We start from the raw sequence: 57,671 nt of genomic DNA on the forward strand, positions 1-57,671 counted from the left end.
TCAGTTGCGTTCAGCGCTGGAATGGATTGCGCAGGCGCACCCAGACGATGGCTGGCAGCGCCATCAACAACCATTTCAGGTATTGATTCACCGCGTAGTACTCGCAAGCGGTACCAATGAGCGTGCACAGCACGACCACGGCAACAAATTGAATCATTCTGTCCATCAATTAGGTTCCATTGTCTCTGTGTATCAGGGCGGGCACTCTAGCAGTGGGGCATGCCGGGTGCAGTCTTCGCCTGCGCCCATGCCATATGGTGTAACACTTTATCCGTCCAACAATCGCTGCGCCCTTGGCTATCGTGCCAGCTCCCGTCAGTGCAGGAGGTGCGTGCGATGACCCGCTTTACTGGTGGCTGCCTGTGTGGCCGCATCCGTTTTATCGCCGAGGGCGAGGCCGATTGTCCCCATACCTGTTCCTGTTCCCAGTGCCAGCGGCACTCGGGTGGCTTGACCCTGTGTTGGGTCGAGTTCGACAAGGCAGCGGTCAGCTGGGTCGGGGAGGGGCGTGCGCCTGCGCTGTACCGTTCCTCGTCAGCGTCCAGCCGTGCCTTCTGCGCCACCTGCGGCAGCTCCCTGGGTGCCGTCGACGATGGGCCGACCGTGGCCTTGTTGCTGGGCTGTTTCGACGACCCACAGGCGCCGGGCCTTAGACCGGTTGCGCATGCGTTCAAAGGCAGCCGGCCGGCCTGGTGGAAGGTCGATGCCTGTGGCTGATTAATCGTTATCATGGCGGTTTTGCGCATGCGCGGCTCAAGGAAGATTCGGATGCTCTCACGCAATGCACTTGTCCCTGAACTGCTCGTCACCGACCTGGCCACCAGCGTTGCCTTCTGGGTTGACCTGCTCGGCTTCACGATCGCCTACCGACGGCCCGAGCAGCATTTCGTCTTTCTTGAACGTGAGGGGGCACAGGTGATGCTCGAACAGTTCGACGCTGACGACCACTGGTTGACCGCCGCTCTGGTCAAACCCCTGGGGCGGGGGATCAACCTGCAGATCGAGGTGACGGCCGTGGCGCCGTTGCTGGCACGGCTCGAGCAGCGGCGCTGGCCGCTGTTCCAGGCCTGTGAAGACGCCTGGTACCGTGCCGATGATATCGAGGTCGGGCTACGTCAGTTTCTGGTGCAGGACCCGGACGGCTACCTGCTACGATTCGGCGAGCGGCTGGGCGAGCGGCCCCTGGCATGACGAGGGCCTACTGGCTGGCAAGGCTGCTCTGGCAGCCCCTCTCGCTCGTTTGTCAGACCCTTCCCGTATCAGGCGGCATCCCTCAACACCCCGTTCATTTTCACCCCAAGCGCAATCGCCTACCGTCTCCTTCCCGTCAACGCCAAGGAGCTAACCCATGCCAGAGCTTGCGTTATACAAAGTGAAACTGCTGGACGAATTCGAGGCCCGTGCAGATGAGTGGACCTGCGGGCATTTCGAGCGGCGTCTGACCGAGGTGAAGCCGGCAGCCTATTACCAGGACGCCAAAGGCATCATCATCGCCGCGCACAAGGCCGGAAACTGGCCGAACACGGTCAAGCGCTACCTGCTCAGCAACTACCAGGCGTTCGGCAATGTCAGCAGCGAGTTCAGCGAAATTTTCCGCCAGGTACTGGCCAGCTTGACACCACAGGAGTTGGCCTACTGGCAGCTACCCCAGGCGACTGCGCCGGCATGATCCTGCCGAGCTTCGACCTGACTCGGCTCCCAGCGGCCTGAATCACCATCCACCCGACAGTGGCCACTCCACCGCCAGGCGGATCTGGTCCCCATCCAGTTCCGCCTGCGCGGTGTTGCCTCGGTGCACATTGTGCCGCAACGAGAACGCGACCCCCTTGGCCTTGCCATCCTGCAGCACATAGCGCGCCTCCAGGTCACGTTCCCAATGCCGACCCTCCTTGCCATAGCCCAGGTAGGCATAGCCGCCGCGTGGGTCCACGTGTGTCCCGTCGATAGCGAACCCCCGCACATACAGCGCCGTCAAGCTCAACCCCGGCACGCCATATCCGGCCATGTTCAGGTCATAGCGCGCCTGCCACGACTTCTCGTTCGGCGCATTGAAGTCGGACAGTTGCACCGCGTTGCCGAGCAAGATCGCGCCGCGGGTCACGTAGTCGAACGGTGTATCGCCATCCACTTGCTGCCAGCCGAGGCTGAAGGCATGCGGCCCCTCGGCGTAACGCGAGACCAGGCTCCAGGTGGTGTTGTCGATACGCCCGGACAGCGCCTTGCCGGTGTCGGTGGTGCGGTACAGGTTGAGGTCCAGGCTGAGGCTGCGTCGCGCGTCCAGGGCATGGCTCAGGGTGCTGGCAAGATAATGTTGGTTCCAGCTGTCCTGATAACGCGAGGTGTAGAGACTGGCGCTGAGCGTGGCGGACGGGTTCCATACGGCGCCGGCCAAGTCGAACTGCTTGCCCTGGCGGGCGTTGGAGTAGTTGACCACGAAGCCCCGGTCATGGCTGGAGGCGTTGCGATCGGTGCTTTCGCTGAAGTGCCCGGCAACCAGCTTGAGCGTATCCAGTTCCTGGCTGGTGAGGAACAGGCCGGTGGCGGTTTCGGGCAGCAGGCGGCTGTCGGATGAGCTGAACACTGGTGTCTTGACCCGCTGCTCGCCATAGGACAGCACGGTGTTGGAGGCCCGCAGCTTCAGTGCCGCGCCGCCACGGCTGTAGTCGCGCTTGGCATGACCTTGATTGTCCAGCCCCAGTAGCCGCGCCTTGCCGGCACGGCCGCCGCCGCTGTCCAGCTGCACGCCGAGGTAGGCATGGGCATCCACGCCAACCCCGACAGGTCCCTGGGTGAAGCCCGAGTTGAACGTGCCCATCAAACCATAGGCCCATTCCTCAGCCTTGCCGTTGCGCTCGGCGCGGGGTTTGTAGGCGTTGCGCGCGCCGCTGTTGCGCCCGCCATGGCGGTAGTCGCGCTGGTCGAAGACGCTGCGGTTGAGCAACTGCCAACGGCTGTCGGCGAGCCAGCCCTTGGCCTGCGACTGGCTGGAATCGGCCAGGGCCAGGGGCGTCAAGCCCAGCAAGGGGAGGGCGAGGGCTAGGGGCTTCACGGGCGTTTTCCCGGCTCAGGAGCGCGAAAGCGCAGGATGCGCGCGCCGTCGAAAGGGTCGATGAGGTAGTGGGCGTGCACGCCGAAAGTAGCGAGCAGTCGCTCGGGTGTCAGCACCAGCGCCGGTTTGCCGAGGGCCAGCAGACGGCCCTGATCGAGCACGGCCAGGCGATCGCAGGTCAGCGCCTGATTGAGGTCGTGCAACGCCACCAGGGTCGTTATCGGCAGCGCCTGGACCTGGCCGAGCAAAGTCAACTGGTGCTGGATGTCGAGGTGGTTGGTCGGCTCATCCAGCAACAATACCTGCGGGCGTTGCGCCAGTGCGCGGGCGATATGCACACGTTGGCGTTCGCCGCCGGACAGCTCACCCCAGCGGCGTTGGCCCAGGTGACTGGCGTCGACGTCGGCCAGTGCCTGCTCGACGATGGCGCGGTCGCCTGCTCCGAAGGGAGCCAGGGCCGATAGCCAGGGGGTGCGGCCCAGGGCGACGGCGTCGAACACGCGGATCGCATCCAGGGTGTCGGCCTGCTGCTCGACCAGGGCCAGGGCCTGGGCGACACGGCGGCGGGGCAGGGCCGCCAGGGGCGTCCCGAGCAACTGGACGCTGCCGCTGCTGGGCGCGCGCAGCCCGGCCAGCAGCTTGAGCAAGGTGGACTTGCCGGAGCCATTGGGGCCGACCAGGCCGAGGGTCTCGCCGGGCCGAACGGCCAGGTCGATACCATGCAGCACCTCGCGCCCACCTAGGCGCAGGTGCACGCCCTGGCAACTGATGGGGGCCATTGCGGGGGTGTGCAGCGCCGTCATGGGCGCCCCCGACGGCTGACCAGGATCAGTGCGAACAGCGGCGCGCCGATCAGTGCGGTGACCACCCCCACCGGAACCACCTGGCCGGCGATCAGCGTGCGCGACAGGATATCGGCGACGATCAGGAACAACGCCCCGCCCAGCGCGCTGGCCGGCACCAGGCGGCTGTGCCCGGGGCCCAGCAACAGGCGCAGCGCATGGGGAATGACCAGCCCGACGAAACCGATGGCGCCGACGATCGACACCATCACCGCGGTCACCAATGCCGCGCAGCTGATCAGCAGCAGCTGGGTGCGGCGCACTGGCACACCGAGCGAGGCGGCGGAATCGGCGCCGAAGGTGAAGGCATCCAATGCCCGCCGATGGCCCAGGCAGACCAGCAGCCCCAACACGGCCATCGGTACCGCCAGGGCTACCGCTGGCCAGCGCACCCCGCTGAGGTTGCCCAGCAGCCAGAACAGGATGCCGCGGGCTTGCTCGGCGGTGGCGGATTTGGTGATCAGGAACGCGGTGAGCGCGTTGAACAGCTGCGAGCCGGCGATCCCGGCAAGGATCACCTGAGCATTGTCATGGCGGCTGCCGCTGGCCCGGGACAGCGCCAGCACCAAGGCAAAGGCCGCCAGTGCGCCGAGGAAGGCGCCGCCGGACAGCGACAGCGCCGCGCCGCCCAGGCCGAGCAGGCCGACCGCCACGGCGCCGGTCGAGGCCCCGGCGGACAGGCCCAGCAAATACGGCTCTGCCAGCGGGTTGCGCAGCAACGCCTGGAGAATCACCCCGCAGGTGGCCAGGCCCGCGCCGCAGGCAGCGGCCACCAGGGTACGCGGCAACCGGTAGTTCCAGACGATGCCGGCGTCGATCGGATCGAGTGGGTAGCCCGCTTGCCACAGATGATTGGCCAGCACCTGCCAGACCACTTCGGCGCTCACTGGGGTTTCGCCGATGGCGATACCCGCGAGCATGGCCAGGCCCAGGGCGAGCAGCGCGAAGGCGCCAAGGGGCAGCAGGCGACTCATGGTTGCGCCGCTTTACCGCTGGCGAAGGCCGTGGACAGCACTTGCAGCCCGCGGAACAGACGAAGGCCGGCCTGCATGGCATCGGCGTCGAGGACGATGATGCGGTCCTGTTTCACCGCCTCCATGTTACGGGTCAGCGGGTCGCTGCGCAGGAACTGGAGTTTCTTCTGATAGTCATCGGCGGGGTAGCGGCGTCGGTCCATGCGCGCGATGATCAGCCAGGTGGGATTGGCCTTGGCCAGGGTTTCCCAGCCTACGGTCGGCCATTCCTCGTTGGACTCGACCACGTTGCGCACCCCTAGGGTCTGCAGCATGAAGTCGGCCACGCCCTGACGGCCGGCCACGTACGGGTCGAGCGCCAAGTCGGCGCTGGAGAACCAGAACAACGCGCTGGTGTGGCTCAGGTCCTTGCCCACCAGTTGTTGCTGAGCACGCTGCAGGCTGCCCTGGAGTGCTGTGTTGAGGGCGGCGCCGCGCGCCTGCACGTCGAAGATCTCGGCCAGTTGGCTGATGCTCTTGTAGATGCTCTGCACCTTGAACGGTTGCAGACGGGTGCCATCGGCGCCCACCAGGTTGTCCTTGCCTTCGCAATCGGAGGGCAGCAGGTAGGTGGGAATCTGCAATTCGGCGAACTGTTCGCGGGTGGCGACCGCGCCTTGGGCACCGACCATCCATTCGAACTGCACCGCCACCAGTTGCGGACGCTTGGCCACCACCGCCTCGAAACTTGGTTCGTTATCGGCCAGGCGCTCGACCTTGTCGTTCTGCGCCTTGAACTCGGGCAGTACGTTGTTGAACCACAACGAAGTGCCGGCCAGGCGTTCGCCCAGGCCCAGGGCATAGAGCAGTTCGCTGCCGGCCTGGCCGATGGTCACCGCGCGTTCGGGCGCCCGGGCGAGGGTCTGGGGCACGCCGCAGTTGTCGAGGGTCAACGGATACTGGGTGGCACTGGCAGGGCTATCGGCCTGGGCCAGCGCGCACAGGGTCAAGCCGGCGACGACGGTGGCGAGGTGGGGCAACATGGTGGGGCGGTCTCCTGTCTTGCGTTGTGCGGTCATGGGCACGGACAGGCATCGCCGGGCACGAGCGAGGGGCTGCGAGCGCAAGGCGGATGACCATCCCGGACACCCCGCCGGTTGGTGAACACGTGCCGGCAGGTCTCCTGACTGGTGCGTCCAGGCCCGGCGCCGGCCTTCCCGGATGGATCATCCAGTGGCATCGATGGCGTGGGCTCGGCACCTACAGTTGCGGGGGCAGTTCCGTTCGGCGCGCGCTGGACGCGCCTGGGATTCCCTTTTGATTCCGTGTGGAAACCGGCGGGCGGCATGGTAGACCATCGCACCGCCGGGCGAAACGCCTTTACAGGTACTTGAGCCAGGCCAGGTCGCGGCGCCGCGCCTTCAACCGGGCGAAGCCGCGGACCGGCAGGTACAGCGCGGCAGCCAGCAACATGGCCAGCAGCCAGACCGCGGCGACACCCTCGAAACCGAAATATTCGCCCTGGTTGCGGCCGAACAGGCCGACGCTGGCCAGGTACAGCCCCTTGAGCACATACAGGTGCAGCAGGTAGAAGAACATCGGCGCCGCGCCGAACACCGCCAGCGCGCCGATCCAGCGAGCGCTGCCGGCACGCTCGAAGCCGCGTAGCAACAGCAGCCCGGCGCCCAGGGTCAGGGCCAGGAACAGCAGCGAAGGTGGGTACTTGGTGATGTTGAAGAAACTCATTAGCGTCTGCGTGACACTGGGGTAACTGCTCCAGGGCGCTTCGCCGTAACCATTGAGCAGGCGCAGTGCAACGAAACCCAGCAGGGCCAGAGCCCCGGCCAGCAGCAGCCGCCGTTGGCGGGCATCGGCCTGGCTGGTGCGGGCGAACCATGGGCCAAGGGCGTAGCCCAGGACGATCACGCCGATCCACGGCAACAACGGATAGGATGTGCGCAAGCGCAAGTTGTCGCAGACCTCCAACCAGCCGCGATCGTGCAGGACCGCCCATGGCACATGCAGGGCCGATGCCGGCTCGAAGTGCAGGCCATCGAGCAGGTTGTGGCCAGCGACGATCAGCGCGCCCAGGGCGATAAGCGCCGGGCGTGGCAACCACACCAGCAGCGACAGGGCGATCATGCTCAGGCCTATGGCCCAGATCACCTGCAGGTAGATCACACTGGGTGGCAGCTGGAAGGTCCAGGCGAAGTTGACCAAGGTGAACTCCAGCACGACCAGGAACAGCCCGCGCTTTAATAGAAAGGCCGAGACGTCGCCACGGCCCCGGTGCTTTTCGCCGTACAACCAGGCGGACAACCCGGTGAGCAGCACGAACACCGGGGCGCACAGGTGCGCCAGGGTGCGGCTGGCAAACAGGCTGGGGTCGGTTGCGTCGATCGTCATCGGGTCGCTGACCTGGCGGTGCAGAAAGAAGGTTTCGCGCACGTGGTCCAGGAGCATGAACAGGATCACCAGGCCGCGTAGGGCGTCGATGCTTTGCAGGCGTTGGTTGGGCAGGGGGGAAGGGGCAGTGGCGCTGGTCATTGGCTGGGTCGCAGACAGGAATGGCGTTTCAAATTAAATGTTATTGTATAACATTCCGTTGGCGCCTGAACAGCTCGATTTCGTGTGGAGGGCCACCAGGCGTTCACCACGACCCCAGCAGCGCCTATCAGTCACTCTGCATTGAAACTTTTTTCGCGGCCTGGCCAACCTCCCGAGTGCCTTGCGGGTAATCCTCCAGATCAGCATCACCCATAACCGCTGGCCTGCCTCCTTCACCTCCCGGAAAAACCGCCGGAACCACCCCGCGACACCCGAGTTTTTCCCTGCCGAACTCCCGATGTTTTTTCCTTTGGCTGTCACCACAAGCTGCGAATGTTGCCTTCGTGGACAGGCCTCCAGCCCCTCTGGATCAGGGTGTACGGCCTCGGCCACAGCAATGCGCGACCCACTCAACGTACGAACACGACGATAGGAGATTGCTTCATGTTTAAGCGTACTGTGATCGCCGCCTCCCTGGTGGCTGCTACCCTGGCTTCGGCCCAATCCATGGCCGCCGTGGTCGGCGGCGGTGCCACCCTGCCTGAGCCGCTGTACAACGGCAACGCCACCTGGGAAGGTATCCTGCCAAGCGGCTTCAGCTACACCGGCGTGGGCAGCGGCGGTGGCAAGACCGCTTTCCTGACCAACGCGCCTGCGTCGATCAACCAGCCTGCCGGCACCAACGTCGACTTCGCCGGCTCCGACTCGGTGCTCAGCGCCAGCGAACTGTCGACCTATAACAGCACCCGCGCCGCTGCCTGGGGCAAGCTGGTCCAGGTACCGGCGGTCGGTACCAGCGTGACCATTCCTTACCACCGCAACGGTGTCAGCAACCTGCAGGTCAACGCCGCGCAACTGTGCGGCGTGTTCTCCGGCAGCATCGCTACCTGGGGTGCCCTGCTGGGCAACGGCGACACCACCCCGATCAAGGTGATCTACCGTGCCGGTAGCAGCGGCACCACCGAACTGCTGGCGCGCTTCCTCAACGATTCTTGCCCGACTGCCTTCTCGGTCAGCAGCACCTTCACCAGCGCCAACGTCGGCACCGAGCCGAGCACCTGGCAAGCCGTCGCTGGCAGCGCCGATGTGGTCAACGCGGTGAACGCTACCGACGGCGCCATCGGCTACGTCAGCCCTGACTTCGTCGACACCGCCAACAACGCCCAGGTCGCCCGTGTCAGCAAGCTGGCCAGTGGCACCGCGGTGCTGCCGACCGTCGACCAGGCGCAGATCGCCCTGGGCAGCGCCACCGCTCCGAGCACCGACCGTGCCAACCCAGCCAGCTGGGCTGTCACCTTCGGTCGTGGTGCCAGCGACAAACCGGTCCCGACCACCGGCTACCCGATCGTCGGCTACACCAACCTGCTGGTTGGCCAATGCTACAAGGACGCCGCCGATGCCACCGCGGTTCGCGGCTTCCTCGACGACCTGTACAGCGGCAACCACGACCTGGCCATCGGCATCCATTCGTTCGTGCCGGTGCCACCGGCGTTTGCCGCAGAAGTCAAGAAAGCCTTCATCAGCAACGCTGGCAACGAAGGCCTCGATATCGGCAACAGCAACGTCTGCAACGGTATCGGTCGCTCGTAATACGGCTGTTCCCCAGTGGCCCGCATCTATTGGATGAGGGCATGACCCTGGCGGTGCCCGTGGGCGCCGCCGGGGTTTTCTTCGTGTGCATGAAGGAGCCCAACACGTGTTCAAGAAAAGATCCCTGCAACTGGCCGCCCTGGCCTGTGCCGCGCTGCTGGCCGGCACGGCCTGCGCCGAGGTCAACGGTGGCGGTTCCACGGCGGTGAAGCGGCTTTACACCGGCAACCCGCTGTACCCCACGCTGCCACGGCTGTTGCCCGATGGTTTCACCTACAGCGCCGTCAACAGCCTGGCCGGCAAGCAGGCGTTCCTGGCCAACGATCCGACGCTGATCTGGCAGGCGGCGGGTGGCACCGTCGATTTCGCCGCAGGCGAGGCAGTGCTCACGGCCAGCGAACTGGCCAGCTATCGCAGCACTCGGCAAAGCGCCTACGGGCCGATGATCCAGGTGCCGGTGGCCGGCATGGCGGTGGCGATTCCCTATCAGAAGAGCGGGCTCGATACGCTCCAGCTCAGCGCTCAGCAGTTGTGCGGGGTGTTCTCCGGGGCGTTGGCCACCTGGGGCCAGGTGCTGGGCACTGTCGACAGCACGCCGGTACGGGTGGTGTACCGCGCGGGCGACAGCGGTACCACCGAGGTGCTGTCGCGGTTCCTCAACGACAGCTGCCCGTCGGCATTCAGGGTAGCGTCCCGCTTCACCACCGCCAGCCTCGCCACCCCGCCTGGCCATTGGCTGGCGGTTGCCACCAGCGCCGACGTGACGGCTCAGGTCAGCCTTAACGACGGAGCCATTGGCTACGTGGCCGCCAACTACACCGAAGCGGGCAAGAACAGCAAGGTCGCCCGGGTCAGCAAGCTGCCCATGGCCGCCGGGACGGCGGCGCTACCCACCGTGCTGGCGGCCCAGGCCGGGCTGGGTACCCCGCAGGCGCCGGCCAGCGCCGCCGAGCGCGGCAACCCGCTGCGTTGGGTACCGACCTATGGCAGTGCCGCCGGCGACCTGCCGGTTGCCAGCACGGGTTACCCCATCGTCGGTTTCAGCAACCTGCTGCTCGGCCAGTGCTATCAGAACCCCGCGGATACCCGGGCGATTCGCGATTTCCTCGGCGAACTGTACGCCGGCCAGCGGCGGATCGCGGTGATGGGCCATGTCTTCGTGACCTTGCCACAGCCATTCGCCGATGAGCTGCGCCGCACCTTCCTGTTCGATGCCTATGGCGAAGGCACCGATATCGGCAACCCGTCGGTGTGCAACGGCATCGGCCGGCCTTGAGCCGCCCGCGTGCGTCGCCATACCCCAGCCAGATGAACTTTGCATGACAAAGCTTCGGTCGCCCAGCGGCCGGAGTGCCTTATGGCAAAGCGGCATCAGCGCCGCCTGACGATTTTCGAGAACCAGCACAAGGAACCCTGCGATGTCGCGCGGCATGCCCCAGCCAGCCCTCCCAGCCACCGCCGCACTGCGTCGTGGCAAGCCTGCCAGCGGCGAGCCGTTGCTGCTCAAGCCCTTGGCCCAGGCCATTGCCTTGTTGCTGTTGGCCGGCAGCGCCCAGGCCGGGCAACCGTTCAGTTCGGCCTGGTTCGCCGCCAAGGGCGCTGCCAGCGCCCCGGCCGGCAGCGGCGCCGTGGGCGGGGCTGGGCAGGCGCTGCCAGGTTCGCCGCCGCCGCTGGCCCAGCAGCAACGGCTGAACCAGCAGTTCCAGCGCACGGTGAGCAACTTCAACAGCACCGTGGCAGCCATCGCCGCCCAGCAGGCGGCCCAGGCCAATGGCCGGACCTTGGCCCAGGTGCAGCCGCAAGTGATCCCCAATGGCCTGGGCGAGGGCGGCCTGAAGGTCGACGAGAACCCGCTCACCCAGGGCTGGCGCAATGCCAAGGCGCCACAGCAGAGCCAGGCCGGTGGCAAGACCCAGGTGCGTATCGAGCAGACGGCCGACAAGGCCATTCTCAACTGGGAGACTTTCAACGTCGGTCGCGACACCACCGTGCGTTTCCAACAGCAGGCCGACTGGGCCGTGCTCAACCGGGTCAACGACCCGGCTGCCCGCCCGAGCCAGATCCACGGGCAGATCGAGGCGCCAGGCACGGTGATGCTGATCAACCGAAACGGCGTGGTGTTCAACGGCACCAGCCAGGTCAATGTGCGCAACCTGGTGGCCGCGGCCGCGCAGATCAGCGACGAGCAGTTCAGCCAGCGCGGCCTGTATGTCGACAACAGCGCCAGCCAGGCCACCTTCACCCAGGCCGCCGGCAAGGTCCTGGTCGAACGCGGCGCGCAGATCCGCACCCAGGAACCGGCCAGTTCCACCAGCGGCGGCGGTTACGTGCTGCTGCTTGGCAGCGAGGTGGGCAACGATGGGCAGATCATCACCAGCAAGGGCCAGGCAACCCTGGCGGCGGCGGACGATTTCTACATCCGCCGCGGCCAGGGCACCGAGGCCAACCGCTACTCGACCACCCGCGGCAACGAAGTGGCCGGCAGCCTCCAGGCCGGCAGCAGTGCCGGCACGGTGGTCAACAATGGCCTGATCCAGGCCGCCGGTGGCGACATTACCTTGACCGGGCACCAGGTGCGTCAGCAGGGCGTGGCGTTGGCCAGTACCTCGGTGGACCGCCGCGGCAGCATCCACCTGCTCAACGCTGCCAGCGACACCACCGGCAGTGTCAGCCTCGGGCAGGGCAGCGTCACCGCCGTGCTGCTGGACGACAGCGCGGCGCTCGACAGCCAGCGCGAAGCTTCGCGGGCAGTGGTCAACGGTAGCAACGGCAACCTGGCCAGCGGGCGCTTCGACAACCTCAGCACGGTCATCGACCGCCCCGAGCAGTCGCGGGTCGAGATAGTCAGCGGCGCCACGGTGCACTTCCAGGACGGCTCGCTGACCCTGGCCAGCGGTGGCCAGGTGGCGGTGAGCGCGGGCCGGCGCAGCCTGGTCGACGACGGTGCGCGCCTGGATGTGGCCGGCGCCCTCGGAGTCAAGGTGGCGATGGAAAGCAACGTCATCAAGGTCAACGTGCAGGGCAACGAGCAGCGCGATGCGGCGGGCAACCGTGACCAGGGTGGGCTGGGCAATCGCGATGTGTGGGTCGATGTGCGCGAACTGGTGCACGTGGCGGCGGGGGTCAATGGCTATGCCAAGGACCGCTGGTACACCGCTGGCGGCCTGCTGGAGGTCGGCGGTTACCTGGGCACCCGCAGCCACGGCGTGGGCGAGTGGATGGCCCAGGGCGGCACGCTGACTTTCACCGGCCAGGACCTGGTGACCCGTGCTGGCGCGCAGATCAACCTGTCTGGTGGCACTTTGGCGGTACAGGACGGCTATGTCCGGCAAAGCTGGTTGCGCGGTGCCGACGGGCGCCTGTACGAACTGTCCAAGGCGCCGGGCGACTTGCTCTACAGCGGCGTCTACCAAGGCTTCGAGGACAACTCCACGCGCTGGAACCAGACCCGCCTGTTCTACAACCCGCTGATTGCGCCGCAGCAGCGTTTCGAGCAGGGCTATACCGTCGGCCGCGACGCCGGCAGCCTGGTGGTGGCCACCCAGAGCGCCGTGCTCGATGGCCAACTGATCGGTGCAACCTGGCAGGACCCGCGCCAGCTGCAGGCGCCGGTGACCGGCCTGGATGGCTACAAGCAGGTGCATAGCGCCGTTGCCCGAGGCGCCCAGCTGGTCATTGGCCAGCAGATTCCAGGCTATCTCGCCGCCAGCAAGGACCTGGTCTTCAGCCTGTCGCCGGTGTTGCGCCAGGTCACCCTCGGCGCCGGCGGTCGTGGCGCCAGTGCCCAGGTGCAGTTGCAGGCGCCGTTGGACGAGCAACGCCGTGGCCAGTTGCTGCTCGACAGCAGCCTGCTCAACGGCTTTGCCCTGGGCGGCCTGAGCGTGGCCGCCAGCGAGTCGGTGCAGGTGGACGAGGCGCTGCGCCTGGCCGATGGCGGTCAGTTGACCCTATATGCCCCGCAGGTGCGGGTTGCTGCCAACCTTACCGCCAAGGGCGGCCAGATGACCTTGGGCGATGTGCTGTATCAGCGCGACGGCGCCGATCTGCGGGACCGCGTGTTGGCCACCCCGGCCGGGATGGGCGCGCAGGTCGTGGTCGGCGATGGCGTGCGCCTGGATGCCAGCGGTGTGCGCAGCGAGCGCAACGATGCGCCGGCCATGGCCTGGCGCCATGGCGGCAACCTGTCGCTGCGCAGTTCTGGCGACGTGCTGTTGGGACAGGGCAGTGTGCTGGATGTGGCCGCCGGGGTCGTGCGCGGCGAGCGCAACCAGTTGAACGGCGGCCATGGCGGCAACCTGACGCTGCACGCCAGCGCCTACAACCCCGGCGAGGGCGGGCGCCTGCAATTGGCCGGGGAGCTGCGTGGCCATGGCAGCCAAGGCGCCGGCACCCTCGACCTACAGGCGGACACGGTGCGCATCGGCGGGTTAGCCGACGGCAGCGGCCTGCACCTGGGTGAGGATTTCTTCAGCCGCGGCTTTGCCCGCTACAGCGTGCGCGCCGCGCGCCAGCTGACCGTGGCAGAGGGCGCCCAGGTGCAGGTCACGCGGCCGGTGGAATTGCTCGATGGCAGTCAGCCAGTCAGCGACCAGGCCACGACATGGCTGCCACCGCTGCAGCAGGACAACGCAGCCAAGGGCGTGCTGAGCCTGCGCGGCGGTGCCAGCCTGAGCCTGGCCGCGGGCGATACCCGGCAGACCGTGGCCCAGCGCGAGGCCGCCGTGCTCGACGTACAGCGTGGCGCGCGCATCAGTGTCGACCCGTTGCAGGCGATCGAGCTGAGCAGCACTGCGCAACTGAACCTCGAGGGTGCCTTGCAGGCCGTTGGCGGCAAGGTCAGCCTGCGCCAGGCGCTACCGGAAAGCGCCGCGTCCGGGGTGCGCGAGCGCCTGCATGAGCGTGCCATTCGCCTGGGCGAGGCGGCATCGATCGATGTGTCCGGCCAGGCCTTCACCGCCCTCGACAGCCAGGGCCGGCGATATGGCCAGGTGATCGCTGGCGGCAGCATTGTCATTGGCGGCCAGATCGACCACGCCAAGGGCATCAGTGACGGCGCCTATCTGTTCGTCGACATCGCCCGTGGCGCCCGCTTGCATGCCGATGGCGCCAGCGCGGTGCTGGATATCCGTGAGCAGGGGCCGCTGACGGTGGCCAGCGCCGGTGGCAGCATCAGCCTGGCCTCCAGCTATGGTCTGCGTCTGGAGGGCAGCCTGAGCGCGCTGGCCGGCGGCGCCAACGCTGCCGGGGGCAGCCTCGGCGTCGCCCTCGACACCGGCTTGTATTACAAGGATGGGCTCGAAGATGGCCTGAACGTGCCCCGCGAACTGGTCCTGGGGCGCGGGGCCGGCGATGACGGCTTGCGCTACGGTCATGGCCGCCTGGACATGGACTTGGTCGAACGCGCCGGCTTCGCCAGCCTGGCCCTGCTCAGCGACGGCGTGCTGGCCTTCGACGGTGGGCTGGACCTGGCGATGGCCCAAAGTCTGCAACTGTACGCCGGCTCGCTGGTGCTGGCCGCCGACAGCGCCGACGATGCGCGCATCCATCTGCGCGCGCCCTACGTGCGCCTGGCCGGCAGCAACCACTTCGGTGGCGATTTTACCGTGCGTCCGACGGTCAAGGGTGGTTTGTCGCAACAGGCGTCCCATGCCCTGTTGCAGGTCGAGGCCAACCTGCTCGAAGTGCGTGACGAACTGAGCCTGGGTGCGCACGGCAGCCTCGCCCAGGGCAATGGCCAGCTATTGACTTTCGATCGCCGGGGTTTCGCCCTGGCTCGGTTGCGCAGCCAAGGCGACATTCGCTTCCTGGGCCGCGACTCGACCTCAGGGCCGACCGTGCTGAGCAGCAACGCCGACCTGGAACTGCTGGCCGCCCAGCTGTACCCGGTGACCGGCGCCTACGCCCGGGTCCAGACCAGCGGCGATGCCAGCCTGCGCATCGGCCGGGTTGGCGAGGGCACGCCAGCGCTGCCGTTGTCGGTGTTCGGGCGCTTGCACCTGAGCGCCGGCACGGTGGAGCAGGGCGGGGTGGTGCGCGCGCCGCTCGGCCAGGTGTTGCTGGGGGATACCCTTGAAGCCGGCCAGGACTTGCGCCTGTTGCCCGGCAGCATCACCTCGGTCAGCGCGGCGGGCTTGCGCATGCCCTATGGCGGCACGGCCGACGGCTTGAGCTACCTCTACGACGGCAAACCGGTGGAGCTGCTCGGCGGCAGCGGCGACAACGACCATGGCGTGGTGTTGGCCGGCAAACGCATCGAGGTCCAGGCCGGGGCGTTGATCGACCTGGCCGGCGGCGGCGAGCTGAGCGGTGCCGGCTTCGTTTCCGGGCGCGGGGGCTCCACCGATGCCCGCTACCACCCGTTACTGCAACTCGACGGCAACGGCCGCCTGCTGTTGCCGACGCTTTCGAGCAACCCGGTGTACGCCATCGTCCCGGGCCTTGTCGGTGACTATGCGCCCCTGGCGGGCGAGGCCGGGGTCGCCGACCCGGCCATTGGTCAGCGCATCACCCTCGACCAGGGCATCCCTGGCCTCGCGGCGGGCACCTATACCTTGCTGCCGGCCAGCTACGCCCTGTTGCCGGGCGCCTTTCGTCTCGAGCTCAACGGCCTGGCCATGGCCGGCCAGCGCAACGTCAGCCTGGCCATGCGCAACGGCTCCTGGACTACCTCGGGCAGCCTGTCGGTGGCCAATACCGCCATCGCGCAACCGTTGTCGGGGCAGGTCATCCTCACCGCCGCCGACACCTTGCGCCGTTACAGCCAGTACAACGAAATGTCCTACGCCGGCTTCGTCAAGGCCGATGCGCAGGCAAAGGGGGTGCCGCGGGCGGCGCTGGAGGCCGACGGCAAATGGCTGACCTTGCGCCTGAAGCCCAACAGCGACCCTGAGAGCACTTTGCGTTTCGCCGGCCAGGCGCGCTTCGATGCCGCCAGCGGCGGGCGCGGCGGCAGCGTGACGGTGTTGGGGCTCGATGCCATCGAGCTGCTTGCCGATGGTCAGGCGAGCACTTGGGACCAGCCAAATCGCGTGGCCCTGCGGGCCAGTGACTTGAGTGCGCTCAAGGCGCCACGGCTGAGCATCGGCGCGCGCCCGGAGGTGCGCTACGGCCAGGGTGGCAACATGCTGCGCTTGATGGAGTCGTCCACCGACATCCTGCTGCGCAGTGGTGCCGAGCTGCGCGCCGGTGAAGTGTTCCTGGCGACCAACAAAGGGCAGGGGGCGATCGTCGTCGAACAAGGCGCGGGGATCATCACCCTGGGCCGGGGCAAGGTGCCGTACGATGCCACCGACGGCTACCTGCTCGACCCCAATGCCCACGGCTTGCTGGCGCTGTCCAATGGCCGCCTCGACGTGCTGCCGTCGGTGGCCGACGATTTCTTCGCCCCAGGCAGCATCCTGATCGGCGGCTGCGTGTCGAGCCGCTGTGACGGCCTGACCCGCTTGTACGCCGAGGGTTCGCTGTTCGCCGCCACCGACCGCACCTTCAACCTCGATGACCAGGTGCTTTTTGGCACGCGCCACCTGGGCCTGGCGGTGGGGCGGATCAATGTCGGCTCGGCGGCAGCGCTGGCCGCTGCGGCCAACGCCGGGGTGCTGGGGCAGGGGCTGACGCTCAACCAGCAGGTGCTCGACCGCTTGTTCCAGGGCAGCACCGAGCAGGGTGTGCCGGCACTCGAGAGCCTGACTTTGACGGCGGCGGACTCGCTGAACTTCTTCGGCAACAGCCAGCTCGACACCTACGACCCGTTGACCGGGCGCAACCGGGTGCAGCAACTGATCATCGGCGCGCCGGCGCTGTATGGCCTGGGCCAGGCCGATGAGCGGGCGCTGATCCGCACCGGCAACCTGGTGTGGAACGGCGCCCGCACGCTGCCCGGCGCACCGATTGCCGGCGGCGCTGGCAGCGGCGAAGGCGTGCTCGAGCTGCAGGTGGCGGACTTGACCTTTGGCTACGGCCCGGCCAGCCAGCCGGACGGTACCGCCAGCATGAGCCGCCAGACCCTGGGTTTCCGCCAGGTCAATATCCGCGCCAGCCACCAGGTCAGCGCCAACCATGCCGGCGCGCTGCAGGTCTACCATCAGCGCGGCGCCTGGCAGGCCGAGGGCGGCTTCCAGTACAGCGGCGGCGATCTGCTGGTGGACACGCCGTTGTGGACCGGCAGCGCCGGTTCGATCAACCGTATCAGCGCCGGCGGCCAGTTGCGCGTGACCGGCGGCGGCACGGCATTGGCCAGCGGGCGCGACGGGTTGGGCGCGGAGCTGGCGCTCAGTGGCCGCCACGTCAGCCTGGACGGTACCTTCAGCCTGCCCAGCGGCAAACTGAGCGTCCTCGCGCAGGACGACCTGCTGCTCGACGACCGTGCGCATATCGACCTGGCCGGCCGTACCCTGACCTTCAACGACGTGACCCAGTACAGTTGGGGCGGCGAGCTGCTGCTGAGCAGCCGCGAAGGTGATATCCGCCAGGCTGCCGGCAGCCTGGTCGACCTCAGTGCCCGCAACAACCGCGCTGGCCGCTTGAGTGCCACCGCCCAAGGCCCGCAGGGGGGCCAGGTGGCCTTGCTGGGGCAGATTCTCGGCGGTGCCAGCGGCGAGTACGATGCCGGCGGCGCCTGGATGCCTTATGCCCAGGGCGCGGTGCAAGTGCGTGCTCGCCAGCTCGACGACTTTGCCGGGTTAAACCAGCGCCTGAACCGTGACCAGGTGTTCGGCGCGCGCAGCTTCCAGATCAGCCAGGGCGACCTGGTGATCGGCGACCAACTCAAGGCCCGGGAGATCACGGTCTCGCTGGACAACGGCCAGCTCACCGTGGCCGGTACCGTGGACGCCAGTGGCACCCAGGTCGGTAGTATTCGTCTGGCGGCCAAGCATGGCCTGACCCTGGCTGCCGACGCGATGCTCGACGCCCATGGCAGCCTGCTGCGGGTCGACAGCCAGGGCGCTATCATCGATGCGCCGAACCGTGCCCTGATCGAACTCGACAGCGGCGACGGGCTGCTGACCCTGCGCCCCGGCGCGCGTCTTGACCTGCGCCACGGCACGGCGGCGGCCGCCGCGCAACAGGATGGCCAAGCCCGTGGTTCGCTGGTGCTGACGGCGCCACGGGTGGGTGGCGACATTGCCGGCGATATCGCCATCGACGCCCGTGGGCGGGTGGACATCCTCGGAGCCAAGACCATCGCCGTGGTCGGCAACCAGCGCTACAGCGACGCCCCGGACGGCGGCACCGCGGCCAGCGGCCGGCCCTACCAGTACATCGACCAGGCCTACCTGGATGCCAAACACGGGCGCAGCGTGCTGTTCATCGATGCCGCGCTGGCCAACCGCGACTTGCTCGACAACCGCCTTGCCGGCCTGAACAACGCCAGCTACGCCCAGGCCCTGCACCTGCGTCCGGGCCTGGAAGTCGCCAGCCGCGATGCCAGCACCGACCTGGTGGTGCGCGGTGACCTCGACCTGTCTGGCCATCGCTATGCCAGCCTCAACCCCAGCACGCCCCAGACCTTGATCCGAGGCTCGGGCGAGGTCGGCCACCTGGTCCTGCGTGCCGGTGGCAACCTGGAGGTTCACGGCAGTATCAGCGACGGCTTCCTGCCGCCGGAGCTGGCCAGCGGCAGCGACCGCCTGGACGGCCGTGGCTGGATCCTGGTCCCTGGCAAGCAGCCGTTCCAGAGCGACCTGGTCATCCCGCGCAGTGGCGTCCAGCTGGCCGAGGGGACCCGCTACCCAGGCGGCAGCACCTTGAATTTCGACCTGCCGTTCGCCGCTACCGCGCTGCCGGCCAACACCCGCTTGAACAACCCGCTGAGCCTGGCCAGGGCGCTGACCTTGCCGGCCGGTACCGTGCTCGACGCCGCCGTGCGCGACGCTGCCGGCAAGGTGCTGTTCGCGCCAGGCACCTTGCTCGAACAGGCGGTTACCCTGGCCGCCGATACGCAGTTGGACGCCGGCAGCCGCCTGCCGGTCGAGGCCGCCGTGCGCGGCGGCGTGTGGCGCAAGGGCACGGCGTTGCCCAGCGGCGGCCTTGTCCAGCGTGGCAGCTTGTCCCTGGCGGTTGGCGCGCTGCTGCCGGCCGACACCGACGTCAAGCTGCCCAGCGGGGTATTCTGGGTCGATCTGCGTCAGGAAATCGCCGGCCAGCAGGGGCGCAATTGGGCGCTGGGACAGATGCTGGCGCAGGGCTCGCAGTCCTGGTCGATACGCCTGGTGGCCGGTGCCGACCTGGGCGCCGCCGACAGCCGTACCACCCAGGTCGAGCCCGAGGCCGGCGCATTGCGCCTGGCCGACCAGCACTACATCGCCACGCGGGTGATCGAGACCACGCCGCCGACCATCAGCTATGTCTGGACCAACCTGGCCGTGGGCCGGGTGCCCGGCCAGCCGGTGCCGGCCAACTTGCTGCCGTTATGTACCGCGCGGCCGACCTGGTGCCAGAAGATCGAAACCCCTGGCGGGATCACCAAGGCCCAGATTACCCCGCAGACCCAGTTGTTCAGCGTGTTGCGCACCGGCACCGGCGACCTCGAGCTGCTCAGCGCCGGCGATTGGCGCATGGATTCGCTGTATGGCGTGTACACCGCCGGTACCCAGGCGCCGGCGCTGCTCGTCGAGGGCCGCGATCCGCACCAGCTGGCTCGCGGTCGCCAGGCCAACGGCAGTGTGCTGGGCCCGCTGGGGACGGCCTACGAGGCGAGCACAAGCGATTACCGCGCCTGGTACCCGCACCAAGGCGGCAACCTGCTGGTGGTGGCCGGTGGTGACCTGACCGGCAACCTGGTCGGGGCCAAGAGCAATGATCGCCTGACGCGCCGTCAGGTGCCCTCGGCCGCCGTCGGCAACTGGCTGTGGCGCCAGGGCCAGAGCGATGCCGGCACCCCGGCCGCCTGGTGGCTCAACTTTGCCAGCTTCGCCCAGGACCCGGCCAGCGACCCTGGCTTGCCCTACCTGGTCGGCTTCACCGGCCTCGGCACGCTGGGCGGCGGCAACCTGGACGTGCGCGTCGCTGGCGCGGCCGGCCTGCTGCAGGCCAACAGCGCCGCGGCCAGCGAGGTCGAGCGCAGCCAGGGCCTGAACCTGGTGGTGGCCAGCACTGGCCGGATGAACGCCGAAGGGCGCCTGGTGCAAACCGGTGGCGGTGACCTCGACCTGCGGGTCGGCGGCGGGCTCAACCCGATGCTGGCCGCCGCCACGGCCGCGGATGCCCTGGTAGACCTGCAAGGTACCTTGGTCAACCTGCGCGGTGCCTTGCAGGTGGACGCCGCCAGCATCGGCCTGCTCAAGTCGATCTACGGCAGCTACGGCTTCCAGCACGACAACAGTGAATCCCGTGCCTACGACCCCTATACCGCCACCCGCGCCCAGGCGCTGGGCGGCATCACGCTGATGCCGGGCGACAGCGGCGTGCGCTTGCGCAGCCGTGGCGACCTGGTGGTGAAGGGCGTTGGCGACCCGGGGCGGGTACCGCAGTTCAATAGCACGCCGTTCAGCGCAGACAATGGCGCGTCGATGGCGGGGCGCGGCAACAGCTGGTTCACGCTGTGGACGCCGCAGACCTCGGTCGAGCTGATGAGCCTGGGCGGCGACCTGGCGCCCAATGCCTACAACAACGTGACGGCGCCCACGCGCAACCTGGCCATTTATGGCGGCCGGGTGTTCTACCCGACCGCGCTGAGCGCCACCGCGGTCAACGGCAGCCTGTATTACGGCGACTCGGTGCGCAGCACGGACGGGCCGTCCTCGTTGTACAGCCTGATGACCGCGCCTTCGGCCAAGACCCGCTTGCAGTTGCTGGCCGGGGATTCGATCTATGCCGGCGGCTACGTGGTCAGCCAGGGCGGCACCGACGACAGCGCGCTGGCCACGCCGTGGCGCCCGGCATTCCTGGGCACCAGCACAGGCAACCTGGTGCTTTCGAGCAACCTGCACGGCGATCTGTCGCGCGAGCCCTGGTCGGCGCCGTTGTACAGCTTTGGCGTCAACACCTACAGCGACCGGGGCAGCCGGCCAGCCAGCCCGGTGCGTTTCTATGCCCTGGACGGCGATATCGTCGGCTTGAACACCGGCGAGATCATCGAGTACCCCTTGCTCGGCTTGAAGCTCTACCAGGGCAGCGGGCCGGCACGCATCATCGCTGGCCGCGATATCGTCAACGCCGGTACCACCCTGGACAACCAACGCCAGGCCGCGGCTGGGCTGGTGGATACCCGCGGTGGTAGCGAGAGCCGCTCTGCCGGCAACCTGTTCATCCATGGCGACCGTCACGACGTGTCGCTGGTCAGCGCTGGTCGCGACATTCGTCTGAGCAGCTTCAATGTCGCTGGCCCCGGCCAGCTGGAAGTGCTGGCCGGGCGCAACCTGTACCAGTCCGGCCCGGGGGTGAGTTCGGCTTACCAGGAAGCGGCGATCAGCAGTATCGGTCGAGTGGGCGGCGGCGGTGCGGGCAATGATGGCGCAGCCATCGCCATCGTTGTCGGCGCGGCCCAGGGGCCGGACTATGCCGGGCTGCTGGCGCGCTACCTGGGCCAGGAGCAATTGGCCGACCCGTCGCGGTCGCTGGCCAGCCAGCCGGGCAAGGTGGCCAAGGTCTATGACCAGGAGCTGCTGGCCTGGCTGCGCGCGGGCTTTGCCTTCGACGGCGATGGCGAGGCGGCGAATAGCTATTTTGCCGCGCTGCCTGCCGAGCAGCAGCGCATTTTCGCTCGCCAGTTGTACTTCGCCGAGCTGCGCGAGGGGGGGCGCGAGTACAACGATGTCGACGGCCCGCGCAGCGGCAGCTACCTGCGTGGCCGCCAGGCCATCGCCACCTTGTTCCCGACCAAGGACGTGGCCGGCAACCCGATCAGCTACAGCGGCAATGCCACCTTCCATGGCGGCGCCGGTATCCACACCGACTTCGGCGGCGCCATTCAGGTGCTCACCCCGGGCGGCCAGCAGGTGTTCGGTATCGAGGGCGAGGCGCCACCCGCCACGGCGGGGGTGATCACCCAAGGCAGCGGCGATATCCAGCTGTACTCCCAGGGCAGCATCCTGCTTGGCCAGAGCCGGATCATGACTACTTTCGGCGGCTCGATCCTCGGCTGGTCGGCCAGTGGCGACATCAACGCCGGACGCGGGTCGAAGACCACCTTGGTGTATACCCCGCCCAAGCGTACCTACGACCTGTGGGGTAACGTCGGGCTGGCGCCGAGCGTGCCGAGCAGCGGTGCCGGTATCGCCACGCTCAACCCGATCGCCGAAGTGCCACCGGGGGATATCGACCTGATCGCGCCATTGGGCACCATCGATGCTGGCGAGGCGGGGATCCGCGTGTCGGGCAACGTCAACATCGCCGCCTTGCAGGTGGTCAACGCCGCCAACATCCAGGTGCAGGGCGATGCCAAGGGCATGCCGGTGGTGGCGGCAGTCAATACCGGCGCGATCGCTTCGGCCAGCGCGGCGGCGTCTTCAGCAACCCAGGCGGCCGAGGAGGCCGGGCGTCAGCAGCAGGCAGCGGCGCGGCAGCGGCAACCGTCGGTGATTACCGTGCAGGTTCTGGGTTTTGGTGGCGAGCGGCTAGCGCCAGGGCAGGAGGGGGCCAGCCTGAACCCGCAATACAACCGACACAGCCCTGTGCAGGTGCTGGGCGCGGGAGTGTTGGATGAGCGGGCCAAGGCGCAGTTGACCGAGGAGGAACGGGGCAACTTGTTGCTTTGAGGAGGCGCGAGTAGCGAGGCCTTCGAAGTCCAAGCACCCTGCGCAAGCTCATGCCTGGCAGGGTGCCCTGGGGAACGGCTGATCGATAGGCACGATCCCTGGTTCGCACTCGGTCAGTTCAATGGCTGAGCGCTTTGAGTTGCTCCTGGCGATTGGCCTCATAGGCCTCGCGCGCCATCGGCCGCGCGTGCGGATTACCCAGGTCTTGCATCGCCAAGCGGTGTGTTTCCGGCGCCAGGTAGGCGGCGAAGGCGCACACGCAGGTGATCACGAACGCCAGCCCACCGACCACCAGCGGGATGTTATCCGACCCTGGTGGCGCCACGGTGGCGAACAGCGCTGGCAGCATGGCGGTGATCATGGTGCCGATGTTCTGGGCGATGGCCATGGCCGAGACCCGGTGGCGGGTGTGGAACAGCTCCGGGTAGAAGCTGGGGAACACCGCGTTGTACCCCTGGTAGACCATGCCCCACATGACGATCGAGGCGGCGAATGCCAGCGGTACATGCTGGATGCTGATCGCGTACAGGTAGACGAATGCCAGCAGCCCCGAACCCAGGCAGCCGGCGATCATGGTCGGGCGCCGGCCAATCCGGTCGGAGAGGTTGCCGACGAAGGGAATCACCAGCACCGCGACGATATTGCCCACCACCGGGATCCACAGGTACACGCTCTTGTCGAAGCCGATGCCGTAGGCGGGTTGTACCGCGTACGCGGCGCCGAAGATGGTGGCGACCACCGGGATCACGTTCATCAGGGCCATGAACATCACCAGCAGCATATGCCGCCAGCTGTGGCGGAACGCTTCGCTGATCGGTGACTTGACCACCTTGGCTTGTTGCTCTTCCTGGACGAACGCCGGGGTTTCGTGCACCTCCTTGCGAATGATGAAACCGGCGATCAGCACCACCGCGCTCATCAGGAAGGGAATACGCCAGCCCCATTCGTTGAACGCTGCGCTGGGCATGAAATAGGCCAACGGCAGGAACACCGCCGCCGCCATCACCTGGCCGGCCTGCACGCCTTGCAGGGTGAAGCTGGCGTAATAGCCGCGGCGCCCGAACGGCGCATGTTCCATGATCATCGAGCTGGCCCCGGAAATCTCGCCGGCCACGGCGAAGCCCTGGATCAGTCGCAGCACCACCAGCAGCGCCGGGGCCAGCAGGCCGATGTCGTGGTAGGTGGGCAACATCCCGACGGCCATGGTCGACAGGCCCATCAGGAACATGCACAGCAGCAGCACGTTCTTGCGCCCGCGGGTATCACCCCAGTGGCCGAGCACGAAGGCGCCGACAGGGCGCGCCAGGTAGCCGACGCCGTAGGTGGCCAGCGAGGCGATGATGGCCATCTTCGGGTCGCTGGAGGGGAAGAAGATCTGCGGGAAGATCAGCGCCGCGGCCTGGGCATAGATGAAGAAGTCGTAGTACTCCAGGGCAGAACCGATCCAGCCGCTGGCAGTAGCTTTGCGCGCTTGGGAGCTTGAGTGGGCCATGTTGTCTCCGTTGTTCTTGTCAGGGGCCGGTGGGTCAGTGCTGGAGGCACGAACGGCGGCTATGAGGAGAAGACGAACGAGGCATTGCGCAGCGTAGGGCGAGCAAGGTGTGCATAGGTCGGTACCCGTTTTCTTGAACTTATTATGTGGTGACGTTGGGCGTTGCAGCGCAGGGCCCGCCGAACGACCGGGCTGACCTGCGGCTGCTGTTCATGGTTGTGCACGAGGGCTGCTGAAGCAATTCGCCAAACGGGGTTTTGTTCGATAATCGAACAAAAACTAACTGTTCCGTACAAAGTGCGTTGCGAGGGCGACTTTACCTGCGAATAATCGATGCTGCCAGGCGCGACGTGCCAGATCCGCCCCATTTTTCCTGGATACGGGCTAGCCCTGGCACCAGTGGCCTCCCTAACAACAAGGAACTCCCCCATGCAGCGTTCGATTGCAACCGTGTCCTTGAGCGGCACCCTGCCGGAAAAACTCGAGGCCATCGCCGCCGCGGGCTTCGATGGCGTCGAGATATTCGAAAACGATCTGCTGTATTACGCCGGCAGCCCCCGCGAGATTCGCCAGCGCTGTGCCGACCTGGGTATCGCCATCAGCCTGTTCCAGCCGTTTCGCGACTTCGAAGGCTGCCCGCGCGAGCGTTTGCGCAAGCACCTGGACCGCGCCGAGCGCAAGTTCGACCTGATGCACGAACTGGGCACCGACCTGGTGCTGCTGTGCAGCAATGTGCAAGCCGATGCCCTGGGCGATGAGCAACTGCTGGTCGACGACTTGCGCCTTCTAGCCGAGCACGCCGGCGCACGCGGTCTGCGTATCGGCTACGAGGCCCTGGCCTGGGGCCGTCATGTCAACACCTACCAGCAAGTCTGGAATCTCGTGCGCCAGGCTGACCACCCGGCCCTGGGGGTGATTCTCGACAGCTTCCACACCTTGTCGCTCAAGGGCGACCCAGGGGCCATCGGCGACATCCCCGGCGAGAAGATCTTCTTCGTGCAGATGGCCGATGCGCCGATCCTGGCCATGGACGTGCTGGAATGGAGCCGGCATTTTCGCTGTTTTCCAGGGCAGGGCGAGTTGGACTTGGCGGGTTTTCTGGCGCCGATCCTGGCCAGCGGTTACCAGGGCCCCTTGTCGCTGGAGATCTTCAACGATGGCTTTCGCGCAGCGCCTGCCCGGCAGACCGCGGCCGACGGCCTGCGCTCATTGCTGTACCTGGAAGAAAAGACCCGCCTGCAGCTGCGGCGCGAGGCGCGCAGCCTGGCGCCGGACCTGCTGTTCGCGCCGCCTGCGGCCAGCCGCTACGAGGGTGTGGAGTTCCTTGAGTTCGCCGTCGACGAAAGCGTCGGCGCGCGTCTGCAGGGCTGGCTCAAGCGTCTGGGGTTCGCCACTGCCGGCCGCCACCGCAGCAAGGCAGTGAGCCTGTTGCGCCAGGGCGATATCAACATCGTGCTCAATGCCGAACCGTATTCGTTCGCCCACAACTTCTTCGAGGCCCATGGGCCATCGCTGTGCGCCACCGCGCTGCGGGTCAGCGATGGCCAGGCGGCGCTGCAGCGCGCCACGGCCTACCGTGGCCAGCCGTTCCGTGGGCTGGTGGGCCCCAACGAGCGCGAGATCCCGGCGCTGCGCGCGCCGGATGGCAGCCTGTTGTACCTGGTGCAAGCGCAGGGCGCAGGGCAGGGTATCTACCACAGCGACTTTCATCTGGACGGCCAAGCCCAGGCTAGCGGCGGTTTGCTGCGGATCGACCATATGGCCCTGGCGTTGCCGGCCGAGGCGTTGGACAGCTGGGTGCTGTTCTACAAGAGCCTGTTCGACTTCAGCGCCGATGATGAAGTGGTGCTGCCCGACCCTTACGGCCTGGTCAAGAGCCGCGCGTTGCGCAGCCCCTGCGGCAGCCTGCGCGTGCCGCTGAACATTTCCGAGAACCGCAATACCGCGATTGCTCACGCCTTGTCCAGTTACCGAGGCTCGGGCGTGCACCATGTTGCTTTCGCCTGCGAAGACGTCTTCCGCGAAGTGGCGCGGGCCAAGGATGCTGGCGTGCCATTGCTGGAGATCCCGCTGAACTACTACGACGACCTGGCGGCGCGCTTCGACTTCGATGACGAGTTCCTCAGCGAGTTGGCGTATTACAACGTGCTGTACGACCGCGATACCCAGGGCGGCGAGCTGTTCCATGTGTATACCGAGGCGTTCGAGGGGCGCTTCTTCTTCGAGATCCTGCAGCGCAAGGGCGGCTATGCCGGCTATGGCGCGGCCAACGTGGCGGTGCGCTTGGCGGCGATGGCCAAGGCACGCAAGGGCAGCGCTTAGGCGCTGCTCGCCCGCAAGGCTGGCGCCTGCGCTGCTGGGGCCGGCCAACACCGCGCTTCCCTGCATCGCCGCGCTCACGGATAATCGCCCGGATTCCCAAAACGAGCCTGTGAGTCGGTATGAGTGATTCGGTAGCCAAGCCCGAAGTCGAAGGGCTGCGCAAATCGCGCAAGAACAACCCGGAAAAGACCCGCGAGAACATTCTCCAGGCCGCCATTACCGAGTTCGTCCAGCAGGGCCTGGCCGGTGCCCGGGTCGACGCCATCGCCGAGCGCACCGCCACCTCCAAGCGCATGATCTACTACTACTTCGCCAGCAAGGAGCAGCTGTACCTCGAGTGTCTGGTCAAGCTCTACGGCGACATTCGCAAGACCGAGCACAGCCTTGAGCTCGAATCGTTGCCGGCCGAGCAGGCAATCCAGCGGCTGGTGGAATTCACCTTCGACCACCACGACCGCAACGTCGATTTCGTACGCATCGTCTGCACCGAGAACATTCACTACGGCGAGTACGTCAAGCAGTCGCCGGTCATTCGCGAGATGAGCAGCCTGGTGCTGCAGGCTTTGGGGCGAACCCTGGCGCGCGGGGTGGAGGAGGGCGTGTTCCGGCCTGGCATCGAGGTCATCGACCTGCATATGCTGATGAGTTCGTTCTGCTTCTACCGGGTGTCCAATCGCCACACCTTTGGCGATATCTTCCAGATCGACCTGGCCGATGAACAGGTCAAAAACCGCCACAAGCAGATGATCTGCGAGGCGGTGATGCGTTACATCAAGGCCTGAGCCCGTCAGCAAGGCCGGCCATCCACCGCGTCGCCAGGTTGCCTACAAGACGCCACGCTGCTGCAAGTGGGCAAAATGCGCCTGCATGCGCCCGGCATCGGCTGCCCGGCCGCTGAACAGCTCGAACGCCTTGACCGCCTGAAACACCGCCATGCTGCCGCCATCGAGGGTGCGGCAGCCCAGCGCCCTGGCGTGGCGCAGCAGTTCGGTTTGCAACGGGAAGTAGATGATCTCCGCCACCCACAACCCGGCATGCAGCAGTTCCGGCGGCAGGGGCGTGCCTGGCAACTTGGCCATGCCCACCGGCGTGGTGTTGACCAGCCCATCGGCCTCGGCCAGGGCCCCCGCCAGGTCGCTGCCAAGCATGGCCCGACCACTGCCAAAGCGTTGGCGGAGGTTATCGACCAACCCTTGCCCGCGGGCAAGGTCCACCTCGAACACCAGCAGCCGCTCGACCCCTTCGCCGAGCAGCGCATGGGCAACCGCCGCGCCAGCACCACCTGCGCCCAATTGCACCACCCGGCGCCTGGCGACATCCGGCAAGCCCCGGCGAAAGCCCTCGGCAAAACCCAGGCAGTCGGTGTTGTGGCCGATTCGCTTGCCATCGCGTAGCACCACGGTATTCACCGCGCCGATGCCTCGCGCCTCGTCCGACAGCTCATCGAGCAGGTCAAGGATCGCCTGCTTGAACGGGAAGGTGATGTTCAGCCCGGTAAAACCTGTGCGTTGCGCCGCTTCGAGCAACTGCGCCAGAGCGCTGTCGGGTAGCCCGAGCTGGTCGGCGTCGATCAGCCGGTACAGATAGCGCAGGGCCTGCGCGTCGCCCTCGTGCTCGTGCAGCGCTGGCGTGCGCGAGGCCTGGATACCACGGCCGATCAGGCCGGCGAGGATGCCTTGGCTGTTCATGCCGCTTGCTCCTTTAGGGTCTGGCGCAAGTAACTCAGGGCCATGGCGTAGCCCTGGCTGCCGAGGCCGCAGATCACTCCGACGGCGATCCCCGAGACAAACGACAGATGCCGGAACGGCTCGCGTTTGTGCACGTTGGACAGGTGCACTTCGATCACCGGCAGCTCGGCGGCGAGCAAGGCATCGCGGATGGCCACCGATGTGTGGGTCCAGGCGGCGGGGTTGATGACGATGCCGTGGCAGCGGCCACGGGCGGCATGGATCCAGTCGAGTAGTTCGCCTTCGTGGTTGGTCTGCCGAAACTCCAGCTCAAGGCCCAGTTCGTGGGCGCTGGCGGCGCACAGGCTGGCCAGGTCGGCGAGGGTTTGCTGGCCATATTGGATAGGTTCGCGGCAGCCCAGCAAGTTCAGGTTGGGGCCGTTGAGCACGAGGATTCGGGGGGGCATGGTGGGGCATCGCTTTGTTGTTTTTGGATGCCTTGGATATTTGTACTATCTGGTTAGTTTCGTCAAATGCTGCCGCCCAAGATCCGGGCGATAATCGCACATCGAAGCCGCCTGCAAGGTTGGCGCCTACACGGCGTTCGGTGTCGATTACAGAATTGTAATGTTCATGCCACCGCCCCGATAACCAGCGCTCCCTAAAGTCCCACGCCAAAGCATTCCGCCGCTTGTCGACGAGGACTTCCGCCGTGCCCATCCCCCGCAAGATCGCCTGGCTCTGCCTGCTCCTGGCTGGCCCCGCCAGCGCCCAGAGCCTGAGCCTGGACCAGGCGCTCAGCGCCGCGTTCGCGCAAAACCCCGAACTGGCCGCTGTCGGTCGTGAAATCGGCATCGCCGAGGGCGAGCGCCGCCAGGCTGGGTTGCTGCCCAACCCCGAGCTGTCCTGGGAGGTCGAGGACACCCGGCGCAACACCAGCACCACCACCGTGACCCTCAGCCAGGCCCTGGAACTAGGCGGCAAGCGCGGCGCGCGCATCGAGGTCGCCGAGGCCGGCCAGGCCGTGGCCCGGCTTGAATTGGAGCGCCAGCGCAACGGCCTGCGCGCCGATGTGATCCAGGCGTTTCATGCGGCCTTGCGCGCGCAGACCGCGCTGGAACTGGCGCAGCAGTCCCAGGCCTTGACTGAGCGTGGGCTACGGGTGGTGGAAGGGCGGGTGCGGGCTGGCCAGTCTTCGCCGGTGGAAGCGACCCGTGCCCAGGTTCAGTTGGCCCAGGCCCAGGCGGCGGTACGTCGCGCCCAGACCGAACGCAGCATTGCCTGGCAAGCCCTGGCACGGCTGACCGGCAGCGCCGAGGTGGGTTTCGAGCGTCTCGACAGCGCCAGCCTTTCGCCTGGCCCGGCGCCACGTGCCGAGCCGCTGCTGGCCAAGGTCGAGCAGACCGCCGACTGGCGCCTGGCTGCGGCGCAGGTCGAGCGAGGCGAGGCCGGCCTGGGCTCGGAAAAGGCCCAGCGGATCCCCAACCTGACCGTCAGCCTGGGCAGCCAGTACAGCCGCGAGGACCGCGAGCGGGTCAACGTGGTGGGGCTGTCGATGCCGCTGCCGTTGTTCGACCGCAACCAGGGCAACGTGCTGGCCGCCGCGCGGCGCAGCGACCAGGCCCGCGACTTGCGCAACGCCGTCGAACTGCGCCTGCGCAGCGAGACCCGCAGCGCCCTCGACCAGTGGGCCACGGCCATGGGCGAGGTGCAGGCCTACGACCGCACCATCCTGCCGTCGGCGCAGCAGGCGGTGGACACCGCCACCCGTGGCTTCGAGATGGGCAAGTTCGCCTTCCTCGATGTACTCGATGCGCAGCGCACGCTGATCGAGGCGCGGGGGCTGTATCTGGACGCACTGGCTGCGGCCACCGCCGCGCGGGCGCAGGTGGAGCGGATTTACGGCGATCTGGCGGTAGACCGCTGATGCATTCGTTCGCCGCCAAGCCAGCTCCTACAGGTTCCGTAGGCGCCGGCTTGCCGGCGAAAGGGCCGCGCAGCGGCCCCGGCGATTCGACTGACGACCCTTCCCAGCAGGAACAACAATGACCAACCCACGCAAACTCGCCATCCTCGCCGCCGCCATTGCCGCCCTCGGCCTGGGTGGCCTGGCCTGGACCGGCACCCTCGGCCAGGCCTCCAGCGGCCAGGCCCAGCAAGACGACCACGGCCATGCCGAAGAACAGGACGATGGCCACGGCCATGGCGCCTCGGAAGGCGAGGGCGAAAATCACGGTGAGGAAGAGGGCAAGCTGCACCTCAGCGCCGAGCAGATCCAGGCCGCCGGCGTGCAACTGAGCACCGCCGGCCCGCGAACCCTCGGCACCGCCATCAGCTTCCCAGGCGAGATCCGTTTTGACGAGGACCGTACCGCTCATGTGGTACCTCGGGTGCCGGGCGTGGTCGAGTCGGTGCAGGCCGAGCTCGGCCAGGCAGTCAAACGCGGCCAGGTGCTGGCGGTAATCGCCAGCCAGCAAATCTCCGAACTGCGCAGCGAGCAGCAGGCCGCCCAGCGCCGCCTGGAGCTGGCCCGCCTGACCTTCAGCCGCGAGCAGCGACTGTGGCAGGAGCGCATCAGCGCCGAGCAGGACTACCTGCAAGCCCGCCAGGCCTTGCAGGAGGCCGAGATCGCCGCCGCCAATGCCAGGCAGAAGGTCGCCGCCGTGGCCCCGGCCGGCCAGGGCAACCGCTTCGAGTTGCGCGCGCCCTTCGATGCGGTGGTGGTGGAAAAGCACCTGACCGTGGGCGAGGTGGTGGACGAAACCAGCAACGCCTTCACCCTGTCCGACCTGAGCCGGGTCTGGGCCACCTTCGCCGTGGCCCCGCGAGACCTGGACAAGGTGGTCAGTGGCCGTGGCGTCAGCGTCAGCGCGCCGGACCTCGGCGCCGAGGTGCAGGGCAAGGTGAATTACGTCGGCAGCCTGCTCGGTGAGCAAAACCGTGCGGCGACCGTGCGCGCCACCCTGAACAACCCCAACGGCGCCTGGCGCCCGGGCTTGTTCGTCAATATCGCGGTTACCGTCGAGCGCTTCGACGCCGCCGTGGTGGTGCCGCAAAGCGCCCTGCAGACCTGGGAGGAGCAGACCGTGGTGTTCGTCCGCACCGAGCAGGGCTTCGAGGCCCGCCCGGTCAAGCCCGGGCGCCGCGACAGTGGCCAGGTGGAGATTCGCGAGGGGCTCGCCGCCGGCACTGTCGTTGCCGCTGCCGGCAGTTTCGTTCTCAAGTCCGAGCTGGGCAAAGGCTCGGCCGAACACAGCCACTGACCGGGGACGCCTTCCATGTTCGAACGCCTTATCCAGTTCGCCATCGAGCAGCGCCTGGTGGTGATGCTCGCCGTGGTGCTGATGGCCGCCGTGGGCATCCACAGCTACCAAAAACTGCCCATCGACGCGGTGCCCGACATCACCAACGTGCAGGTGCAGATCAACACCGCCGCGCCCGGCTATTCGCCGCTGGAGACCGAGCAGCGCATCACCTTCGCCATCGAGACCGCCATGGCCGGGTTGCCGGGCCTCAAGCAGACCCGCTCGCTGTCGCGCTCGGGCTTGTCGCAGGTAACGGTGATCTTCGATGACGGCACCGATATCTTCTTCGCCCGGCAACTGGTCAACGAGCGCCTGCAGGTGGCCCGCGAGCAACTGCCCGAGGGCATCGAGGCGGCCATGGGGCCGATCTCCACCGGCCTTGGCGAGATCTTCCTGTGGACGGTAGAGGCCACGCAAGGGGCGCTGAAGGACGACGGCACGCCCTATACCGCCACCGACCTGCGGGTGATCCAGGACTGGATCATCAAGCCGCAGCTGCGCAATGTGCCTGGCGTGGCCGAGGTCAATAGTATCGGCGGCCACGCCAAGCAGTACCTGATCGCCCCGGAGCCCAAGCGTCTTGCCGCCTACAAGCTGACCCTCAACGACCTGATCGCCGCGCTGGAGCGCAACAACGCCAACGTCGGCGCGGGCTATATCGAACGCAACGGCGAGCAATTGCTGATCCGCGCGCCGGGCCAGGTGGCTTCGGCCGAGGACATCGCCAGCATCGTCATCTCCAGCGTCGATGGCGCGCCGATTCGCGTCAGCCACGTGGCCCAGGTCGGCCTGGGCCAGGAGTTGCGCTCCGGCGCCGCCACCGAGAACGGCCGCGAGGTGGTGCTGGGCACGGTGTTCATGCTGATTGGCGAGAACAGCCGCACGGTGTCCCAGGCGGTGGCGGCCAAGCTCGAGGAAATCAACCGCAGCCTGCCCAAGGGCGTGGTGGCGATTACCGTGTACGACCGCACCAACCTGGTCGAGAAGGCCATCGCCACGGTGAAGAAGAACCTCATCGAAGGCGCGATCCTGGTCATCGCCGTCTTGTTCCTGTTCCTGGGCAATATCCGCGCGGCGCTGATCACCGCCATGGTCATCCCGTTGTCGATGCTGTTCACCTTCACCGGCATGTTCAGCAACAAGGTCAGCGCCAACCTGATGAGCCTGGGGGCGCTGGATTTCGGCATCATCGTCGACGGCGCGGTGGTGATCGTCGAGAACGCCATTCGCCGCCTGGCCCATGCCCAGCAGCGCCACGGGCGCATGCTGACCCGCGCCGAGCGCTTCCATGAGGTGTTCGCCGCCGCCCGCGAGGCCCGTCGGCCGTTGATCTACGGGCAGTTGATCATCATGGTGGTGTACCTGCCGATCTTTGCCCTGACCGGGGTCGAGGGCAAGATGTTCCATCCCATGGCGTTCACCGTGGTGATGGCGCTGTTGGGGGCGATGATCCTCTCGGTGACCTTCGTCCCGGCGGCGCTTGCCCTGTTCGTCACTGGCAAGGTCAAGGAGGAGGAGGGCGTGGTCATGCGCACCGCCCGCGGCTGTTACGCGCCGGTGCTGGACTGGGTGTTGGGCCGGCGCAACCTGGCGTTCGCCGCGGCTGCCTTGGTAGTGCTGCTGTCGGGTGTGCTGGCCAGCCGCATGGGCAGCGAGTTCATCCCCAGCCTCAGCGAGGGCGATTTCGCCTTGCAGGCCCTGCGCGTGCCGGGCACCAGCCTGTCGCAGTCGGTGGACATGCAACAGCGCCTGGAAAAGACCATTATCGCCCAGGTGCCGGAGGTCGAGCGCGTATTTGCCCGTACCGGCACCGCCGAGATCGCCTCCGATCCGATGCCACCGAACATCTCCGACGCCTATGTGATGCTCAAGCCGCGCGAGCAGTGGCAGGACCCGGGCAAGCCGCGCGAGGCGCTGATCGCCGAGGTGCAAAAGGCCGCCGCCAGCGTGCCGGGCAGCAACTACGAGCTGTCGCAGCCGATCCAGCTGCGCTTTAACGAGTTGATTTCCGGGGTGCGCAGCGATGTCGCGGTGAAGGTGTTCGGTGATGACATGGCGGTGCTCAACCGCACCGCCGCGCAGATCGCCGCCAGCCTGCAGCAGGTGCCGGGGGCTTCGGAGGTGAAAGTCGAGCAGACCACTGGCCTGCCGGTGCTGACCATCGATATCGACCGTGACAAGGCTGCGCGCCACGGCCTGAACGTGGGCGATGTGCAGGACGCCATCGCCATCGCCGTGGGCGGGCGCAGCGCTGGCACGCTGTATGAGGGCGACCGCCGCTTCGACATGGTGGTGCGTCTGTCCGAAACGCTGCGCACCGATGTCGATGGGCTGTCCAATCTGCTGATCCCAGTGCCCGCCAATGCCGCGAGCGGCGCGACGCAGATCGGTTTCATCCCGTTGGCGCAGGTGGCCACGCTGAACCTCGAGCTGGGCCCGAACCAGATCAGCCGCGAGGATGGCAAGCGCGTGGTGGTGGTCAGCGCCAACGTGCGCGGGCGTGACCTGGGGTCGTTCGTCGAGCAGGCGTCGCAGGCCTTGATCGACCAGGTGCAGATCCCACCTGGCTACTGGACCCGCTGGGGTGGCCAGTTCGAGCAGTTGCAGTCGGCAGCCGAGCGCCTGCGGGTGGTGGTGCCGGTGTCGCTGCTGCTGGTGATGGCCTTGCTGCTGATGATGTTCAACAACCTCAAGGACGGGTTGCTGGTGTTCACCGGCATTCCCTTCGCCCTCACCGGGGGCGTGCTGGCGTTGTGGTTGCGCGACATTCCGCTGTCTATCTCCGCCGGCGTGGGCTTTATCGCGCTTTGCGGTGTGGCGGTGCTCAATGGCCTGGTGATGATCGCCTTCATCCGCAACCTGCGCGAGGAAGGGCGTGGCCTGCGCGCCGCGGTCGAGGAGGGTGCCTTGACCCGCTTGCGGCCAGTGCTGATGACCGCGCTGGTGGCGTCGCTGGGGTTCATCCCGATGGCCCTTGCCACCGGTACCGGTGCCGAGGTACAGCGACCGCTGGCGACGGTGGTGATCGGCGGCATCCTGTCGTCGACGGCGCTGACCTTGCTGGTGCTGCCGGCGTTGTACCAGTGGGCGCATCGGCGCGATGAGCCAGGGGTAGCGTAGGCCCCTGCCGCGGGGCAAGCCCGCTGCCACGAAGGCGTCGCTTCGTGGCAGCGGGCTTGCCCCACGATGTTTTCAGTGCCTGCGCCATAGCCAATGATCCAGGCTCAATCTTCCAGCCCCCTTCAACAGCAGCGGCAGCAATGCCACCAGGTAGATCAGCGGCAACTTGAAGTTGCCGAAACCCTGGTCGGTAATCGCATATCCCCGTCCTAGTTCCGCCAGGCTCGACCACTCGCTGGGCCAGTGCACCGCGGCAATCGCCACCACCGTCACCACCATCAGCACCGCCGACGCCAGTCGGGTCCCCAGTCCCAGCAGCAGGAGCAGCGGGCAGATCAACTCGGCCCACATCGACAGTTGCCAGTTCAATCCGGCCGGCAGCAGGTCGAAGGGGAATGGAAAACTGCCTTGCAGGTCGGCGAACCAGTTGTTGCCGTTGAACTTCTCAAGGCCCGATTCGAAGAACTCCCAGGCCAGGAACAGCCGCAGTGGCAGGTCGGCGCCCCAGTTGCCGGCATGCTCGAGGGCGGTGAAAGGGCGGGTAAGGTTTGGCGTCAGCATGTCGAGGCTCCTTGCATTGAGTCATTGGGACAACGAGGGGGTGGCGCGGCGCAAGCGCTGGGCTTGCTGGGCGATCAGCTTGAGGGCAATGGCGGCGAACATCAGGGCGAAGGCCAGGGGATACCAGCCGCCCAGGGGAATGCGCTTGTAGAACGACAGGCAGAACACCGCGGCCAGCACCCAGGTGCCGGTGCTGTGCAGACCCTTCCACAGGCGTGGGCCGAGCAGGCGCATGGGCGCCTTGAACGAGGTCAGGGTCAGCAGCAGGATGAACAGATAGCCTAGCGATCCGGGGATATTCGCCACGGCCGTGCGACCTGCCCAGAACAGCTCGGGGTAGCGTTGCGCATACAGGTAGATCAGTGCCCCGTGCACGCTGTGCGAGAAGGCGAAGGCCAGGCCGATGTAGCGCCGCTCACGCAGTAGTTGGCGGCTGGCCGCGCACGGCAGCAAAGTGACCAGCGCCGAGGCGAGGAAGGCCGCCAGGAACAAGGCGAACGAACTGCGTGCGGTGGCGCGGATGGCACTGCGCAAGCCTTCGACGCCAAACGGTTGGCTGAGCAGCATTGCGGCAGTCATCAGCAGGGTAAGGGCGGCAAGGGCAGTGAACAGCTTCCAGCCGCATGGCAGGGCTTTCATGGGTGGTTTCCCCGGAGCAGGCGGCGAGGGCGGGCTGCCTTCGCGCGGTGGTGGCCGGGAGTGTGCGGTGGTGGGGTATCTGCAGTGTGTCGCGCTACAGCGGGTTGTGTATCAATGTGTAGACGCCGGCTTGCCGGCGAACAACGGCGCAGCCGGTGCCATCCACTGCGGCGCCGGGTTCGCCAGCAAGCTGGCTCCTACGGGGAGGTTGGTGCGGGAGCGGGCGCTCACTTAGCGCTGGCTGGCCAGGCGTTGCTGGGCGGCGGCGCAGCCATTGATCTCCACCGCCTTTTCCAGGAAACCCTGGCGTTGCTGTGGATCGAGTTCGCCAAGCAGGCGGTAGATTTCCGCCTGATAGTCACGTTGGCGTCCCCACTGCATCTGCAACCCCTGCGGCCGGGCGCGGCTGCAGGCCAGGCGCGTCGCCGGTTGCGGATAGTAGGGCGCGTACAAGGTGGCCATGCTGGGCACCGCTGCCAACGCCTCGCGGTAGGCTGGGCTGGCATTGTAAGGCGTACACCACCGGGCTATGGCCAGTGCCGGTGGCGCGAAGCCCTGCTTGAGGCTGGCCTCCAGCAATGGGCAGGCAGCGTCGGCGATCTGCCCGGCAGGCAGGTAGGTGGTGTAATACAGCGCCAGGCGATACTGCGCCACTGGATGGCCAAGGGCGACCGAGCGCTTGAGCAGCGCCACGGCCGACGGCAGGGTATGGGCCATGGCCTGGCCCTGACGGCTCAGCTCGGGGTCCCCGGCCGAGGCGCGCAGCGGGCTGGCGCTGTCGTCCTGGCTGTCGGCCTGCTCCAGCAATGGCAGGGCCTGGCGATACAGCAGGTCGGCATGGGGGTCGATGTTCACCTCCAGCGCCTGCACGGCAAAGGCCGCCAGCAACAGTGGCAAAAGGCTCATGCGGCTTGCGCGCATGGCCAACAGCTGGGGGGCGACAGGGGAAGTCATGGCAGGTACGCGTATGCCTCAGGCGGATCAGGAGCGACGACGGCGTATTCTAGCCAGCCAGCGTGCTTCGCCGAAAGCCCGATCCGTCGTAATCAGCCCGGCTTGATCGGTGAAACCTTGCGCAGGGCATGGTTTTCCTGGGCCAGGCCGAGCTTGGCGGTGATGACCTTGGCCAAGGCGTTGTTGCCCAGGTCGTTGAAATGTAGGCGGTCGACGAACAGGTCCTGGGTAAAGGCTGGCGAACTGCCGAGCATGCAGTTCATGTCGTAGCAGGGGATTGGCTCGGCCTGGTTCTTGATGCGACGCAAGAAGGCCATGTGCAGTTGGCTGTCGAAAGCGCCGCCGATCAGGCGGTCGAAGTTCGACGGTTGGCGCTCGAGCGCGGCCAGCATGGCCTGTTCGCCGCTGGGCAGGGCTTCCCGGCACCAGGGCAGCAATGGCTGGAGGATGAAGGTGAGGGTGGTATGGCCGTCGGCCAGCAAGCGGTCCCATTGCCGCAGGGTGCGGCCGATGCTGTCGGCGGCGCGGATCAGGCGTTTGTCCGGGCTCGACAGCGGTTCGATGTCTGGCCACGGCGGCACGCGGCGCGACGCCAAGGCCTGGCCCAGGCGTTGCCAGAGCGATTCGCGGCGTGCAGGGGGCGTCGCTGGCACGCCTTCGTTGAAACGGTTGAGGAAGTCCTGGTAAACCTGGGCCCTTTGCGGGTCCTGGCTGCCGGCCAGCACTTCGCCGAGGGTTTCTTGGGCCAGGGTATTGAGGCCGCTGAGCACCACCACATGGCCGATCTGGCCAAAGCGATGCTGGTGGGTGAGGAACAGCAGCAGTTCCTGGGTCGCGTTGAGCCCGCAGCCGGCCAGGCTCAGCCAGACTTCGCCGGTCAGTTGCGACAGGTACGAGGCCACCGTGTGCTCGTCGGAGCTGGCGCCGATGCCCATGGCCGTGGAACCACCCACCAGCACATTGACCCGCGCCGCGCCACCGCGCTCGGCCACCGAGAAACGCTTGCCGGCGCAGTGGCTGTAGCGCAGCCCCAAGGCATCGGTGTTGATGGTGCCGGAGCGATAGCCGCGCTCATGTAGGTAGAGCATCTGCGGCGCCCGCCGACTGCCCCGTTGCAGAAAACGCTGGTAGTCATGGGGCAGCGGGCTGCCTGGCGAGGTGTCGTCGATCGGGGCCATGGGCGCTGCTCGGCTCAGGCCGCCAGGGCCTTGAGGTTGTACGCCAGGCCAACGCCGGCGATCAACAGCAGCGCCACGCCGGACGCCAGGCTGATCACGCGGTTGCTGCGCGGCGAAGCGATCTTGCCGATGGCGAAGATGTACAGGCTGAGCACGGCGAAGTCGATGGCGATCCACAACAGCGACAGCACCAGCATGCTTTTGCCGAACGATTCGGTGATCTGGATGAACTGCGGGAAGAAGGAAATGAAGAAGATGATGTCCTTGGGGTTGGAAATACCCACCATGAAGCCCTGCAGCAAGCCGCCACGCCCCGGTTGCACCACCGGCGTATCCGCTTCGGGGCTGTCGGCCGGTTGCTGCAAGGCTTCGCGCAGGGTACCCAGGGCGATGTAGCCGATGAACAGGCAACCCAGCAGGCTCATGCCGTTGAGCCAGTTCTTGTCGATGGCCGCGCTGGTCATGATGATCCAGGCCGCGGCGCCGATCAGCACCAGTGACGCCCAGTTGGTGCCCACGGCGGTGAACAGTGCCTTGCGCGAGCCCGAGGCGGCGGCGGTATTGACGATCAGCGCCACCACCGGGCCAGGGGTGGCGATCAGCAGCAGCACGGTGAGGGCGTAAGTGGCGGTCAGGGCGGTATTCACATTCAATTCTCGATCAGGGGAGCAGCAGTTGCGGTATGGAACGGGCAGCGCGCCGGGTTCAGCGACCCGGGCTCCTGCAGTTGGTATTGGCGCCACTCGAAATTGTCGTCCTGGCCGAAGAAGCCAAGGGAGTCAGGCATCACGCCGTCGTTGTAGTGGTGGACCCGGTCGCGAATGCGCGCGCGGATGCGCTGGCCGCTTTCGGTACTGGCGCTGGCCACTTCGTCGAAACTTTCCCGGGGGTTGATGACGAAGGCGATGTGCTGGCCCAGGTTGCGGCTTTTCATCAGTTGGTGACCGGGGAAACTCATGTTGACGAACAGCGGCATGCCGGCGAAACAGAACGCCCAGCGGGGGTCGTGGGGGTCTTGCGGCACCTCGGCTGGCCAGGGCCGCGGGTCGCGGGCGTGAACCTGGTGTAGCACCTCCCAGGCCAGGCCCTGCTGGGCGGCGAGCGAGGTGGCCGGGTCGGTTTGCAGAAACACCAGCAGCGGGTGGCCGATGCGTTGCTTGAGCGGGATCGGTTCGACAGTGCTGATGTAGTCGGCCAGGCCCCGGGCGATATCGTCGGCCAAGCGCTCGGCACGGGCGAAAATCACATGGCAGGTGCGCGCGGTGACCGCCTTGCGCCCGAATAGGCAAGGGAAGTCGGGGTTGGCCAAGGTTTGCTTGAAGTGTTCTATGGTCTTGTGCGTCCAGTGGTGCCGGTTGTGCACATGTTCATCGGCCAGCTCTAGCGCGTCCAGGCGGTAGCAGTTTCCATAACCCGTAAACATGATTTCCCCAGGTCTATCGATGTGACCGCGTCAAGGTGATTTTTCCGGCATATCCATGCGGTTTGGCTATATAAAATTGTTATTTAGCAGCATTTTCCGTGAGGGTCGCTGCGTTGTAAAACGCCTGGAACTATGACCTACTATGAGCCTTGCTCATGCTCTGGAAGGCGCTCATGTCGGAACGGATTCAAGCCTTGCACGCCCTGCGGGCCTTCGAAGTGGCCTCGCGCTACGGCTCTTTCACCCGTGCCGCACAGGAGCTGGCCCTTACCCAGGGCGCGGTCAGCCATCACATCAAGACCCTCGAGGCGCTGTTCGGTTGCGACCTGTTCGAGCGCCGCGGCCCCAAGTTGCGCCTGACCGAGCATGGTCGGTTGCTGGCCCAGGAGCTCAAGGTCGGCTTCAAGATCATCGAAAATGCCTGCGCGCTGTTGCGCCAGGACCGTTATGGCATCCGTCTCAAGGCGCCGTCGACGCTCACCGTGCGCTGGCTGTTGCGGGCGCTGGACGGATTCAAGAAAGCCGACAACAGTTGCGCGGTGCAACTGTCCAGCGTATGGATGGACATCGACGCGGTGGATTTCTATTCCGAGCCCTACGACTGCGCCATCCTCCTGGGCAATGGCCGCTTCCCGGCCGAGGTCGAGAGCCTCAAGCTGTTCGACGAATGGCTGATCCCTGTCTGCCACCCCAGCTACCTTGGCAACCCCGCGCCACCGCTGTCGGTGCTCGACGACTGCGAGTTGCTTCATCCCTCGCCGGACCGGCGCGATTGGCGGCGCTGGCTGGCGCGCCTGGACGCGCTGGAGATCGGCATCGACCAGGGCCAGGTATTCGACACCCTCGACCAGGGCATTTCGGCAGCCCAGCAAGGCCTGGGCATTTCGGTGGTCGACCTGGTGCTGGCCAGCGCCGACCTGGCGGCGGGCAACCTGGTCACGCCATTTCCACAGGCGGTGGCCACCGGCGACGGCTACTACATGACCTGGCTCAAGGCCAGCCCCAAGGCCCACCAGATGCACAAGTTGCGTGAGTATCTGGTGGCGCAGGTGCCAGTTCTGGCACACAGGGACATCAGTTATCTGTATGGGTGATGGCGCTTCTCTATATGTGAATCATGGGCAGGCTTGTTACGGCTGAGTTGATCGGGAGGCTAGTATCCTGCATGGTTAATTCGTTTATGTTCTTTATTTGTTCCGCCCAATGATTTCGGGGGCTTTTAGATTAAAGAACTAACCGATCGGGACACTAGGCTCTGCCTCGGGAACAAGCTGTTCACTTTTGGCGGTGTCTTGGGCGCCCGGGCGGCGTTGCCACTCTTCGCCATAGCCCTGCTATGACTCGTTGCGGCGCCTTGACCGAACACCCAAGCCACTGGCCAAAAGAGAACGTAACAGGCGTGAAGCTATTTGTCAGGCAGCGCTAAGCCTGACGCGCGCGTAAAAGGTACCAATAAGTCCACCATTTGCGCCAGGTTCTGGGAGATCAAGCAAGTATAAGTGGGGCATGTAATATTTTCCATTGTACATGATTTTTTTATTGGATGCCGCGGCCACCATGTCGAGTGCAGAGTCTCCCCATATGTCGTCGTATAAATTTCCAGGAAGGTCTAAAATGCATCGGTCTGATACATCCATGATGGTGTTGTCGTTGTTGCTATCATCCACTGGTCTCAATGGATGCTCATCCACGTTGTCTTTTTCGCCTACGATTTCAATCGATTCGATGTACAACGAGGACCCATTTTTGATTGTCTTGTACTTAAGCTCTTTAGGTCGAATGCTCAAGGTTGGTTTTTCGCTCCTGAATATTCGTAGGGAGCTAGAGTTCTCTACCGCTTTGGCGACAGACCATGCCAAACGGGGGGGGACAGTGAAAATTTCGCCCTGAAAATTAAATTTCATTGTAAACCTCCTTGGTTGTTGGTTCCTGCGCATCCTATTTACCAAGTGGGGCAGCGAGTGACAACTAGTAGTTTTGCTAGGTGTGGTTCAGGTGCGTTCTCTGATATAGCTGCGGAGAACGCTGCGTCGTTCCATTAACCGATGGAAGGCTCATCCGGGGAAAGAAAGGAGCGCATGCAGCACGGGTCAGACGGCCTGTCCTGAGTAAGGAGGAGAACCTATAGGGACCTGTTAGTTTTACTAGTGTCCAAGCTGTGCTATCGGAGTGAATAATGAAATTGCTCCTATTCCCTACCCTCGGAGGAAACAAGCATGACTAACAAATCTGGCGCTATGGATAATGACAAGAACGTAAATTGGGAAATCGATAAAAACTTCCCTTTTAATTTGGTGGAGACAGAGCTCAGTACGCAAGGTAACGGTTATTTTTATAGGATTGAAGTTCTGTTGAAGGTGGGTGAGATCGCATCAGTCACTACGATTCCTTCGGAGGATCAAAGGTTTGCGAATGTTCAGCCTTGGGGTAGTTCGTGGGGGATTTACAGGTTTTATAAATTTGGCAGTGCCAGAACTATCAATAATCCATCGCGCCACGTTCCGGGGCCGTTGAGTATTAAAAAAGATGTACTCACGTTAAGTTATCATATCTGGGCTCAGCAGAATGACGATACTAAGAAGTTTGATCATCCGATGAATATGGTGATCATTGATCGTGGCTATGCGAACATGATTGAATCTTTGACGAAAGACAAAATAGAGGACGTTATGGCTGACCCGGATCATCCAGCACGCAAAGAGCTTTCTACGCAGTCCGGGCGATACAATCTTAGGGCTGAGGCGTACACTGGGGAGGATGATGAATATATCTGGATGATGATGCGCTTCGTCTTCTTGGGAAGCACGGCCAGTTTCAAAGTGGTCAAAAAAAAACGACCGAGCGTTGATGGGTCGTCTGCCTGAATGGATGAATGATAGATGGGTTCAATTGTGCACGAAAAGTCTTGAGGGAAAAGCAGCCGAGCAAGCGGAGCCTGCTGGAGTACATGAGCCTTGTGAGGCTGTTTTCAACGCAGCATGAATGATTCTCGTACAGATCCGATGAGTCGCCAGGGCCGCGATCAAGCTAAATGAGAATCGGCAAGCAATGACGACTGACACGCTTCAATGGCTCCGCCGACACAACACATGGGAGCATCGTAGGATACGTTAGGCTCTGTACGAAAAGCCTTGATACTCGTTCATACTGCGTTGAAAACAGCCTCGGAATATTCAAGGACTTCAGTACACTGCGCTTGCTCGGCTGTGTTCGCCTTGCCTGACCTTCGTCTCAAGACTTTCCATACAGCGCCTAAGTGTCGCGCTGCCGAGCCAAGCGCTTGCAGTACTACCGACTAGCCTGTTCACACGCGGTTTTCAGCAATAGTTGCGCCACCATGAAATCGATGAACACCCGCAACTTCGGCGGCATCTGCCCGCCCGAGGGCCACAGCAGATAAAAACTGCCGCGCCGCTCCATGAACCCGTCGAGCACGCTCACCAGCCTGCCGGCGGCCAGCTCGTTATGCACGCTGAAGTCCGGCAGGCAGGTGATGCCGCGATCATTGAGGGCAAAGCAGATACGCGTCTCGACATGGTTGCAGACCATGGCGATGGGAATGGCGTAGTCCTGCTCGGGGTGCTCCCGGCGCAGTGGCCAGACTTCCAGCTTGCCGGTGCTGGGGAAGCGATAGTGCAGGCAGCGGTGCTCGGCCAGATCGCGTGGGTGCTGCGGTGTGCCGTGTGCGCCCAGGTAGGCCGGGGAGGCGACCAGGCGGTGCTGGAAGTGCCCGAGAAACTTGGCGTTGAGGCGCGAATCCAGCGGCTGGCCACCGCGCATCACCACATCGAAGCCTTCGCCGACGATATCCACCATGCGGTCGCTGAAGTCCAGGTCCAGCTCGATGTCCGGGTAGCGCGCCATGAACTCGGCCAGCGCCGGCATCACCAGCCCAGTCACCTGCGGCAGGCTGACCCGCAAGCGCCCGCGCGGGGTGCTGCTGGCCTGGGACAACGCCTGCTCGGTGGCTTCGATCTCGGCCAGGATGCGCTGGCTACGCTCGAGAAACAACGCGCCTTCGGCGGTCAGGGTGATGCTGCGGGTGCTGCGGTGGAACAGGCGCACCCCTAGGCGTTGTTCCAGGCGCGCGACGCGCTTGCCCACCGCCGAGGCGCTGATGCCCAGGGATTGGCCAGCGGCGACGAAACTGCCGGCTTCGGCGATTCGGTTGAACACCACGAAGCCGCTGAGGCTGTCCATGTTGCGCTCCTATTACGGACATTTTTGTCCGATATGAACGGCATTCTAACCGTCTTTTTCCGTAATGCCTCGTTATCACAACATAGCGGTCTTGATCGACAGTTGGAGGCATCCATGCATACACCTTCCCCCGCGGCATGCGCCGCCGAAAGCGCCCCGGCGACGCGGCTGCCCTTGAGTGGGCTGTTGGCCCTGGCCCTGACCGGCTTCATCGCCATCCTCAGCGAGACCCTGCCGGCCGGCCTGCTCGACCAGATCGCCACGGGCATGCGCATCAGCCAGGCCATGGCCGGGCAGTGGGTGACCGCCTACGCGCTGGGCTCGTTGCTGACGGCGATTCCACTGGTAACCTTGACCCAAGGCTGGTTTCGGCGCCGGGCCCTGTTGCTGGCCATCGGTGGTTTCGTGCTGTTCAACGGGCTGACCGCTGTTTCAGCGGATAACACCCTGACCTTGCTGCTGCGTTTCCTGACCGGGGCCGCTGCCGGGTTGGCCTGGGGCCTGATCGCCGGCCATGCCCGGCGCATGGTGGCACCGGCGCAGCAGGGCAAGGCCATGGCAGTGGCGATGCTGGGGCAACCCATTGCGTTGTCGCTGGGGTTGCCGATCGGCACCTGGCTGGGGGCCTTGCTGGGCTGGCGCGCCACTTTCGTGGTGGTGACGCTGGCGGCATTGTTGCTGGTGGGCTGGGTGCTGCGGGCGGTGCCGGACTTCCCCGGCCAGGTGGCGGGCAGGCGCCCGGCGGCGCTGGGGGTGTTGCGTACCCCTGGGGTGGCGCGGGTGCTGCTGGTGATCCTGGCGTGGATCCTGGGGCACAACATTCTCTATACCTATATCGTGCCGTTGTTGGCGGCGCTGGGCATGGCGGGCGAGGTTGGCCAGGTGCTGATGACCTTCGGCCTGGCATCGTTGGCTGGCATCGCGCTGGTTGGCCTGGGCGTGGACCGCCACCTGCGCGGGTTGGTACTGGCATGCCTGGCTGGCTTTGCCCTGGCCACCCTGGCGTTGGGGCAGGTGCAGGGCTCGGCATGGCTGGTGCATGCCAGCGTGGCGTTGTGGGGATTGACCTATGGTGGCGCGCCGACCTTGTTGCAGACCGCCTGTGCCGACGCGGCGGGCGAGGGCGGCGATGTGGCGCAGTCGATGCTGGTGACGGTGTGGAACAGCGCGATCGCCCTGGGCGGGATCATCGGCGGTTTGTTGTTGACCGGGGCCGGGGTGGCGTCCTTTGGCGCGGTGGTGCTGGGGTTGGTCGCCGTGGCCGGGTGGCTGGTGTTCGCTGGGCGTCGCGCGGGGTTCGCCAGTGGCGCTCGCCGGGGATGATGCGCGAGTGGGTTCGCCAGCAAGGCTGGCTCCCGCGGACTGGGAGGGCAATGCTGTAGGAGCCGGCTTGCCGGCACGGTAGAATCGCCATTTGCGCTCCAGCTTTGCGAGGTTCACGCGGTGCAGTTGCAACGGGGCTTTGTCCTCACCCGTCATTGGCATGACACGCCCGAAGGCACTAGCGTGGAGTTCTGGCTGGCCACCGACCAGGGGCCTAGGCGGTTACGCCTGGCGCCCCAGCCTTCGGTGGCGTTCATTCGCGCCGCACAGGCCGATCACGCCCGGGCGCTGCTGGCCAACGAGCCGGGCGTCGAACTCAAGCCCCTGCACCTGCGTGATTTCGACCAGCGTCCGGTGCTCGGCCTCTACTGCCGTCAGCATCGTCAGCTGATGACCCTCGAGAAGCGCCTGCGTGGCGCCGGCATCGAGGTGCTAGAGGCCGATATCCGTCCGCCCGAGCGTTACCTGATGGAGCGCTTCATTACCGCCCCGGTGCGTTTTGCTGGCCATCCCGATGCACAAGGCACGCTATGCAACGCCCAGCTCAAGCCCGACCCCGACTACCGCCCGCCACTGCGCCTGGTGTCGCTGGATATCGAGACCAGCGAGCGTGGCGAGCTTTACAGCATCGCCCTGCAAGGCTGCGGACAGCGCACGGTGTATATGCTCGGCGCGGCCGAGGGTGAGCACCCCGCGCTGGACTTCGAACTGCACTACTGCGCCGATCGCGTGGCCATGATCGACAGCCTCAACCGTTGGCTGGCCCTGCACGACCCGGATGCGATCATTGGCTGGAACCTGGTGCAGTTCGACCTGCGTCTGCTTTTCGAACATGCCCGCCAGCTCGAGGTACCCCTGTGCCTGGGCCGCGATGGCGCGCCGCTGCACCTGCGTGAGCATGGCAGTCGCAATCACTTTTTCGCCGAAGCGCCCGGGCGCTTGCTGATCGACGGTATCGAGGCGTTGCGCTCGGCCACCTGGAGCTTTCCCTCCTTCAGCCTGGAAAGCGTCGCCCAGCAGTTGCTCGGCGAAGGCAAGGCGATCGACACCCCGTACGCGCGCATGGAGGAAATCAACCGGATGTTCGCCGAGGACAAGCCGGCGTTGGCCCGCTACAACCTCAAGGACTGCGAACTGGTCACGCGGATCTTCGCCCATGCCCGGTTGCTCGACTTCCTTCTCGAGCGCGCGTCGGTCACGGGCCTGGCCGTGGACCGCAGCGGCGGTTCGGTGGCCGCGTTCTGCCACCTGTACATGCCGCATATGCACCGCCTGGGCTATGTCGCCCCCAACCTTGGCAGCCGCCCCGAACAGACCAGCCCCGGAGGTTTCGTGATGGATTCGCGCCCAGGGCTCTACGATTCGGTACTGGTGCTCGATTACAAGAGCCTGTATCCGTCGATCATCCGTACATTTCTCATCGACCCAGTGGGGTTGGTCGAGGGGCTGTGCCAGCCGGATGACGGGCACTCGGTGGAAGGCTTTCTGGGCGCCCGATTTTCTCGCGGCAGCCATTGCCTACCGGCCATCGTCGAGCGGGTATGGCAGGGCCGGGAGGCCGCCAAACGGGCAGGTAACGCGCCGTTGTCGCAGGCGTTGAAGATCATCATGAACGCTTTCTACGGGGTGCTGGGTTCCAGCGGTTGTCGCTTCTTCGATCCGCGCTTGGCGTCCTCGATTACCCTGCGAGGCCATCAGATCATGCGCCAGACGCGCCTGTTGATCGAGGCCCGGGGCTACGATGTGATCTATGGCGACACCGACTCCACCTTCGTCTGGCTCAAGCACGCCCACAATGAGGCTGCGGCGGCAGACATCGGCCAGGCGTTGGTGGCAGAGGTCAACCTGTGGTGGCGGCAGCATCTGCAGGTATCGATGGGGTTGGAGAGTACCCTGGAGTTGCAGTACGAGACCCACTACCGACGCTTCCTGATGCCGACCATTCGCGGTGCCGATGAGGGCAGCAAGAAGCGTTATGCAGGCCTGGTGCAGTGCGACGATGGCAGCGAGCAGATGGTCTACAAGGGCCTGGAGTCGGTACGCACCGACTGGTCGCCGCTGGCCAGGCAATTCCAGCAGGCGCTGTACGGACGGATCTTTCGTGGCCAGCCCTACCGTGATTACGTGCGCCAGTACGTGCTGAGCACCTTGGCCGGTGAACAGGATGAACTGCTGGTCTACCGCAAGCGCCTGCGCCGCCCGTTGGCCGACTACCAGCGCAACGTACCGCCGCACGTGCGTGCCGCCCGCCTGGCGGATGACTACAACCGCCATCTGGGTAGGCCACTGCAGTACCAGCGAGGAGGCTGGATTCACTATGTCATGACCACGGCCGGTCCCGAGCCGCTCGAGAACCGCCAGGCCCCCATCGATTACGAACACTACCTGAGCCGCCAGCTACAGCCGGTGGCCGACGCTATCCTGCCCTTCGTCGGCGACGACTTCGCGACCCTGACCGCTGCCCAGCTGATGCTGTTCTGAATCTCGCCTCGCGCCGCGAAACGACCCTGTCAGGTTCAAGTCGCGTGCCAATCATCAACACCTGGAGCGGGCTGATTGCGCGCATGAGTTAACTATCTAGCACCGTTGGAGCAGATCCGTTGCCTACCCTGGCGCCCTTTGTCACTTGAAGGGAGCGGAACATGGCTAGCGAATCCAACGAAGAAACGGCAGAGGCGGTTGATGCCCTGGCACTGGTGCAACGCTTTCAAGACCAGATGATTGCCAACCGCTTGCCAGGCTGGGTGGGCAAGGTCGCCCCTGGTGACTACGGCTTGTTGAATGAAGCCTTGCGCATGGGGCTTGTTTGTCGACAGCGCCTGGCGCGGGTATGGGCACAGGTAGAGCCCATCGAGCAATTTGCCACGACGCGCTTGCAGCAAGCGCTGGCGGCCCAGCTTGGCCTGTCGGTCGACGTGAGCCAGCTGTATTACCGTCAGTGGTACGACTACCAGTCACCGAGCGTCAGCTATTTCACCACCCGGCTGCCGATCCGTGAGTCCGACTACTACGACCTGCCATTGCTGGCGGCCGCGCTGGCCAACTTTACCGATGAGCAGACCCGCGCCTCAGGTCAACGTCGTGGCAATGCAGTGGTCGACGTCGCGGGCAGAATGCTGACGCAACCGAGCGCGCCAGCCTTCGCCAAGTTTTGCCGTGAACTGGACCTCGGTGGGCAATATCAGCGCCACCTGGAGAGTCTGTTGGACGGGCCAGGTGACGCCGCGAACGGCGGGCAGACATTCAAGGCCTTGCTGGCCGATCTGCAGCGCGCCGGGATGCTGGTGGACGCTTTCCGGGCCCGCGCCGAAGGGCAACTCGACAGTGCCGAGCTGGAATCCGTGATAACGCTCTATCTTAACGGCGAACCCGGCCGGCTGGACGGCGCACCAGTGGTCGCCAAGCAGTTGCAGGCGTTCGGCTGCGACCTCCAGCAGATCGTCGTGCTGGAGGTCGTCGACGAAGGGATCATCCGCGATACCAGCAAGCGGGTCTTGGTGTATATCCCGGGTGATCCGAACGGCGCCTGGAGCGTCGCCCCGGATCTCGAAACCTTCGCTAGGCGGGGCCTGGGCAAGCGCCTGCGTGATGCTGATTACCGCCGCTTCTTCAGCCGTTTCGTGCTGCAGCGCGACTGTGGCCGGTTCTTTGCCGCCGTGCTCGACCAGGTGGGCGATGTCGCCGACTGGGCGACCCGGGAGCTGGACCAGCATATGAAAGCCTACCCGCTGCCGTTGTTCGAACACCTGGGGGCTCGGCGCATCGCGCAGATCAAGGATGACGCATCGGTTATCGCGATGCCGGTGGCAAAGCTCGATCGGGCAGTTCAGATCGAGCATGAAAAGTTTCTGGAAAACCTCGGCTGGACGGTCGTTGGGTTGGTCGGCCTGTTCATCCCGGCCGTGGGCGCGATGATGCTGGCGGTGATGGCCTGGGACCTGCTCAAGGAGGTGTTCCAGTCGGTGGAGGATTGGCGCGAAGGCGATACCAACGCTGCGCTGGATCATCTGGTCAATGTCGGCAAGGATGTCGCGGTACTGGCGACGACTGCGGCGGGTGTCAAAGTCGCGCAGACCGCATGGCAACGCTCCGTGGCGGTCGATAGCATGGTCCCTGCGGTACTCAAGGACGGCAGCAGCAAACTGTGGAACCAGGATCTGGCACCCTATACTGTTGCGCGGCCTCCCGCTGCCGCTGTCGTGGACGCCCAGGGCGTCCATCGGCTTGGCGAGCAGTCCTGGATAGAAATGGAAGGGCACTACTTTCGGGTATTCGAAGAAGGTGAGGGGTATTGGTATCTGGATACCTACCGCGACCATGCGCCGCTGCTTGAACACAATGGTGCGGGAGCTTGGCGCCTGTGGTCAGAGCGACCTGCCGAGTGGCGTGGGACCCAGCGGATGTTCCGGCGTTTGGGCGGCGCATTCGGCGAGCTCGACGATATGCAGATCGAGCGTGTGCTAATGGCCCATGGTATGGACGCCGACCACCTGCGAGGGCTGCATGTGTATGCGAGGGCGCCGGACGCCGAACTGGTCGACACGGTGAGTCGTGTCAGGTTGGCCAACCGGCTGCGAGGGCTGGTAGAGCAGTTGCGCAGTGGTGTAGAGGTGCAGGATCAGGATTTTCTGGAGAGCGTCACTGCACGTCTGGATGTCCCGGGCGACCCAGGCGCGGCATTGGCCGAGTCGATCTGGACACAACGGCGATCGCTGCTGCAGGCCCTGTACGATGAACAGAATGTCGTCGAAGGCGATGTCGCACTACTGTGCCGGGACTTCACCAGCTTGCACCGGCTGTCTGCGCTGCGGTTGCTCGAAGAGGCCAGCGCGGCGGAGCGTGAGGCGTTGCATGCCTCTGGACGGGTACCGTTGAGCCTGGCTTCACGAGCCAGGGTGAGGGTCCGGCGTATCCAGATCGCGCGGGTGGCCGAGGGGCTGTTTATCGATACTCCACAGACCTTTGCCTTTGCCCGGGTCGTGTTGAGGTTGCTGGATACCTTGCACGGCGCGCCGGCAGGACGCCGATGGTCCCTGGTCGACGGAGACGGGCAGGTGCCGACGTACGACTCAGGCGGTGCGGGGCCGAGGATGACCCTGACCCATCAGGAGGGGGTGTTCGTGCTGGACGGCGGGCAAGGCATCGAGCCTTCCGCCCCTGGCGAGCTGTTCGAGGTATTGGCTGATGCCTACAGTGCGCCGCAGCTCGCCGCCATGGGCGTCACTGAACCCATTGCGGCCAATCTGCGCCTGGCGTTGGCCAGGCAAATGGCCGGTCGGCGCGTCGAGCTGGCGCAATGGCTCGGACCGGATCCGGCGGGGGAACGGCGGCTGCCCATGCGCCTGGAAGATGGCAGGATCGGTTATCCACTGAGTGGCGGGCGGCGCCGTTTGCCCTACAACGCACCCAGGTCCCTGATCGCGCGGTTGCGACACTTGTATCCCGCCTACAGCGACGATCGGCTCGAGCAGTGGCTGGACAGCCCTGAAGTGGCGCGCGACGCCAACGGTGTACTGGATGACCTGGAGGGCGAATATGAGGCTTTGCGTCAGGCCTTGAGACAATGGCGGCGCAATGGTATCGCTACCCTGGAGTGGGACGCCCGGGGACACGTCAAGCGTGCGCTGGTCGACTGCTGGCGCTTCACTCTACCGGCGCTCGATGCCCAGGCACGTGAACAAGGCGTGCTGTTTGCCTTGGAAAATCTGGATATTCGAAGTTTGCCGCGGCTTCCCGCCTCGGTGAAATTCCCCCACATCAACGCTCTGATCCTGCGTGGATTGAAGATAGACAAGGTTCCAGGCGAGTTCTTGCTCGCCTTCCCTAATATGGACACCCTGGAAATCACCAATTGCAAGCTCAACCAACTGACGTTGCCACAGCCATTGCGCAGCGCCTTGCGGGTGCTCGACCTGGCTGACAACCGCCTGGCGCTACACCGCGAACAGGCCGAGATGCTGGCTGAATGCAGCGAATTGCGTTACCTGAACCTGTCGCGCAATCCGCTGGGCATGTCGTTTTCGCTCAGGGACATGCCGCACCTGAGTAGCTTACTGTTGTGCAAGACGCAGCTGAGAAATTTTCCGATCGGTGTGCTCGACTGCCCCAGGCTCAACCATCTGGACATGAGTGACAACAGTTTGCTGCGCCTGCCGGAGGGCCTGGCGGCCTCGCGCCTTTGGCGTGAAGGGCGTGTGCGCCTGGTTAATGCCAACGTCGCACTGCCGGCGACCCTGCCCAGGGCCTGGTACGAACCGGAAAACAGTCCTGTCCCGGTGCGCTTGCGTTGGCAGGACCATATCCGGCCGAAGCTTCGCAAGGACTTGGCCAACCTGTGGCGGGCACTCGAGGCCAAGCCTGGCTCGGAAAGCTTCTTCCGCTTGCTGGCCCGGCTGAGCCGCTCTGCCGATTTCGGATCGGACAGCACCGCCAGTTTCCTGGCCTCGAGGCTGCTCGACCTGTGCGAAGTGTTGGCCGAAGAGGGTAACGAGGCGTTGAGAGATGAACTGTTCGCCGCCGCGGAGACCGAGAACTGCGCCGACAATGCGACGTTGTGTTTCAGCAACCTTGAAGTTCGGGTACGCGTCTGGGATGCGCAGCAGCAAGATTTGGCCTACGACACCGAACACGCTTTGCTCAGGCTCGGTGGCCAACTGTGGCGTCTCGATGCCCTGGATACGTTTGCCCTGCGACATGCCGCCGAGCTGCCCAATCGAGGCGCCGAGGCGGTCGAGGTCGTTTTGGCCTTTCGCCAGGCGCTGATCGATGACCTTGACCTGCCGCTTAACCGCAGCGCGATGCTGTATGAACGCATCGCCGATGTCGCGGATGGCGACGTGGTGCGTGCCAAGATTCATATCAAGGACAGGCAGACGTCCTCAACCCTTGCGCTGTCGATGGTCCAAAGACGTTTCTGGGTTGAGTTCATGGAGCGAATGTATCCCTCCAAACTCAAGGTGCCGAAGTCATTTCGCAATCGACTGGCGGCGCTCGAAGCGGCCCAAGCCTCAGAACAGGCGTACCAGGCTCTGCAGGCTGAGGTCGAGCGTTGGACGCTCGAGAAACGTCTGGAAATCACCCTCGATGGCTTGGCGCGTGCGACCTGGGGGTGGAAGGTGCAGGTCAAGTTCGAATAATGCATGCAGACAAGATTCACCGGGTGCCGGCACGAGGGGCCATGAGGCAGCCGCCTTGGGCTATGCTCAGGGCAGGCTTGGCCGGTTGCGGTAATGGCCGGTTACGCTTCTCGGGGCCCCCTGTGAGGTCAGCTGGTTTAGGCTGCCGTGCCGGATCTTTCTCCCTGATCCGTAGTCTTTGGTTTATCGAGAACATAAGGAGATACGCATGCTCGTTCGGTCACTGACCCTCGCCACCCTGCTCGTCGTCGCCGGTCCGCTGTGCGCCGCCGACAGCGATGCGCCGCTGGCCAAGGAACTGGGCAAGGCCAGGCCTTTGGTGGTCATTGCCCCCAGTACGGCCGATCCGACGTTGCGCGGCCTGACCCAGGCGTTGCAGGACCCGGCCACCAAGGCCGGCTTCACCGAACGCAACCTGGTGCTGTTCAGCGTTGCCAACATGATGGGCAAGCGCGAGGACAAGAACCTCGAGCAGCAGGCCACCATGGCTCTGATTCGCGAGCTCAAACTGGGCGCGAGCAAGGGCACCAAGGTGATTCTGGTGGGCAAGGATGGTGAGCGGCATGTCCTCAAGGACGATGACAGTGGCGAGAAACTCGATCCGCAGGTGATCTTCAAAGCCGTCGACGAGCTGCCGGCCAGCGAGAAGGCCGTCAGTGCGCCGGAGCCGGTGGCCGCGACCCCGGAGGCGAAGCCTAAGGAAAGCAAACCTGCCAAGCCCGCCAAGCCGGCCGCGCCGCCTAAACCGTTGGACGACTGAAGGCGCTGCCACGGCCCCTTGCATCAGCACGGGGCCGTTTCTTGTATCACTCTGTATCTGCTTGCCGAAACGACCCACTCTCATACAAAACCACGCTCTGGGCGATACACCGACGACACACCGCTGCGGCCAAATGGCTCCACTTTCCAACCAAGTGGAGCAACACCATGAAAACGCGCAATACGCTCGGCCTGCTCGGCGCCACCCTGATCGGTGGCATGGTCCTTGGCAACACGGCCTTTGCCGTGGAACCACTGTCCCAGGGCTACCAGTTGGCCGCTGCCAAGACCGCCGGCGAAGGCAAGTGTGGTGAGGGCAAGTGCGGCGCCAGCGGCAAGGCCACGCAAGGCGAAGGCAAGTGCGGCGAGGGTAAGTGTGGCGCCAGTGCCAAGGCCGGCGCCGAGGGCAAGTGCGGTGAAGGCAAATGCGGCGACGCCTCGTTCGCCCGCACCGACAGCAACCACGATGGCAAGGTTTCTCGCGAGGAGTTCCTCGCCGTGGCCAAGGACCGCGCCGCCGACTTCGAGAAGATCGACCGCAATCACGATGGCTTCATCTCCGAACAGGAAGCCCATGACCACCTGGCCGGGATCTTCAAGGCCAATGGCAAGGCCATGCCTGATGGGCTGTTCAGCCACCTGAGCGACAAATCCTGACGCCTTCGCCGTAGGCGCCGCCCGGCGAGCACCAATGCAGCCGGTGCCATGCACCGCGCTGCCTGGTTCGCCAGCATGGCTGGCTCTTACACCAGCAAGACCTTGCGAGAGACCTGGCAATGACTCATCCCACCCCCTTGTACACCGGGCTCGGCCTGCGCCGGGGCTTGCTGCCCGAACTGCTGAGCATGGACAGCGCTGACCTGGACTTTCTCGAGTGTGCCCCGGAAAACTGGATCGGCGTCGGCGGCACCTTTGGCCAAGGCCTAGAACGCCTGGCTGAACGCTTTGCCATTTCCTGCCACGGCCTGTCGTTATCCCTGGGCGGGATACAGCCGCTGGACACAGTGTTGCTCGGTCGTACCCGGCAGTTCCTGGAGCGTCACCAGGTACGCCTGTACAGCGAACACCTGAGTTACTGCAGCGACGATGGCCATCTCTACGACCTGTTGCCGATCCCGTTCACCGAAGAAGCCGTGCACCATGTGGCCGCTCGCATTCGCCAGGCTCAGGATGTGCTCGGGCGACGTATCGCGGTCGAGAATATCAGCTACTACGCCGCGCCCTACCAGGCCATGGATGAGCTCGATTTCATCCGCGCCGTGCTCGCGGAGGCCGACTGCGATCTGCTGCTGGACATCAACAACGTCTTCGTCAATGCCTGCAATCACCGCTACGACGCCCAGGCTTTCCTCGACGGCATCCCACGGGAGCGGGTGGTGGGCATGCACGTCGCTGGCCACTACGACGAAGCCGAGGATCTCAAGATCGACACCCATGGCGCGCCGGTCAAGGAGGCTGTCTGGGGCCTGTTCGCCAGTGCCTGCCAGCGCTTCGGCGCACAGCCAACGGTGCTCGAGCGTGACTTCAACTATCCGCCGCTGGCCGAGCTACTGGCCGAGACCGCGCGCATCCGTGCGCTGCAACTGACCCATGGAGGGCGCTGACATGCCCGCGACCTTAGGTGCGCAACAGTTCACCTTGGCCCGTCATCTGCGTGATCCGGCCGTCAATCCCGCGCCGCCGGGCATCGAGGCCCGACGCTTGAAAATCTACCGCGCGCTGTTCTATGGCGCCATCGAAGGCCTGCTGGCGGGCAGCTTCCCGGTGCTGCGCGCGACCCTCGGCGAGGGGCGTTGGCATGCCCGGGTCGCTGACTTCTACGCCCATTACCGCAGCCAGACGCCGCTGTTCACGGAAGTCGCCGCAACGTTCATCGACTACCTGCAAACGATCGAGCTTGATGCCCCTTGGCAGCTTGAACTGGCGCACTACGAGTGGATCGAGGCGCAGTTGTTCCTGAGCGATGCCGAGGATCCCCGCCATGATCCTGCCGGGGATCTGCTCGAAGGGGAGCCACTGTTGTCCTGCGTGGCTCGGGTGTTGGCTTATCGCTGGCCGGTGGAGCGGATCGGGCCGGATTACCAACCTGATGAGGTGCCCGCAACCTGCACCTTGTTGCTGGTGTATCGGGATGCTGACTTGCAGGTACGTTTCGCGCGCCTGGCGCCGATGGCTTGGCAACTGCTGGCAGGCTTGCCCGGCAGCGGTCGCGAGCGCTTGCAGGCGCTGGGTAATGACGAGGTGCAGCGCCAGGGGCTGATGCTGCTGGAGCGACTGCGCGAACAGGGCATCATCGTCGGCACCGCGTCAGCCAAGTGACGCTGTAGAGGCCGGCTGCCGGCGAACAGCCGCACAGGTGGAACCTACGCTCGGCCAGCACTTGCCTGCGTCTGGGCCTTTTGCGCCGGCTTCAATCGCGACACGCCGAACAGCACCAGCGTCAGGCCCAGCACCTGGTACAGCGATATCGCCTCGCTGAGAATCGCCCACGAAGCCAGCACCGTCAGCACCGGCCCCAAGTTGCCCACCGCCGCGGTGTGGGTCGGCCCCATGCGCTGGATCGCCAGGGCCACCCAGTAGATCGGCAGCACCGTCGAGAACAGCGCCATCAAGGCCGCATTGAGCCACACCGCGCTCGGCAGTTGCAGTAGGGGTGCAACATCCGCCACCAGCAGGTAATGGGCCAGCACCATCAGCGACGATGCCGTACCGCACAGCCCGGCCAGGCGCATCGAGCCCATGCGCTTGAGCATCATGCCGGTGCCGGCGTAGTACAACGCGTAGGTGACCGCGCTGGCGAACACCCACAACGAACCGACCAGTACCTGGCTACCGCCGCTGGCGCTGCCGATGTCATGCACGAAGGCGATCCCCAGCCCCAGGTAGCACAGGCCCATGGCCGCCAAGGTGCGCAGGGTCGGGCGTTCCCGCTGGAGCACGGCCTGGATCACCAGCACCAGGGTAGGGTAGGTGAACAGGATCAGCCGCTCCAGGCCAGCACTGATGTATTGCAAACCGTAGAAGTCGAACAGGCTCGCCAGGTAGTAGCCGAACAGCCCGAGCAAGGCCACGCGCAGGCCGTCACCCAGGGTCAGGACGGCGACGCCCTGGCTACGGCTGGACCATACCAGCCAGGCGAACAAAGGCAGGGCCAGGGCCATGCGCAGGGCCAGCAGGGCGATGGCATCCACCGGGCCGGCGGCATAGGCGAGCTTGACGAAGATGGCCTTGAAGCTGAAACCCAGGGCTGCCAGCACGGCATACAGGCTGCCGTTGGCGAGGGCGCGGTGGAACGGGGCGGGCAGGTGGGTCATGGTCAGTCCGTAACAAAATGAGTCCCGGGTTATTCTGAACAGAAGGATGGCGGGCTAGAATCGCTTTTTCTCGAACATACCCTTCTGTTTTGGAGAAGGCATCATGCATTTCGACCTGGCGGACCTGCGCCTGCTCGCCGCCATCGCCGCCACCGGCAGCCTGAGCAAGGCGGCGGCGAGCTTCCCGGTGGCGGTTTCGGCCGCCAGTAGCCGGCTGCGGCAGTTCGAGGCCCGTAGCGGCCTGGTGTTGTTCATGCGCAAGGCCGATGGCATGCAGTTGACCCCCGCCGGCCGCCTGGTGCTGGAGTCGGCCCGTGGCGTACTGGGCGAGGCGCAGAAACTGCACGATACGCTCAAGGAGCTGGCCGGGCAGCGGCGTATCGACCTGCACCTGGCGGTGTCTACGGTGACCAACAGCACCTTGTTGCCCGCGGTGCTCGGGCCGTTCCTGGCCGACTACCCGCAAGTCGACCTGCAACTGGTCGAGCACAAGAGTGTCGATGTGCTGCGGGCCGTGCTGGCTGGCGATTGCGAGATTGGCGTGTATGACGGCAACCTGGTCAACGATGGCGTGGTGTCGTTGCCGTTTCGCACCGAGCGTCTGGTACTGCTGGTGCCCAGCGAGCATGCCCTGGCCGGCCGTGGCCAACTGCGCTTGGCCGATGCCCTGGGCTTCGCCTTCGTCTGCCTACCCGCCGAGCGGGCCATGCAGCGTTTCGTCGAGGAGTTGGCGATGAGCCTGGCCATGCCGCTGAAGGTGCGCGTACGGGCGCCAAGCTTCGAGGCCATCGCCCAGTTGGTGGCCCAGCACGCGGGCATCGCCATGCTCCCGGAGACCGCGGCGATCCGCGCCGAGCAGGAACTGGCCGTGCGCCGGGTGGCGCTGGAGGAGCGCTGGGCGACCCTGGAGCTGCGTATCTGCTTCCGTGGCTGGGAGCGGCTGAGCAGCCACGGACGACAGTTGGTGAGTTTCCTGTCGGGGCAGTGATGCAGACGAGCCCGCAACGGATGGATGGCCAGCGCGGCTGAACTACTTGTTGTTGATGCATTGCGCCAGTACCGCGTAGCGCACGGTGCGCAAGGTGCCCTGGCTATCTTCGAAGGTCATCAGTCGCGGCACCACCTCGCAGGTGCGCGGGTCGCCCGATTGACGCACGAAGCGGGCGACGTCGAGTTTCATGCCGTAGCGATAGTCGACGATGTCCGGCATCGGCTTGCCGCGGCGCTCGGCGTAGGCGGCAACAGCCTGCTGGTGATCGGCGATCAGTTGTTCGTTGCGTTGCTCGGAGAAGCCGGTGGCCTGGGCTGAAAGCGACAGGGTGAGCAGCGCGGCAATCAGGGTCGGTCGTAACATGGAGTGAGTCTGCGCCAGTGGGTTCGCAGTCCACGCTAGCGATGACCGGCCAACAGGGGCATGACGCTGGGGTTACAGATCTGAAAGGTCGCCTTCGGGTAGGAGCCAGCCTGTCTTCAGGCCTACCCGCAAATGACGCGATTGTAATGTCGCCATCACCTTCCCGTTAGCCGCCAGCGGCGAGCATCAGCCTCGGTCGACCGTGAGCTCCTTTGGTTGCCGGTGAATGGTTTGGCGCCTCGTACGAGG

The 57,671-nt window shown here is 65.4% G+C and carries 40 protein-coding genes and 1 riboswitch; of the genes, 21 read left to right on the forward strand and 19 right to left on the reverse strand.

The genetic code is table 11. The annotated features are described in order from the left end of the window. Positions 1–10 precede the first annotated feature (10 nt). Positions 11–166, reverse strand: coding sequence for a hypothetical protein (locus E3U47_RS25015; protein WP_167659504.1), 156 nt, complete (start codon positions 164–166; stop codon positions 11–13). A gap of 170 nt (positions 167–336) precedes the next feature. On the opposite strand from E3U47_RS25015, the gene E3U47_RS17470 reads away from it, so the two are divergent. The 3 genes from E3U47_RS17470 to E3U47_RS17480 all read left to right on the forward strand — a co-directional run bounded on the left by E3U47_RS17470 (position 337) and on the right by E3U47_RS17480 (position 1,669). Then, positions 337–717, forward strand: coding sequence for a GFA family protein (locus tag E3U47_RS17470; protein WP_134692926.1), 381 nt, complete (start codon positions 337–339; stop codon positions 715–717). 51 nt (positions 718–768) lie between these two features. Then, positions 769–1,191 (forward strand): VOC family protein, encoded by a 423-nt coding sequence (locus E3U47_RS17475; RefSeq protein ID WP_134692927.1) that lies wholly within the window; start codon positions 769–771, stop codon positions 1,189–1,191. A gap of 157 nt (positions 1,192–1,348) precedes the next feature. Continuing rightward, positions 1,349–1,669: a hypothetical protein gene (locus E3U47_RS17480; RefSeq protein ID WP_134692928.1), complete on the forward strand. Its 321-nt coding sequence runs from the start codon at positions 1,349–1,351 to the stop codon at positions 1,667–1,669. Between the two features lie 42 nt (positions 1,670–1,711). On the opposite strand, the gene E3U47_RS17485 is transcribed toward E3U47_RS17480, so the two are convergent. The 5 genes from E3U47_RS17485 to E3U47_RS17505 form a co-directional block, all read right to left on the reverse strand. Further along, positions 1,712–3,049: an OprD family porin gene (locus tag E3U47_RS17485; RefSeq protein ID WP_134692929.1), complete on the reverse strand. Its 1,338-nt coding sequence runs from the start codon at positions 3,047–3,049 to the stop codon at positions 1,712–1,714. After that, on the reverse strand, positions 3,046–3,852 hold the full coding sequence (locus E3U47_RS17490) for an ABC transporter ATP-binding protein (protein WP_134692930.1): 807 nt from the start codon (positions 3,850–3,852) through the stop codon (positions 3,046–3,048). Before E3U47_RS17490 ends, E3U47_RS17485 begins: the two co-directional genes overlap by 4 nt. Continuing rightward, on the reverse strand, positions 3,849–4,865 hold the full coding sequence (locus E3U47_RS17495; RefSeq protein ID WP_134692931.1) for an iron ABC transporter permease: 1,017 nt from the start codon (positions 4,863–4,865) through the stop codon (positions 3,849–3,851). The genes E3U47_RS17490 and E3U47_RS17495 overlap by 4 nt, the downstream gene beginning before the upstream one ends. Continuing rightward, positions 4,862–5,887: an ABC transporter substrate-binding protein gene (locus tag E3U47_RS17500; protein WP_134692932.1), complete on the reverse strand. Its 1,026-nt coding sequence runs from the start codon at positions 5,885–5,887 to the stop codon at positions 4,862–4,864. Before E3U47_RS17500 ends, E3U47_RS17495 begins: the two co-directional genes overlap by 4 nt. Positions 5,888–5,999: 112 nt before the next feature. Further along, positions 6,000–6,198: riboswitch (cobalamin riboswitch) on the reverse strand. 26 nt (positions 6,199–6,224) lie between these two features. Continuing rightward, positions 6,225–7,391 (reverse strand): DUF1624 domain-containing protein, encoded by a 1,167-nt coding sequence (locus tag E3U47_RS17505; protein WP_134692933.1) that lies wholly within the window; start codon positions 7,389–7,391, stop codon positions 6,225–6,227. Positions 7,392–7,835: 444 nt separating this feature from the next. Between E3U47_RS17505 and E3U47_RS17510 the strand changes: the two genes are divergently transcribed. The 3 genes from E3U47_RS17510 (at position 7,836) to E3U47_RS17520 (ending at position 22,675) form a co-directional block, all read left to right on the forward strand. Beyond that, positions 7,836–8,981, forward strand: a complete 1,146-nt coding sequence (locus tag E3U47_RS17510; protein WP_134692934.1) for a substrate-binding domain-containing protein — start codon at positions 7,836–7,838, stop codon at positions 8,979–8,981. 106 nt (positions 8,982–9,087) lie between these two features. After that, the gene (locus tag E3U47_RS17515; protein ID WP_134692935.1) at positions 9,088–10,257 is read left to right on the forward strand and encodes a substrate-binding domain-containing protein; all 1,170 of its coding nucleotides are present in this window, start codon (positions 9,088–9,090) and stop codon (positions 10,255–10,257) included. A 142-nt stretch (positions 10,258–10,399) separates the two neighbouring features. Next, positions 10,400–22,675: a filamentous hemagglutinin family protein gene (locus E3U47_RS17520; RefSeq protein WP_134692936.1), complete on the forward strand. Its 12,276-nt coding sequence runs from the start codon at positions 10,400–10,402 to the stop codon at positions 22,673–22,675. Positions 22,676–22,793: 118 nt separating this feature from the next. Here E3U47_RS17520 and E3U47_RS17525 read toward each other — a convergent pair whose 3' ends face one another. Continuing rightward, positions 22,794–24,167 carry an MFS transporter gene (locus tag E3U47_RS17525; RefSeq protein WP_134692937.1) on the reverse strand — a complete coding sequence of 458 codons (1,374 nt, stop codon included), beginning with the start codon at positions 24,165–24,167 and terminating at the stop codon, positions 22,794–22,796. 429 nt (positions 24,168–24,596) lie between these two features. On the opposite strand from E3U47_RS17525, the gene quiC reads away from it, so the two are divergent. Then, positions 24,597–26,489: a 3-dehydroshikimate dehydratase QuiC gene (gene quiC, locus E3U47_RS17530; RefSeq protein ID WP_134692938.1), complete on the forward strand. Its 1,893-nt coding sequence runs from the start codon at positions 24,597–24,599 to the stop codon at positions 26,487–26,489. A gap of 119 nt (positions 26,490–26,608) precedes the next feature. Next, positions 26,609–27,271 (forward strand): TetR/AcrR family transcriptional regulator, encoded by a 663-nt coding sequence (locus E3U47_RS17535; protein WP_134692939.1) that lies wholly within the window; start codon positions 26,609–26,611, stop codon positions 27,269–27,271. Positions 27,272–27,313: 42 nt separating this feature from the next. On the opposite strand, the gene E3U47_RS17540 is transcribed toward E3U47_RS17535, so the two are convergent. Continuing rightward, positions 27,314–28,177 carry a shikimate dehydrogenase gene (locus tag E3U47_RS17540; RefSeq protein ID WP_134692940.1) on the reverse strand — a complete coding sequence of 288 codons (864 nt, stop codon included), beginning with the start codon at positions 28,175–28,177 and terminating at the stop codon, positions 27,314–27,316. Then, a complete protein-coding gene (gene aroQ, locus E3U47_RS17545) occupies positions 28,174–28,623 on the reverse strand; it encodes a type II 3-dehydroquinate dehydratase (protein WP_134692941.1) in 450 nt (149 codons plus the stop codon). The genes E3U47_RS17540 and aroQ overlap by 4 nt, the downstream gene beginning before the upstream one ends. 245 nt (positions 28,624–28,868) lie before the next feature. Here aroQ and E3U47_RS17550 point away from each other — a divergent pair, with 245 nt between their 5' ends. The 3 genes from E3U47_RS17550 (at position 28,869) to E3U47_RS17560 (ending at position 34,581) form a co-directional block, all read left to right on the forward strand. Further along, positions 28,869–30,083: a TolC family protein gene (locus E3U47_RS17550; RefSeq protein ID WP_134692942.1), complete on the forward strand. Its 1,215-nt coding sequence runs from the start codon at positions 28,869–28,871 to the stop codon at positions 30,081–30,083. Between the two features lie 118 nt (positions 30,084–30,201). Further along, positions 30,202–31,419 (forward strand): efflux RND transporter periplasmic adaptor subunit, encoded by a 1,218-nt coding sequence (locus E3U47_RS17555; RefSeq protein ID WP_134692943.1) that lies wholly within the window; start codon positions 30,202–30,204, stop codon positions 31,417–31,419. A gap of 15 nt (positions 31,420–31,434) precedes the next feature. Next, positions 31,435–34,581 carry a CusA/CzcA family heavy metal efflux RND transporter gene (locus E3U47_RS17560; RefSeq protein WP_134692944.1) on the forward strand — a complete coding sequence of 1,049 codons (3,147 nt, stop codon included), beginning with the start codon at positions 31,435–31,437 and terminating at the stop codon, positions 34,579–34,581. A 72-nt stretch (positions 34,582–34,653) separates the two neighbouring features. On the opposite strand, the gene E3U47_RS17565 is transcribed toward E3U47_RS17560, so the two are convergent. From E3U47_RS17565 to E3U47_RS17595, 6 genes are all read right to left on the reverse strand, one after another. Further along, positions 34,654–35,142: a DoxX family protein gene (locus E3U47_RS17565; protein ID WP_134692945.1), complete on the reverse strand. Its 489-nt coding sequence runs from the start codon at positions 35,140–35,142 to the stop codon at positions 34,654–34,656. Positions 35,143–35,163: 21 nt separating this feature from the next. After that, positions 35,164–35,781: a ferric reductase-like transmembrane domain-containing protein gene (locus E3U47_RS17570; RefSeq protein WP_134692946.1), complete on the reverse strand. Its 618-nt coding sequence runs from the start codon at positions 35,779–35,781 to the stop codon at positions 35,164–35,166. 231 nt (positions 35,782–36,012) lie between these two features. Beyond that, the gene (locus E3U47_RS17580) at positions 36,013–36,702 is read right to left on the reverse strand and encodes a sel1 repeat family protein (RefSeq protein WP_372239520.1); all 690 of its coding nucleotides are present in this window, start codon (positions 36,700–36,702) and stop codon (positions 36,013–36,015) included. A gap of 125 nt (positions 36,703–36,827) precedes the next feature. Then, positions 36,828–37,913, reverse strand: a complete 1,086-nt coding sequence (locus E3U47_RS17585) for a hypothetical protein (protein ID WP_134692947.1) — start codon at positions 37,911–37,913, stop codon at positions 36,828–36,830. A 14-nt stretch (positions 37,914–37,927) separates the two neighbouring features. Further along, a complete protein-coding gene (locus E3U47_RS17590; RefSeq protein ID WP_134692948.1) occupies positions 37,928–38,560 on the reverse strand; it encodes a LysE family translocator in 633 nt (210 codons plus the stop codon). 2 nt (positions 38,561–38,562) lie between these two features. After that, on the reverse strand, positions 38,563–39,336 hold the full coding sequence (locus tag E3U47_RS17595) for a YqcI/YcgG family protein (RefSeq protein ID WP_134692949.1): 774 nt from the start codon (positions 39,334–39,336) through the stop codon (positions 38,563–38,565). 173 nt (positions 39,337–39,509) lie between these two features. Between E3U47_RS17595 and E3U47_RS17600 the strand changes: the two genes are divergently transcribed. Further along, positions 39,510–40,430: a LysR substrate-binding domain-containing protein gene (locus E3U47_RS17600; protein ID WP_134692950.1), complete on the forward strand. Its 921-nt coding sequence runs from the start codon at positions 39,510–39,512 to the stop codon at positions 40,428–40,430. A gap of 318 nt (positions 40,431–40,748) precedes the next feature. Here the strand turns inward: E3U47_RS17600 and E3U47_RS17605 are convergent, their stop codons facing one another. Further along, on the reverse strand, positions 40,749–41,240 hold the full coding sequence (locus E3U47_RS17605; protein WP_134692951.1) for a hypothetical protein: 492 nt from the start codon (positions 41,238–41,240) through the stop codon (positions 40,749–40,751). A gap of 312 nt (positions 41,241–41,552) precedes the next feature. Here E3U47_RS17605 and E3U47_RS17610 point away from each other — a divergent pair, with 312 nt between their 5' ends. After that, positions 41,553–42,200, forward strand: coding sequence for a hypothetical protein (locus E3U47_RS17610; RefSeq protein ID WP_134692952.1), 648 nt, complete (start codon positions 41,553–41,555; stop codon positions 42,198–42,200). A 424-nt stretch (positions 42,201–42,624) separates the two neighbouring features. On the opposite strand, the gene E3U47_RS17615 is transcribed toward E3U47_RS17610, so the two are convergent. Further along, the gene (locus tag E3U47_RS17615; RefSeq protein ID WP_134692953.1) at positions 42,625–43,536 is read right to left on the reverse strand and encodes a LysR substrate-binding domain-containing protein; all 912 of its coding nucleotides are present in this window, start codon (positions 43,534–43,536) and stop codon (positions 42,625–42,627) included. Positions 43,537–43,650: 114 nt separating this feature from the next. Between E3U47_RS17615 and E3U47_RS17620 the strand changes: the two genes are divergently transcribed. From E3U47_RS17620 to E3U47_RS17650, 7 genes are all read left to right on the forward strand, one after another. After that, on the forward strand, positions 43,651–44,859 hold the full coding sequence (locus E3U47_RS17620) for an MFS transporter (protein ID WP_134692954.1): 1,209 nt from the start codon (positions 43,651–43,653) through the stop codon (positions 44,857–44,859). 120 nt (positions 44,860–44,979) lie between these two features. Continuing rightward, positions 44,980–47,340 (forward strand): DNA polymerase II, encoded by a 2,361-nt coding sequence (locus E3U47_RS17625; protein WP_134692955.1) that lies wholly within the window; start codon positions 44,980–44,982, stop codon positions 47,338–47,340. 161 nt (positions 47,341–47,501) lie between these two features. Next, complete coding sequence (locus E3U47_RS17630; protein ID WP_134692956.1) at positions 47,502–51,995, forward strand: NEL-type E3 ubiquitin ligase domain-containing protein; 4,494 nt, start codon at positions 47,502–47,504, stop codon at positions 51,993–51,995. A 208-nt stretch (positions 51,996–52,203) separates the two neighbouring features. Further along, positions 52,204–52,755, forward strand: coding sequence for a DUF4174 domain-containing protein (locus tag E3U47_RS17635; RefSeq protein WP_134692957.1), 552 nt, complete (start codon positions 52,204–52,206; stop codon positions 52,753–52,755). 167 nt (positions 52,756–52,922) lie between these two features. Then, positions 52,923–53,411, forward strand: coding sequence for an EF-hand domain-containing protein (locus E3U47_RS17640; RefSeq protein ID WP_134692958.1), 489 nt, complete (start codon positions 52,923–52,925; stop codon positions 53,409–53,411). A gap of 119 nt (positions 53,412–53,530) precedes the next feature. After that, positions 53,531–54,358 carry a DUF692 domain-containing protein gene (locus E3U47_RS17645; protein ID WP_134692959.1) on the forward strand — a complete coding sequence of 276 codons (828 nt, stop codon included), beginning with the start codon at positions 53,531–53,533 and terminating at the stop codon, positions 54,356–54,358. A 1-nt stretch (position 54,359) separates the two neighbouring features. Beyond that, the gene (locus E3U47_RS17650) at positions 54,360–55,073 is read left to right on the forward strand and encodes a DUF2063 domain-containing protein (RefSeq protein WP_134692960.1); all 714 of its coding nucleotides are present in this window, start codon (positions 54,360–54,362) and stop codon (positions 55,071–55,073) included. A gap of 44 nt (positions 55,074–55,117) precedes the next feature. Here the strand turns inward: E3U47_RS17650 and E3U47_RS17655 are convergent, their stop codons facing one another. Next, positions 55,118–56,068: a DMT family transporter gene (locus E3U47_RS17655; protein WP_134692961.1), complete on the reverse strand. Its 951-nt coding sequence runs from the start codon at positions 56,066–56,068 to the stop codon at positions 55,118–55,120. 103 nt (positions 56,069–56,171) lie between these two features. On the opposite strand from E3U47_RS17655, the gene E3U47_RS17660 reads away from it, so the two are divergent. After that, on the forward strand, positions 56,172–57,056 hold the full coding sequence (locus E3U47_RS17660) for a LysR substrate-binding domain-containing protein (RefSeq protein ID WP_134692962.1): 885 nt from the start codon (positions 56,172–56,174) through the stop codon (positions 57,054–57,056). A gap of 42 nt (positions 57,057–57,098) precedes the next feature. On the opposite strand, the gene E3U47_RS17665 is transcribed toward E3U47_RS17660, so the two are convergent. After that, on the reverse strand, positions 57,099–57,422 hold the full coding sequence (locus tag E3U47_RS17665; protein ID WP_134692963.1) for a DUF2790 domain-containing protein: 324 nt from the start codon (positions 57,420–57,422) through the stop codon (positions 57,099–57,101). Between the last annotated feature and the right edge of the window lie 249 nt (positions 57,423–57,671).

The sequence above is a fragment of the Pseudomonas sp. RIT623 genome (assembly GCF_004519305.1).
In the GTDB taxonomy this organism is placed as follows: domain Bacteria; phylum Pseudomonadota; class Gammaproteobacteria; order Pseudomonadales; family Pseudomonadaceae; genus Aquipseudomonas.

Bases quoted from the DNA above. Each gene is read 5' to 3' on its own strand.
- E3U47_RS25015 (WP_167659504.1), bottom strand. From the start codon at position 166: ATGGACAGAATGATTCAATTTGTTGCCGTGGTCGTGCTGTGCACGCTC.
- E3U47_RS17470 (WP_134692926.1), top strand. From the start codon at position 337: ATGACCCGCTTTACTGGTGGCTGCCTGTGTGGCCGCATCCGTTTTATC.
- E3U47_RS17475 (WP_134692927.1), top strand. From the start codon at position 769: ATGCTCTCACGCAATGCACTTGTCCCTGAACTGCTCGTCACCGACCTG.
- E3U47_RS17480 (WP_134692928.1), top strand. From the start codon at position 1,349: ATGCCAGAGCTTGCGTTATACAAAGTGAAACTGCTGGACGAATTCGAG.
- E3U47_RS17490 (WP_134692930.1), bottom strand. From the start codon at position 3,852: ATGACGGCGCTGCACACCCCCGCAATGGCCCCCATCAGTTGCCAGGGC.
- E3U47_RS17495 (WP_134692931.1), bottom strand. From the start codon at position 4,865: ATGAGTCGCCTGCTGCCCCTTGGCGCCTTCGCGCTGCTCGCCCTGGGC.
- E3U47_RS17500 (WP_134692932.1), bottom strand. From the start codon at position 5,887: ATGTTGCCCCACCTCGCCACCGTCGTCGCCGGCTTGACCCTGTGCGCG.
- E3U47_RS17505 (WP_134692933.1), bottom strand. From the start codon at position 7,391: ATGACCAGCGCCACTGCCCCTTCCCCCCTGCCCAACCAACGCCTGCAA.
- E3U47_RS17510 (WP_134692934.1), top strand. From the start codon at position 7,836: ATGTTTAAGCGTACTGTGATCGCCGCCTCCCTGGTGGCTGCTACCCTG.
- E3U47_RS17520 (WP_134692936.1), top strand. From the start codon at position 10,400: ATGTCGCGCGGCATGCCCCAGCCAGCCCTCCCAGCCACCGCCGCACTG.
- E3U47_RS17525 (WP_134692937.1), bottom strand. From the start codon at position 24,167: ATGGCCCACTCAAGCTCCCAAGCGCGCAAAGCTACTGCCAGCGGCTGG.
- quiC (WP_134692938.1), top strand. From the start codon at position 24,597: ATGCAGCGTTCGATTGCAACCGTGTCCTTGAGCGGCACCCTGCCGGAA.
- E3U47_RS17535 (WP_134692939.1), top strand. From the start codon at position 26,609: ATGAGTGATTCGGTAGCCAAGCCCGAAGTCGAAGGGCTGCGCAAATCG.
- E3U47_RS17540 (WP_134692940.1), bottom strand. From the start codon at position 28,177: ATGAACAGCCAAGGCATCCTCGCCGGCCTGATCGGCCGTGGTATCCAG.
- aroQ (WP_134692941.1), bottom strand. From the start codon at position 28,623: ATGCCCCCCCGAATCCTCGTGCTCAACGGCCCCAACCTGAACTTGCTG.
- E3U47_RS17555 (WP_134692943.1), top strand. From the start codon at position 30,202: ATGACCAACCCACGCAAACTCGCCATCCTCGCCGCCGCCATTGCCGCC.
- E3U47_RS17560 (WP_134692944.1), top strand. From the start codon at position 31,435: ATGTTCGAACGCCTTATCCAGTTCGCCATCGAGCAGCGCCTGGTGGTG.
- E3U47_RS17565 (WP_134692945.1), bottom strand. From the start codon at position 35,142: ATGCTGACGCCAAACCTTACCCGCCCTTTCACCGCCCTCGAGCATGCC.
- E3U47_RS17570 (WP_134692946.1), bottom strand. From the start codon at position 35,781: ATGAAAGCCCTGCCATGCGGCTGGAAGCTGTTCACTGCCCTTGCCGCC.
- E3U47_RS17580 (WP_372239520.1), bottom strand. From the start codon at position 36,702: ATGCGCGCAAGCCGCATGAGCCTTTTGCCACTGTTGCTGGCGGCCTTT.
- E3U47_RS17585 (WP_134692947.1), bottom strand. From the start codon at position 37,913: ATGGCCCCGATCGACGACACCTCGCCAGGCAGCCCGCTGCCCCATGAC.
- E3U47_RS17595 (WP_134692949.1), bottom strand. From the start codon at position 39,336: ATGTTTACGGGTTATGGAAACTGCTACCGCCTGGACGCGCTAGAGCTG.
- E3U47_RS17600 (WP_134692950.1), top strand. From the start codon at position 39,510: ATGTCGGAACGGATTCAAGCCTTGCACGCCCTGCGGGCCTTCGAAGTG.
- E3U47_RS17605 (WP_134692951.1), bottom strand. From the start codon at position 41,240: ATGAAATTTAATTTTCAGGGCGAAATTTTCACTGTCCCCCCCCGTTTG.
- E3U47_RS17610 (WP_134692952.1), top strand. From the start codon at position 41,553: ATGACTAACAAATCTGGCGCTATGGATAATGACAAGAACGTAAATTGG.
- E3U47_RS17615 (WP_134692953.1), bottom strand. From the start codon at position 43,536: ATGGACAGCCTCAGCGGCTTCGTGGTGTTCAACCGAATCGCCGAAGCC.
- E3U47_RS17620 (WP_134692954.1), top strand. From the start codon at position 43,651: ATGCATACACCTTCCCCCGCGGCATGCGCCGCCGAAAGCGCCCCGGCG.
- E3U47_RS17630 (WP_134692956.1), top strand. From the start codon at position 47,502: ATGGCTAGCGAATCCAACGAAGAAACGGCAGAGGCGGTTGATGCCCTG.
- E3U47_RS17635 (WP_134692957.1), top strand. From the start codon at position 52,204: ATGCTCGTTCGGTCACTGACCCTCGCCACCCTGCTCGTCGTCGCCGGT.
- E3U47_RS17640 (WP_134692958.1), top strand. From the start codon at position 52,923: ATGAAAACGCGCAATACGCTCGGCCTGCTCGGCGCCACCCTGATCGGT.
- E3U47_RS17645 (WP_134692959.1), top strand. From the start codon at position 53,531: ATGACTCATCCCACCCCCTTGTACACCGGGCTCGGCCTGCGCCGGGGC.
- E3U47_RS17650 (WP_134692960.1), top strand. From the start codon at position 54,360: ATGCCCGCGACCTTAGGTGCGCAACAGTTCACCTTGGCCCGTCATCTG.
- E3U47_RS17655 (WP_134692961.1), bottom strand. From the start codon at position 56,068: ATGACCCACCTGCCCGCCCCGTTCCACCGCGCCCTCGCCAACGGCAGC.
- E3U47_RS17660 (WP_134692962.1), top strand. From the start codon at position 56,172: ATGCATTTCGACCTGGCGGACCTGCGCCTGCTCGCCGCCATCGCCGCC.
- E3U47_RS17665 (WP_134692963.1), bottom strand. From the start codon at position 57,422: ATGTTACGACCGACCCTGATTGCCGCGCTGCTCACCCTGTCGCTTTCA.